The following is a 57671-nucleotide window of genomic DNA, read 5'->3' on the forward strand; positions in this document are numbered from 1 at the left end:
CGCGCCTTGCGTACACAAGCCGGCGGACGAAAACAGGCGGTTTTTTCACAACGCCCTTAACCCCGTACGTGACCGGCGGCCTCCGTGCCCGACTCTCGTCCAACCCGCAACCACACCACCAACACGGTGAACCAATCCAGCCAGCGCACTAGTCGCCGGGCGGGCAGCTGGGCGTCACCTGGACCACAGCCGCGTCGTGCGCGGGCACGCTCACCGCGACGGTGTTCGTGCCGCTGACGCCCAGGTTCGTCGGCGTCCCGGCGAAGCCGCCGTCGGCGTCGACGCTTCGGCCGCCGACGGTGATGTCGGTCCCGCTCAGGTGGGAGCCGGCCAGCAGGTAGGAGCGGGCTGAGGCGGCGCTGGTCCGCAGCGTGACGGTCGCCGTGATCGCCGATCCGCTCTTGTTGTCGACGACGACGTTGTCCCCGATCCCCCATGCGGTGACCCCTGGCGAGGCGGTGACGCTCGGGTCTCCGGTGACGGTCGCCTTGTACAGGCTGCCGGTTCCGGCCAGCTTCCACAGCAGCTCTCCGTAGTAAACGCCCTGCACGCCGGAAGGGGTGACGCCGTCGCTGTTGAAGGTGATCGGCGTGTAGTAGAGCGTGAACTGCGAAGAGACGCCGCCGTGGAAGTCCACCCCGGACCCGCCGTTCAAGGCGACTCCCTCCATGAAGTCCAGCGACCACAGCGCGGCGGCCTTGGTGTCGCTGACTCCGGCCTTGCCTCCCGTGTAGTAGGAGTTGGCCTCGGTCATGCGCCAGCCGATCCCCGAGGTCTTCGCGGCGGCGGCTACCTTCGTCTCGTCACCGCTGGGCCCTGACGGGTTGTCCGTCATCATGCTGGTGGTCGTGACCGTGGAGCTCGGTGCGCCGATGTAGTAGTGCGTGGACAGGAAGGCCAGAGGACTGGACTTCTCATCGGCGGCGAAGGTGGCCGGCCAGTCGTCGGCGTAGAGGACTCCGGGGCCGTCGAACACCGCAGTGGGGACGGTTTTGAGGATCGCCGAGGTGAACGAGTTGTAGACCGTCTCGTAGTCGCTCTCGGTGTTGTCGATCGAATACTGGTCGGGCTCGTTGCCGATCTCGAAGGCCGCCAGATGGCTGCCCAGCTTCCGCGACACGTACGCGGCCTCGCTGGCGGCGTTGTCGGCCGTGTTGGTGACTACCCCTTTTGCGATGTCGGAGGAACTCAGGCTGGTTCTGCCGTCGATGCCGTAGATGGCCTTCCATCCGGTCGCCTTCAGGAAGCCGGCCAGCTTGTCCACGTCGCCGGGCGCGATCTGGCCGACTGTGCCGCCTGGACCGGACGCATTCCACGTGGTGTGGTTGACGAGGTTCCCACTGATGCGCAGATAGCCCGGACCCAACAGCTTGAACATGTTGATTAGCGCGGTATTCGAGGTCTCGAACACACCGGCCGCGATCCTGTCCTTCTCATAGCTGAATCCTGCGAACCCGGCGCCGACCGTGCCGGCGGCCGCGGTGCCGACCGTGATCGTCACCGGGTAGGCCGACGCGGCGCCGGCCGGAGTACTGGTTGTGGGCAGCTCGCCGAGGACGAGCGCCAGCCCTGCGGCCGACAGCGCGCGTAGTCTCCGGTGTCGCATCGTTGCCTCCAAAAGAAGGGGGTCATCCGTTTGTTGCGGTATTCCGGTGTTGTCCTAGCCCGCTGAGCCTTGGTAGGACGGCGGTGCCGCAGCTGCGGACGAAGCCCACGCCTTGGTCGGGGCGCTGCTGCCCAGGGCGAAGTCGAGCGTTCCGCCACTGGTCAGGGCGTTGGTCGGAGCGTAGGCGTTGTTCCAAGCCCGCGCCGTGCCGGTCGTCCCGGCGGCCCAGGTCGCGGACCGCACGTAGGGCGCGTCGTCTGCGGCGTTGTCGCCCTTGACGGTGAGCTTCTTGCCGGACGGCAGTGTGATGGCCACCTTGGGGAACAGTGGCGAGCCGAGTGCGAGGTCGGCGGTGCCCGGCGTCTCCGGGTACATGCCCAGCGCCGACCAGACGTACCAGGCGCTCATCGTGCCCAGGTCGTCGTTGCCGGCCAGGCCGCCGGGCGCGTCGGTCCAGACCTGGTCCTGGATCTTGCGGATCGCCGCCTGGGTCTTGACCGGCCGGCCGGTGTAGTCGTACTCCCAGGGGATGTCCAGGCTGGGCTCGTTGGTCAGGTCGGCGTGGCCGCCGCCACCGGTGAACGAGCTCAGGTCGGTGTCCAGGAACGTGTTCAGCTTCGCCTCGCCGCCCTCGGCGGCGGCCAGGCCCCGGATGTTGAACGGCACCATCGGCGTGTACTGCCAGGAGTCGCCCTCGGCGAAGTAGACCGAGGGTCTGTCGCAGCAGTAGCCCGAGCCGCCGGTCGGTGAGAAGCCGGACATCCAGGAGCCGTCGAGGTTGCGCGGCTGGATGAAGCCGGTCCCGCTGTCGAACAGGTCGCGCCAGTCCTGGGCGCGGTTGATGAAGGCGGCCTGGTCGGTCGGATCGTTCAATGCCTTGGCCAGGAAGGAGATCGCGGCGTCGTTGCTGGCGTATTCCAGGGTGGTCGAGGCGGAGGCGTAGTAGTGCGGAGGCGTGGCCGAGCTGTAGGTGCCGTCGTCGGGCAGGTACCCGAGTTGTTCGAGATAGGCCAGGCCCGGTCGGATGTTGTTGCCGGTGGTGTCGGTCGCCTCGGTGACCATGTCCTGCAACGCGGTGTCCGCGTCGAAGTTCCTGGCGCCGAAGGCGTAGTAGTCGGCCAGGATGTCGTCGGCGGGGTCGCCGGCCATGTCGTAGGACTCGCCGTTGTTCAACGACCACTTGGGGAATTGGCCGGACTGCGTGTAGTCGTCGACCATCGACTGCGCGATGTCGCCGGCCACGGTCGGGTCCGCCAGGGCTGTCAGTTGCGCCTGCGTGCGGTAGATGTCCCAGCCGGAGAACGTGGTGTAGAAGGCGCTGTGGCCGGCGTCGACCGTCTCGACTGTCTTGCCGTCGGCGCTCAGGTACTCGCCGTTGCTGTCGCTGAAGACCTGTGGGAACAGCAGCGAGTGGTACAGCGCGGTGTAGAACACGGTCTGCTGGGTGCTGGTGCCGCCGCTGACGGCGAGTCGGTCCAACAGGGTGTTCCAGGCGTTGTGCGCGTGGGTGTGCACCGTGGCGAAGTCGAAGGCCGGGTTCGGGTTCTCCGCCTGCCAGTTGCCCTTGGCGTCGGCCGCCGACACATACGACAGGCCGACCTTGGCCTGAACCGCGGTGGTCGCGGTGCTGCTGGTGCCGAAGCTGACGTAATCCGTGCCGTGGGCGGTGATCGGCTGGTCGAAGACCATGTCGAAGTACACCGTGTACTTCGGGGAGTGGCCGCCGAAGTTTCCCGTCGTCTCCTGCCCGCTGGCCTCGTTGGCCGAGACGTAGGTGAACGTGACTCCGGAGTCGGCGGCTTCGCTGTGGCCCATCTTGAAGACCAGGTTGGCCGTCTGAGCGGTGGCCGGGAAAGTGAACCGGGCCATCCCTGAGCGGGTTGTGGTCGTGAGTTCGGTCTTGATGCCGTCGTCCGTCGTCAGGCTGTAGTAGCCGGCGTCGGCTGTCTCGTTCGTGTGCGAGAACGTGGCGTTCGCGCTGGTGTTGACGGCTCCCAGAGACGGCAGGATCGGGAAGTCGCCCGCGACGGGATCCCCGGGCCCTGGGACGTGGGTGAGGGAGTACCCCATCAGGGTGCTGTCGCTGTACGCATAGCCGCCGCCGGGCGGACGAGTGGGCGAGGTGTCCGGCGACCACTGGACCATCCCGAACGGCGAGTCGGCGCCGGGAAAGTCGTTGGCGCCATTGGCGGTGCCGATGAACGGGTTCACCAGCGAGGCCGGATCGGTGACGGCCGTCGGGGCAGTGGCCGACGCGACGGCGTGGGGTATGGACACCCCGGCCATCGCCAGCGCGCCGACGAGCAGCGAGCGGACGACGGCTTTCGGGATCAGGGGGACTCTCAGGTCCATGGGCAGCTCCTTTGTCCGGTAGACCCGTCGAGCCGTACCCGCTGCCGTCGCGTGGTGCGGCAGAGCCAGACTCATCTGCTCGACTACGGTCACTGATACCGCTGCCGGCCGGGTGGCGAATCAAGCCCATGATTTGCCGCGGAGATCCGGGTGTCAACGGTGCCGCGACCCTGTGAACTGCCCATGAATTCAACTGGCAGTCATCCGGTGATCAGCCGTTGACCGCCCGAACGCCACTGCCTAGCGTTCTGGCCATCCGGACCGGTGCCCGTCGAAACGCCTCACCCGGCGCGGCATAAGCGACTCTGCGAAACGTCGAACACCCCTCATCAGAACTGCGGAGGCGGGCACTCGCCTGCGCCCTGCGGCGTGCCACGAGCTCGCGAGGGATCTCGTCTCCAGTCACCACAGAAGGTGGATTCCATCATGAGTAAGCGGCTTCTCTCTGTGGCGACGGTCTTGATGACCGTCGCCGCGTCCGGTGTCCTCTGGAGCGTGGCGGTCCAGCCCGCTGTCGCGGTGTCCGCGCCGGGCGACATCGCCGACCACACCCTGGCCGGCGTGCCGACGATGGTCATCCGTCCGGGGTCGTGGCGGGACACGAACGACACGCTGATGCGGCAGGACGCCGACGCGGCCGCGGCCGACGGCCTGGCGGCCAAGGGCTGGGCCGTCGTCGCGGTCGACGACGACTGGATGATCCAGGCGAACGGCAAGGACTGGGACGGCACGCAGGTCGTCCCGGCGTCCCAGAACGGCCGCGACCTCCACGGGAACCTGATCGCCTCGCCCAGCAAGTATCCGAAAGGCATCAAGGCCACGATCGACTACGTCCACAGCAAGGGCCTGAAGTTCGGTATCTACGAGGACGGCGGCACCGAGACCTGCGACGGCGGGTCGGGCAGCTGGGATCATTTCACCCAGGACATGAATTACTTCGCGTCCCTGGGCGTGGACTACATCAAAATGGACTACTGCCACAACTACGACAACACCTCCAACGGCTGGCCCCTGAACACGCAGAACGACGCCGACCAGGCCGTCACCGCCTACGAGGACGCAGCCGCCGCGATCGCGGCGGCCAACGCGAAGTACCGCACGCACATCGTGCTCAACGAGTCGGCGCCGGCCTACTTCAACTGGGACGACAAGAGCACCGGCAGCCCGCTGTTCCAGGAAGTCATGGCCGGAGCCGGATTGTCGGCGCAGGAGTGGCGGATGGCCGCCGACAGCGGCGGTGGTGACTGGGCGTCGATGCTGACGGTCGCAGCCCAAGGCCTCGCCTCGGCCCCCTACGCGCGCGCCGGCCATTTCAACGACCTGGACCAGCTGACGATCGGCCAGTCCTCGATGACCGAGGCCCAGCAGCAGGCCGAGTTCAGCCTGTGGTCGGTGCTGGCCGCGCCGTTGAACATCAAGGTGTCCGGTACCGCCGGGTTCACCCCGCAGGTGGTCGCCGACGCCGGCAACACCGACGTCATCGCGGTCGACCAGGACCGGCTCGGGGTCCAGGGCAAGCTGATCTCGACCAGCGCCGACGCCGACGTCTACGCCAAGCCGCTGGCCAACGGCGACTACGCGGTGCTGCTGCTCAACAAGTCCACCACCGCGCAGACGATCTCCACCACGGGGCTCGCGGCCGGCACCTCCTCCACCGACTTCACCCTCACCGACCTGTGGAGCAAGAAGACCACCTCCAGCACCGGCGCCATCTCGGCCACGGTCCCGGCCACCAGCGCTGTGCTGTACCGGGTGCACCCGAACCAGTCCGGCCATTTCTCCACCTGGCGCACCGCGCTCAACGCCACCGTGATCAGCGATGACGACGCCGCCACCGAGGGCTGCTTCGACCGGGCCTGCGACAGCTTCTCCGCCGACGCCCTGGCTGCCGGCGGCGCCACCGCCGGGGGCAAGGTCACGGTTGCCGGCCAGAGCTTCGACTGGCTCGACAACGGCTCCGGCCGCTTCGACAGCATCACCGCCGACGGCCAGACCATCGACTACTACGGCAGCGGAAGCACCCTCGGAATCCTGGGCGCGTCCAGCGGCGGCGACACCTCCGGCACCATCACTTTGACCTACAGCGACGGAACGACGAGTACTGCGACGCTCGGCTTCCCCAGCTGGGTCACCGGTCACCCGACGGCGTTCGGCGACACGACCGCCGTCACCACGCTGCACCGGGACACCCCGCACGGCCCCGGCCAGGCCCGCGCCGCCCACTACGTCGTGTCGTACGCGCCGGCGGCGATCACCCCCGGCAAGAGCCTGGTCTCCATCACGCTGCCGAACAAGCCGGCGCTGCACGTCTTCTCCATCACCAAGTCCTGACGGCCACCAAGTACTGACGGCCACCAAGTCCTGACGGCGCCACGATCGCGATGTCGCTCGGTAGTAATCGGCTGCCGGAGTTTCACGCCGCGCGACTTTGCGATCCGCTCCATGCAGCCGAGGCTCGGGCTCGCGGATGGTCTCGCAGATGGTGGAGCACGGCGTCGGACCCCGGGGGCTGGAGGAAAACGGATAGCAACCGTATTCTGTCCGAGTGCCGAAACGATCAGATCCCGACCGCGAATCCGCCGACGTCGCCGGTGTGGGCAACCGGGACGGCGCGGTGACCCCGCCGTCGGCCGAGGACGGCGGCACCCCGCGCGCCGCGACCATCCGCGACGTCGCCGCCCGGGCCGGCGTCTCGGTGGCGACGGTGTCCCGAGCGCTCAGCGGGCAGTACCCGGTCGCCAACGCCACGCGCGCCCGGGTCCAGCGCGCCGTGCGGGACCTGGACTACGTGGTCAACGCCCACGCCCGGGCGTTGACCGGCAGCAAGTCCAAGACCATCGCGGTCCTGCTCTCGGACATCGCCTCGCCCTTCTACAGCCGGATCGCGCACGGCGTCGAGCAGCAGGCCTCCGCGGAGAAGCGGCTGATGATGGTCTGCGCGACGCACGGCGACCCGGAGCGCGAGGTCGGCCTGGTCGAGATGCTTCGCGAACAGAGCGTCGACGCGGTGGTCCTGGTCGGCGGCATCGTCGACACGCCGGAGTACCGCGAGCGGATGGCGAGGCTGGCCCGGCTGCTGGACACCGCCGGCTCGCGCCTCGTGCTGTGCGGGCGGCCCTCGCCCGGGGAGGACCTGCCGGTCACGGTGGTGGAGTACGAGAACTCCGGCGGGGCGTTCGCGGCGGCCAGCTACCTGATGGACAAAGGGCACCGCGACATCCTGTTCCTCGGCGGCGTCGGCCCGGACACCACCACCCAGGACCGGCTCGACGGGTTCCGGCGGGCTCTGGCGTCCCGCGACCTGTCCGCGGACGAGCCGGGCCGCATCCTGACCGGCGGTAACAGCAGGCAGTTCGGCTACGACACGATAAGGGCGCGCCTGCTCCGGGAAGAGCTGGACTTCACGGCGATCCTCGCGTGGGACGATCTGGTGGCCGCCGGCGCGATGACCGCGCTGCGCGAGGCGGGGGTCGACGTGCCGGGGCGGGTCTCGATCCTCGGCTACAACGACGAGCAGATCGCGCAGGACCTGGTCCCGCCGCTGACCTCGGTCTCGATCCCGCACACCGAGCTCGGCCGGTCCGCGGTGCGCCTCGCGCTGCACCGCGAGGACCCGGCTGTGGCCTCGTCGCAGCACATCACCCTCGGCACGCACATCGTCGTCCGCGGCTCGGTGCGGGAGGCCGCCCGGCGGTGATCGCGGGGCGAGCGGACTCGTCCTGATCCGACCACAGGCCTCGTCGGCGAGAGATCCACGATCTCCTCGCCGACGAGGCTGTCGCGCTTCGGCTGCCGGTCTCGGCGAAACCTCTCCGCGCCGTTTCAGCTGTGCAGCTTGCCGTATTCGGCGGCCAGCTCGGCCGCGATCGCGTCGCCGCCCTGGCTCTTCCAGCTCTTCACGACGCCGTCCCACGACGACACCGGCTGCTTGCCGGTGACGATGTCGTTCACGCTGTCGTCGATCAGCTGGAGCAGCGTCGGCCACTTCTTGTTGAAGGTCGGCGACTGGATGCCCAGCGAGGGGTCCGCGACGCCCTTGGGCACGATGTCCATCTGGGCCTGGTAGCAGCGCTTGGCCGCCTCGGGCTGGCCCGGGATGTAGTTCACCAGCGGCGGCGCGGCGATGTACTTGAACGGCAGGTTCACGTTGTTCTCGACCTTGCCCAGGTCGGTCGGGACCGAGGGGCCGCCGTCCTTGCCCCGGGTGAAGTGGACGCCTTCGATGCCGTAGTTGATGAGCTCGTACTCCTTGGAGCCGAACGGCGCGGCGAAGAAGTTCAGCACGTTCAGCAGCATCTTGATCCGGGCCGGGGGTGCCTGCTTGAGCGCGGTGTAGCCGAAGTAGCCGCTGGCGAACCAGGGCGTCGGCGCGGTTCCGGCGTCGTAGGGGCGGACGAAATCGACGGTGGAGGTGCTGCCCATGGTCGTCGCGAAGGAGGTGAAGGCGCCGAAGCCGTCGGTGTCGCTGAGGTAGGTGCCGTTCTGGAAGTAGCTCTTGCACTGGACGGTCGACGTCGTCAGCGCGCCCGGGTCGTACAGGCCCTTGCCGAACCAGTCGGCCATCGTCGCGACCGACGCCTTGAACTCGTCCGTGCCGTACGTGGTCGTGAAGGCACCGCCGGACAGCTGCCACAGATTGGGGGCGCCGTGCACGCCCGCGTGGGAGAGGTAGCCGAAGTTCGCGGCCGTCGAGGTGCCGAGCGCGAAGTGGCCCTTGGCGTTCAGTGTCTGGAGGCCCTTGGTCAGGTCGTCTTTCTTGAGCCCGCCGACGGTCGGCCGCCAGATGCTGGCCTGCGTGAACTTGTCAGAGTTCGCGTAGAACGAGTTGCCCAGCCGCGGCCGGTTGGTCGGCACGGCATAGATCCGTCCGCCGACGCGTCCCATGGCGTCCCAGGTGAAGCCGGGGATCGCGGCGAGGTTCGGGTAGTTCTTCGCCCCGGCGTCGCCCGACAGGTATTCGGTGAGGTCGGCGCACTTGGCTTGGATGAACTGAGCCTGATTCGGCAGCGGGTACAGGCCGAGCATCATGATGTCCGGCAGATCGCCGGCGGCCATCATGGTCGAGTACTTCACCACGAAGTCGGCGTCGGCCACCATGGTCAGCTCGATGTCCACCCCGGCGGCGTCGTTGACGGCCTTCCACAGCTGGTTGGCGTCCGGGCCCTTCGGCGGGGCGCCGTAGGTGACCATCATGACTTTGACCGTGGAGCCGTCGCCGGGCTTGGCGGGCACCGACTGCACCAGGTTCTGGGGGTAGTGCAGGAAGGTGTCCTGGACGCCGCCGGCCGTGCCTGGAAAGTCGGGGTTCAAGCCCTTGACCGGGGTGTAGGTGGGCCAGGGGGCCAGTTGCTTGCCGGCATTGCTGGCACTGGTCGCGCCGGACTTGCCGGCCCCGCAGGCCGCCAGGGACGGGACTGCGGCCGCTGCGACCGCGGCGGCTGCCGACGCCCGCAGAATCGCGCGCCGGGAGTAATCGGTGCTCATGATGGACTCCTTGGATGGGCTGCGCCGTGGGACGCGAAAGCGCTGTCCCGCGGCTCGACGGGAAGTCAGGCAGGTCAGGCAGGTCAGGGAAGTCAGGGAAGTCAGATCAGCTCTTCACGGCACCGGTCAGGACGCCCTTGGTGAAGAATCGCTGCAAGAAGGGGAAGGCCGCGGCGATAGGCACGACGCCCATGACGATGAGCGCGGCGATCGTCTTCTGCGGAGCGTTGGTGAGCAGCGCCTCGCCGGTCTGGTTCTGGGCGTTGGTGCTCGTCAGGTAGTCCCGCAGGATCGTCGACAGCGGCAGGTGGTCGGCGCTGCTGTTGTTGAGGTAGAGCATCGCGCGGAAGTAGTCGTTCCAGTAAGCCACCGCGTAGTAGAGCCCCACGACGGCGATGACTGCCTTCGACAGGGGGAGCACGATACGCAGCAGGGTCCTGAGTTCGCCCGCGCCGTCCAACCGCGCCGCCTCGTACAACTCCTCCGGGATGCCCTGGAAGAAGCCGCGCATCACGACGAGGTTGAACACGTTGATCATCACCGGCAGGAACAGCGAGGCGAGGTGGTCGGTCAGCTTCAGGTCGGTGACGATCAGGAAGCTCGGGATCATCCCGGCCGGGAACAGGAACGTGAACAGGATCGCCAGCAGGACGGGCCTGGCGCCCAGGACGTTCGGCCGGGACAGCGCATAGGCCAGCAGGATCGTGGAGGCCAGGCTCAGCAAGGTGCCCAGCAGGGTGACCGTCGCCGAGACCAGGACCGCGTGGCCGATGACGCCGCCGTTCAGGACGTCGGCGTAGGCGTGCAGGTCGATGCTCTTCGGCCACAGCGACCACCCGCCGTTGGCCGTCACCTGCGCGTCCGGGGAGATGCTGGTGGCGATGATCAGCCAGAACGGGATGGCGACGAGCAGGAGGATGACGGCGATCGCCACCGCCTTGGCGGCGCTCACCGCCGGATGGGGCCGGCCCAGCCAGGCCGGGCGGACGGTGCTCTGCTGCGTGCCGCTCATTGGTAGATCCCTTGCTCGCCGAGCTTGTGGGCGATCTTGTTGGCGGCCAGGACCAGGATCAGGGCGACGACGCCCTTGAACAGCCCGGCCACCGCGCCGGTGGAGAAGTTCCCGTCCTGCACCCCGTGGTAGTAGATGTAGGTGTCGATGACCTCGCTGGCCTGCGGCCCGAAGCTCGCGCGCTGCTGCATCACCTGGTCGAAGCCGACCGAGAGGATGTCGCCGACCCGCAGGATCAGCAGCAGCACGATGACCGGGCGGATCGAGGGCAGGGTCACGTGCCAGTGCCGGCGGCCCCAGCCGGCGCCGTCCAGCGAGACCGCCTCGTACAGGCTGTCGTCCACCTGGTAGAGCGCGGCGAGGAAGATGATCGTCCCCCAGCCGCAGTCCTTCCAGATCAGCTCGACGATCATCATCGGCTTGAACATCGCCGGGTCGCCGAACACGTTGACCAGGTGCTGGTGGCCCCCGCCGGTCACCAGGCCGTTGACCATCCCGTCGGGCCCGAGGACCTGCACGAACAGGCCGGCGACGATGACCCACGAGATGAAGTGCGGCAGGTAGACGACGCTGACCACCAGCTTGCGCACCCAGGCCCGGGTCAGGCTGTGCAGCAGCAGGGCCAGGGCCAGCGGCACGGGGAAGAAGAAGACCAGCTGTAGGCCCGCCAGCTCCAGGGAGTTGGCGACCGCGTGCCAGAAGGCCGGGTCGTGGAACAGCGTGGTGAAGTTCTGAAGACCCACCCAGGCGCTGCCGTTGATGCCGATGAAGGGCACGTAGTCCTTGAAGGCGATGACGTTCCCCAGCTGCGCGGCGTACTGGAACACCGCGAAGTACGCGATGCCCGGCGCCATCATCAGCCACAGGACCTTGTCACGGTTGAGTCGCGTCCGCCAAGACGCCCGCACCGGCGTCGGGCGCGCCGTGGCGGGTCGTCGACGCGACGCCCTGCCCGTCACATCGACTGCCATGGGCCAACCTCCATCCGTGTTGCACTGATGGAGAGCGAAACTAAAACGGTTACATGAGGCACGTCAATACCTCGCGGACGCATCACTTTCGATCGTGATCGGATCGTTGATCGGCCCCTGATCGCTCTACCAGCGGGAATGCCGCCAGAATCGAGGTCGCGTCGCTGATGGCGGGGCGATGCCGCCGATGAGCGGAGCTTGACCGCCGCTAAACAGGCCGCCTAGCATCACCGGAACTGGAAACGGTTACTGAACTGATTTCCAGACCCGCCACGGCGACCGGGCCGGACCTGACCGTCGACAAGAAGGGCTCGCCGATGACCGGCCGTGTCACCGCTGTGATCGCCATGCGTCCCGACGTCGCGGCGGCGGCGCTGCCCGCGAGGCTGCGTGCGCGTCTCGACTCCGTCGCAGACGTCGATCACGGCCTGGTCGTCACCGACTTCGCCGACCCCGGCGCGCGAGCGGCGCTGGCCTGCGCCGACGTTCTGCTCACCGGCTGGGGCTGCCCCCTGCTCGACGGACCCACGTTGGACGCCGCCCCGCACCTGCGCGCCGTCATCCACGCCGCCGGCTCCCTGAAGCACCATCTCGGCGCCGACTTCTGGACCCGCGGGCTGGTGGCGTCATCGGCCGCCGACGCCAACGCCTATCCGGTCGCCCAGTTCACGGTCAGCGCGCTCCTGCTGGCCGGCAAGCGCACCTTCCGGGTGGCGAACGCCTACGCCCGGGGGGACTTCCGCGACCTGTCCACCTCCCAGGCGTTCGGCAACGCCGACCGCACGGTCGGCGTCATCGGGGCCTCCCGCATCGGCCGCCTGGTGCTGGGCATGCTGGCCGGTCACGGCTTCCACCTCCTGCTGGCCGATCCGACGCTGACCCCGGCCGAGGCGGCCGGGCTCGGCGCCGAGCTGGTCGGTCTCGACGACCTGTTCAGCGGCTCGGACATGGTGAGCGTCCACGCGCCGTCCCTGCCGGAGACCCGCCACCTGATCGACGATCGGCGCCTGGGCCTGGTGCGAGACGGCGCGATCCTGGTGAACACCGCACGCGGTTCGCTGGTCGACACCGAAGCGCTGACCCGCCACTGCGCGAGCGGCCGCATCGACGCCGTCCTGGACGTCACGGACCCCGAACCGCTCCCGACCGGCCATCCGCTGTTCTCGCTGCCGAACGTGCTGGTGACCCCGCACCTGGCCGGAGCCATGGGGACCGAGGTGAGCCGGCTGGGCGAATTCGCGGTCGCCGAGGTCGAGCGGCTGGCGCGGGGGCTGCCGCTGGTCGGCGCGGTGTCCGCCGAGGACCTCGCGCGGATCGCCTGAGATCAACTCCCGACACATGACCCACACATCCGGGCCGACCAGCTCACCGGTCCACTCACCCTGCATAACAGCAGTCTGACCCCGCCAACGAAACGACGAGGCCAGAACCCCAGATTCTCAGCAGCGTTCTAGCTGGCTCTCCGGATGGTGCCGGCGTCTAGGAGATGTAGCCGCGGGTGACGTGGGCTCCATCGCTGGAGTTGGTGGCTTGATAGTCGGCTTGCCCGACGCAGCCGTTGTATTCGTATTGGGCCTTGATGGTGCCGGTGAGTCCACCGGCGTCGGTGGAGGTGGGGTTGCCGAAGAACACGTCGATGCGGGGCGACTGGGCGCAACTGGGAACGCTGAGGTAATCCTCGGTGAAGCCGACCTGGGAGCCGGCGAGGTTGCCGCTGCCGGACGGGAGTCGGTAGGTGCCGATGTGCTCGGTGACCTGGGTGTCGGTGTCGGTCGCGGTGCCGGTCCAGGTGTCGGGGCCGGTCTGGGTGACGGTCAGGGCGTAGACGTCCCCGTACACGGCGTCGAAGTCGGTGGCACAGCTGACGCCGGGCCCGCCGTCGGCTCCGGTGGAGCACTGCGGGTCGTCGGTGGTGGTGCCGGCGTTGAAGCTGGAGAAGGCGGCGTGCAGGCGCTCCTGGCCGTTGCTGTCGGCGCGCGGCTGGAGGCCCATGTAGCCGACGTCGGGGGCGTTGGTGAAATTGAACTGCGCGGCGAAGTAGGTTCCGCTGGCGTGCTGGGTCGCCTCGTTGACGGTCATCGGGAAGGTGATGTTGGTGACTCCGTCGGCCGGCACGCCGGGCAGGGACCACGCGAGGCTGACGTTGCCGCCGGCGACGGCGGCCGAGGCCGGGGTGTTGCCGCTGAGGGTCAGGATCGCGATGGTCAGGGCGGCGGTGCCGGCGTGCAACAGTCTGGCTTTTGACATGAGGGTTCCTTTCCACGGTGAGGTGTTCACGACCGTCCCCGTGGACGGTGTGTGGTGGCCGGCGGGTCGCACTGTCGATGTGACCCGCCGACGTGTGGGGGAGCGCGCTGGTGGCGGTCAGCGAGTCGCCGGCGGTGGGAGAGCGCGCAGTGAGAGTGGACCGCCGATGCGCGGATCTGTCAATACTGCGCATGAAGCGCGCATGTGCGATCGCCGAGACTGATCGGCTAGTCGTGCTTTCCGGTCAGGACCAAGCGATCTGCTGCAAGCGACTACTGCGCGGCAGGCTATGAGGACTTTGCGAAGCCTTTGCCGAATCGTACGCTGACACCGGTCGCAGCAGCTTGCTACGTTTCCTCTCTAGTACGAGCCCCCGTAGTCGATCGATGCCGGACCGCAGCCGGCCGCCGATGCGAACCAGGGGGCACCGGGTCGCGCCGTGCTGGCGTTGCTGTCATCACCTGGATTTTTCTGCTCGTGGCTCTGCCTCGCGCCGTCACGCTTCTAGAACGCCGTGTGCCGCGTGGGTCATCGTGTCAAGAGCTGATCAAAATCCTGATGGCGGGAACCTGCGGGCCGCGCTGCCGACTCCGGCGTATCAGAGTCACGCCACCGTCTCGCAACGCAAGGAGTCCCCTCATGAACCACGCAAAGACCGCCGGCATAGCCGCGGCGTTCATCGCGGCCGCCGCGCTGACCGCCGTCGCGGCCGCACCGGCCTCGGCCGCCTCCGCTCAGCCGAACGCGCTGCGCCACCACCACTACGCCACCGGGCTGAACATCGGCCAGGCCCGGGCCGCCGAGCGCGCGGGCCTGGCCACGCGCGCCACCTACTCCACGTCCCTGCGCGGCCTGCGCGCGGCCGACGGCCTGTCGGCCGACGTCCCGGACAGCGCCAGCCTTCAGCAGTACGCGTTGTCCCCGGGCGACCAGGGCCAGGTCGGTTCCTGCGTCACCTGGGCCACCGGCTACAGCGCCTACGGGATTTTGATGAACGAGCAGGGCATCTCCGGTGACCCGATGGCGCCGATGTACATCTACGCCCAGATAGCCCAGGGCAACGACCAGGGCACCACCGGCGACGTCGCGCTCGGCATGGAGCAGCAGCAGGGCATCGACACCAAGGCCGACTACCACCAGGGCGACTTCGACTACACCACCCAGCCCGACGCCAGCGAGATCGCCAACGCCGCCCACTACAAGCTGTCCGGCTACCAGACGCTGGCGCTCGGCGACGGCGCCGAGCAGGCCATCAAGGACTCGATCTCCCAGGGCCTGCCGGTCTCGGTCGGGTTCAACGTCCGGCAGAGCTTCATGGACCTCAGCGGCCAGGCCGCCTCGGACTACAGCTACACCCCCGGCAACGACAGCACCGACCCGGTGGTCGGCGGCCACGAGGTCGCGGTGATCGGCTACACCGACCAGGGCGTCACCATCGAGAACAGCTGGGGCGCCAGCTGGGGCGACAACGGCTACGTCAACGTCCCGTGGAGCTTCTTCACCACCGGCGACGTCGACGAACTCTACTCAGTCGGCAAACTGGCCCAGAACTAACACCACCCGGAAACAGGCAGCACAGCACAGCACACTGACCTGGTGCGGCCGACGCTCGTCAAGCGAGCCCCGGCCGCACCAGGCCATCAGCCGTTCTAACAGCGCACCGTCACGACACGGCCATAGCGAAGACGTGCATCGCGCTCGCGCCCTTGCTCGCAGTCGCGCTCACGGTCGGCAGGACCAGGTATTGGACCGTCTCGCCGGCCGCCAACGGAATGCCTTGGTAGTAGAGGTTCACCGCCTGGTTCATTTTGCCGGTGGTGGCGTTGATGTATGGGGCCGTCGCGGCGATGTCGGTGCCGGGCGCGGCCGAGGCCCACCAGTCACCGAAAGTCAGCGAGAACGGCTGGGACGTGCCGTCGGTGTAGACGATGGTGCCAGTGCCGCCCGCGGTTCCGTTGTCCGCGGTGCCCAGAATGCCGAGTGTGCTCCCTGCGCCGCTGACCGGCACGGTCTGGCCGTTGGCAACGATGTTGTCGTTCTGGCCGGCCTGCACAGCTGGCCAGGTGAACGTCACCCCGTTGTGGGTGAACGGTTTGCCCGGGGTCAGACCGGCTCCGGCCAGTGCCTGTGCGGACAGGCTCAGGCCGCCCCCGTCCAGATTCGCAGAGCTCGGACTCGCGTCGTCGCTGATGCCGACGTTGGAGAAGGCCGCGGCCTGCGAAGCGTAGGCGACGTCCACCGTCGCCGCGACGGACTCGGTCGCGATTCTGCCCACGCTCAACTGCGCGGACAGGTCCATCGCACCGGGTGCGGCGCCAGTGGGTGCGGTGACCGTCCACTGTGACTGCACACTGTGTCCGGGCGCGATCGACGCGAACGCGGTCGGGGTGGTCGAGGTCGCCTTCCACCCGGAGGGGACATTCAGGCCGAGGGCGACGTTGGTCGTGTTCGCAGAGGTGTGGTTGGTGTAGGTGGCGGTAGCCGTGACCGAACCGCCGGCGGCGATAGCTGGAGGTGCGGACACGGTGAACCCGCCCTGGACCACGAACGGCGCCGAGCCGCTGGCCGACTTGCCGTTGGCGTCCTTCACCGTGACGGTGATGGTGGCCACGCCGTCGCTGGCCGCGGTGACCACCCCGGCCGGGCTGACGGTCGCGACGCGCGGGTTGCTGCTCGCATAGGTCACGGTCTGCTCGGACAGGTCGGCGAAGGACTGGTCGTTGTTGACCGCCTCGACGACGCCGTCTGCCACCACCGCCGGATTCTGCCCGCTGTCGTCCTTGAGCCAAGGGTTCTTGGCGGTCAGGTCGATGGTGTCGCCGGCGTGGTAGACGACTCCGGCCGGCTGCACGGTGACGTACTTGACGTCCTGGGCCATCGCGCCGGACACGGTGACCGGCGCGGACAGCTTGACGGCGGCGGCGTCGGAGCCGATCTGGAAGCCGTACGCGCCGTCGGTGACCTCCATCTTGTTGGCGGTCGCGTTCCACAGTGCCAGATCACTGATTTTCACCGGAATGGTGATCGTCTGCGCCGCCCCGGGGGCGAGCACCTTCGTCTTCTGGAACCCGACCAGGCGCTTGATCGGCATGTTCGCGGCGCCGGTCGGGCTCGCCGCGTAGAGCTGCGCGACGGTGGCGCCGGCTGCCGAACCGGTGTTGGTCACCGTGAACGTCGCCTTGACCGTGTCGTCCGCAGTGGGGGCGGAGTGGTCGATCGACAGGTGGGAGTAGGCAAAATTCGAGTAGCTGAGTCCGTAGCCGAATGGGAAGGTCGGAGCGCCGGTGAAGTACTGGTAGGTGCGGCCCAGGCCGCCGGTGTCCGCCGGGGCCAGCCCGTAGTCGTCGGCCGCAGGGAGCTGCGAGTCGTTCTTGTACCAGGTGAAGTTCAAATGCCCGGACGGGTTCTGCTTACCGAACAGCACGTCCGCCAGCGCCGTGCCCTGGGCTTGGCCGTTGTAGCCGCTGAACAGGATCGCCGGGTCGGTGGCCAGGACGCTCTTGGTGGTCGCGGTGCCATCGTCCAGGGTCAGCGGGCCGTCGCCTTGGATCACCAGGGCGGTCTTCGGGTTGCCGACCGCGTCGACCGCGCTGATCAGCGACCGGTAGTCACCGGGGATCGCCAAGGACAGGCGGTCGGTTCCCTCCTGTTCGTTGGCTGTGGTGGTCCCGATGAGCGTCACCACCAGGTCGGCGTTCTTGATCGCCTGCTGAGTCGCGGCGCTGAGCGTTACTGGTGTGCTCGACGTGCTTGACGTCCCGGCCGCGTCGTAGGTGATGGTCGCCGAGGGGTTGACGGCGTGCACCGCGGCGGTGATGCCCTGGAGGGGGCTGGTCGTGTAGGTCGGTGAGCTTGAGTAGCCGCCGAGGTTGACCGTGTTGGCCAGGTCGCCCAGAACGACCACGTGGTTCAGCTTCGCGGGGTTCGCCGGAAGCAGTGGCGCAGTGGAGCCGGGCACCTTGTTGTTCTGGAGCAGCACGAGCGAGTTGTCAGCGACGGCCTTGGCCAGTTGCTGGTGGGCGGGGCTCTCGACCTGATCCTTGCCGATCTTGGTGTAGCCGACGCTGGACGGCGGGTCGAACTCGCCGGTGGCCATCCGCACCGTGAACACCTTCACCAGGTCGGCGTCGATCACGCCGACGCTGAGCAGGCCGGCGGTGATCGCGGCCTGGACGTTGGCCAGAGTCGTCTCCGGGCCGCCGCAGTTCATGATGGTGCCGGATCGCAGCGCCATGGCGATCGCCCCGGCCTGGACCGGGACTTTCGTGCCGGTGGCCGTCTCGGTCCAGTCGGTTCCGTCTGTGGTCCATCCCGGTGGCGCCCAGTCGTGGCCGCTGTGCGGCCCGACGCCGTAGATCGTGCCGATGGCGCCGCAGTCGGAGGTGGTGTAGCCGTCGAACCCGTAGGTGCGTCCGGCCAGCAGGTTCGTGGTGTACGTGTCCGCCGTCGAAGGCGTGCCGTTGATCGCGTTGTACGACGTCATCAGCCCCGCGATATGAGAGTTCTCAATCAGGTCGCCGAACTGCGCGGTGTAGTAGTCACGCAGGTTCGTTTCCGAGACCACGGAGTTGTTGCCCCAGCGCCCGTCGGGCACGCCGTCCGGCGTGTCCTCCTCGCTGTGGACCGCGTAGTGTTTCGCGGTCGCCGCCGCCTTCAGATAGGGGGACAGCGGCTTGCCGTTCGGGTCGTTGCCCTGGAAACCGTTGACGAAGGCGCCCGCCATCTGCCCGACCAGATACGGGTCCTCCCCGAAGGCCTCGTTGTTGCGGCCCCAACGCGGATCGCGGTCCATGTTCACGTTCGGGGCCCAGTAGGTCAGGTATCCGTAGTCGCTCGCCGAGGGACCCAGGTTGTTCTCAGAGACGCCGAACAGCGACTTGTCCAGAAGGCCGCGAGCCTCATCGGACATCGCGGTCGTCTCCTGGTACATCAGGCTGGGATCCCAGGACATCGTCGAGGCGAAGTCGACGGGGAAGCTGGTGGCGTAGGGGTGGTTGGTGCCGTGGGCGTCGTTGTACTGCGTGGTGCCCAGGTAGGCGACGCCGTGCGCGGCCTCGTTGTCGTAGTTGTACTGCTGTATCCCCAGCCGTGGGATCGCCGGCGCGACCATGTCGTTGAGCTGCGCGACCTTCTCAGGGAACGTCATCCGCGAGACGAGGTCGGCGGCGCGCTCGGCGAACGTGTGGTGGGTGTCTCGGTAGACCGGAACCGGGCCGGATGCCGCGGTGCTCGCCGCGGCCGAATGCACCACGGCGGGCGCGATCGACGCGGCCAGGCTGATCGCACACGTGGCGATGAGGCCACGTCTGCGCAGAGCTCTGCTTTGCATGGTTCACCTTCGAGGGGTCGGCGTCGCCCGGGGCGGACGGCGGCTCATGGACGGGGGTGAATTGCGCTGAAGCGGTGCTGGGCTGTGCTGGGCTTGTGCTGCGCTGGGCGGTGCTTGGCTTGTGCTGTGCTGGGCTGTTCGGGGACGCGAGCGGCGGAAGGGCCGAGAGGTCGCCCTTCCGCCGCTCGCCGGCTGGAACGCCGAGACGGCCTACGGGGTCGCGGGCGTTGAGGCGCGCGATCCGGATCCGACGGTGAAACCGGTCAGGACTCGGTCCTCGCGGGCTGCGCCGTTGTAGGTGGTCTGCGCGGTGACGGTGAAGGACGCCGAAGCCTCGTTCTTCGGCGGCGTCAGGGTCCAGGTGGTGCTGACGCTCTTCCCGGCGGCCACCGAGCCGTGGGTCGCCGGGGTGGCTGCGTGCGCGGTCCAGCCGGTGGGGGCGTCGATGACCGTGGACACGTTCTTCTGCGCAGTGTTCGTGGTGTTGGTGTACGTGGTGGTGATCGTCACCGGAGCACCGGGGGATATGGCCGTCGGGGCTGTGATGGTGGCCGGCGCGGTGACCGTTTCGGGGCTGCCGACGGTCATGAACCGGATGTTCGCGGTGGATCCGGCGGCCCCGGTCGCGGTCGCCGTGATGCTCTGGCTTCCGGCGACGTAGGACGCCGAGCCGGTGACCGAGGCGGCGCCGAGGTTGTGCCAGGTGCTGTCGTAGACCGTGGCGGCCCCGGTGCCGTCGGCGACCAGGTAGCCGCCGGAGGGGACGTTGGCCGTGTAGGTCACGGTCGAGCCGTTGAGCGTCACCGCCATTTTGCTGACCGCGCCGCCGGAGGCTTGCAGCTGGAACTGCAACGGCTGCGCGGCGTGGGTGTTCGTGTACGACCACGTGTTCGGCGCGCCGTTGCCGCTGGCGGCGAGCGCCGAGGGGTACTGGACGTTGTACAGCTGCCAGGACTTGCCGGGCGTTGTGTTGACCAGGTGCCAGTAGGAGTTGAGGTCCTTCATCTCGTTCTGCTGCGCCGTGGTGAAGGCTCCGGCGTTACGCGCGCTCTCCCACTGGTTCCACGTGTCCATGATCTGGTTCGTGTCACCGGCGCTGTTCAGCGTGCTGACACTGGTCTCCAGGCCCGCGCCTGCGTTGTACGCGGCCATCTTCGACAGCTGCCACTCCTGGGACTGGAGGGCGTCGCCGGCGCCGAACCCGAGCCAGCCCATCATCGCCGGCATGTAGTTCCGCTGGTAGTACGGCTGTAGTGAGATGGGCAGGTTGTCGGGATCGGTGTTCAGGCTGTGCTCGCCCCAGCTGACCCGGCCCTGGGCGTCCCAGGTGTTGGGGAGCAGGTTGCTGGCCTCGGTGACGGTGTCCGGGACCGCACCCTCGCCCCGGTAGACGCCGTTGACCAGTTTCGCGGTGCCCATCACGCCGTATCCGGCCAGCGAGCCATCCTCCAGACCGTCGAATGACAGGGCCTTCATATTGGGGATGTCGAGCACTTGGGACAGCCGGGTGGCGATCTGCGGGATCTCGCTGATGCCGCCGGTGAGCATGCCGTAGGCGTACTGCTGGATCCGGGACGTCGTGGCTCCGGTGGCGTAGGCGGCCGGTGTGGTGCCGTAGGCGCCGCGCTTGACGGCGACCTGCCATTCGGTGGGGGAGACCTGCGACACCGAGCTGTAGGTGAGCAGTTCGTTCCCGATCCGCAGGATGCTGCCCTGCCCGCCGTTGAACATCGCGTTGCCGCTGACGTAGACGGTGCTGTCGCCGGCGGCCGCGGGCCGGGTCAAGGCGGCTGAGCCGACGGCGGCCAGGCCGGGGTCGGCGTTCGGGGTGACGTAGGAGTCGTTGGTGTCGACGAGGTTGGACAGGGTGTGCACGCCCACGCTGATCCCATAGCCGGCCGCGGCTGAAGCCAGGCTCGCGGCGCCGGTATCGGAGCCGCCGAAGGAATCATTGAACTGATAATGCCCCGCGGACTGCCAGGGTCCGTCGACGCCCGGCAGGGAGTAGACGTACTTCATCCCGGCTTCGCGTGCGTACTCGCTCGCCTGGGCGACGTTCCCGGTGTTCAGGTCGGACAGGACGAGCCAGGACTGCGAGGCTCCCTGGGAGACCTTGCCCCACTGTCCGTCGATCATCGGGTGCGGCAGGTTCTCGCCGGTCTCGATGCCCGACAGGGTGGGCAGGACGTTCCCCGGCGTGGTGCCGAACAGGGCGACCTCCGAGCCGGTGATCTGCCCGTCCGGGCCGGCCAGCGGCGGCACCGGGACGTTCGACTCGTTCATGTCCGACCAGCCGACGTACCGGTTGCGGGTCTTGCTGTAGTCGTAGGTGTAGGCCTGGAGGAAGCTGCCCCAAGGAGTCTGGTGGGCGGCGAACCAGCCGAAGGGCCAGTTCGAGATTTCGGGGCTGACGTCGGTGAACGTCTGGCTGTCGAACTCATCGGGCCAGCCGCCGACGGTCTTGTCGTTGAGTTCGTGGATGCCGATGGCGAACGTGTCGTCGTGGACCACGCCGACGGTCTCACCGACGCTCTGGGTGATGCTGGTGGCGATCGGCCCCCACAGCAGAGTCTGTACATCCACCCCGGAGGGTGCGGACACGCCGGTCACGTCGAGGGTGGCGTAGCCGGACTTCGACCGCTCCTGGACCTTGACCGCGACGCCCTCGCCGCCGAAGGCGAACGTGTACGTCGCGGTGGCCGGGTCGAACGTCAGCCGGGTCGGGGCCTGCTTGGCGCCGTCGACCATGAGCTGGATCAGCGGTCCGTGGTTGGCCGGACTGGCGTAGTCGTGGTGGTTCACGGTGTCGATCAAGCCGGTCACCGTGCCGGTCGAGTTCAGCACGATGTCCAGCGCCCCGGCCCGGATGGTGAAGGGTCCGGAGGCGGCCTGTGCCGTCCCGGCGGACATCACCGTCCCACAGGCCAGCGTGATCGCCGATGTCAGGGCCGCATGTCGCGGCCACCGCCATCTTGTCGTTCTCATGGAGTTCTCCTTGACTCTCGCAACCGGTGTCTCCGGAAGCGAAAACTGGATGCCGCGAGCCTTTCGGTCAGCCGACGGCATCCCAGCCGATGCCCGGCGCACTCGGCGCCCGGACCAGCCCGTCCGCGCCGACCAGCGGTTCGCGGACGACCGGGTTGGTGTAGACGAGGGATTCGTAGAAGGTGGTGTTCGGTATGGCCATGCACAGATGCGCCGAGGCCAGACCGGAGCCGTGCACTTCGGCGCGGAGCTGGAAGCTCTCGGCCAGGTGCGCGATGCGCATCGCGCCGGTGATGCCGCCCTTGAACTTGTCACTGGTGCGCACATACGTCGCGGTGCCCGCCGCGATGAAGTCCGCGACGTTCCAGTGCGCGCCGTCGGAGGTCTCGGCGACCAGCAGCGGGACGTCCACGCGCTCGGCCAGCCGCTGGTAGGCGGTGATGCTGAACTCCCGCATCGGCTCCTCGTACCAGAGGTATCCGGCCTCTGACAGGGCCCGGCCGACGTAGACGGCGTCGGCGAGGTCGAACCCGGCCGAGCCGTCGTACATCAGCGGCACGTCGTCGCCGACGTGGGCCCGCAGCCTCTGGCACAGGTCGGCGTCGCGGCGGGCGTCACCCCAGGCGTGCAGCTTGATCGCGGGATAGCCGAGGGCCAGGCACTGGTCGGCGACGTCCAGGAACTCCTCGACCGTGGCGAACGTGACGGTGCTCGCGCAGGCCGGGATGGCGTCCCGGAAGGACCCGAGCAGCCGGTGCACCGGCAATCCGGCCTGCTTGCCCGCCAGGTCCCACAACGCGGTGTCGACCAGTCCGAAGGCGTAGACGGGGAACTCCTCGATCCGGTCGAGCTCCCACATCCGGTGCCACAGCAGTTCCCTGGCCAGCGGGTCCCGGCCGACCAGGTCGGCGCGGATCCGGCGCGCGACCAGATCGGCGAGGATGACACCGCGCGGCGTGCGAGACTGCCCGATCAGGCCGGTGTCAGTGTGGATCCGCAGCACACCGCCGATCCCGGCCGGGTCCGAGCCCGGCAGCCCGGTGCGCCAGCGGAACGGCGGCATCGCGGGGGTGTCGACGAGCTCGACGGTGACATCAGTGATCTGCATGGCAGCCTCTCAGGTGCATTGACGTGCGGTGTTCTGGCCGGGTCGGCGGAGAACCGCGGGTGCGGATCCGCCGGCCCGGCTGCCTCTGGCGCTCTAGGAGGGCTAGCGGCGGACTTGCAGGTGGTAGGTAGCGGTGCCGTTCGCCATGGCGCCGGCCGTGTCCGCCGTGACGGTGAATGTGCTCAGGCCGGCCTTGACGGGGGATGCCGGTGATGCCGCCGGTGTCCTGGTTCAGCTTCAGCCCGGCCGGCCGGCCAGACTCATCCCGCGACTCTATGGCTGTCTAACTCGCATACATCGTCGACCTGGTGGTGCCGCGCTTCGGGTGGAAGCTGGCCCGATCCGGCCCGATCCGGCGCGATCGGCCGAGGTGGACGGGGCTTTGCCAGGGGGTTGCGCTGCCATCAGTGTGGAGGCGGAGGCGATGTCGGTCAAGAGGTTTGGTCGATCTATCGTTCATCAAGTGCTCACTTAGATCGTAAATATATGCCCTGAGCTCGCCGCCCGCCCGAGGTCGTGAGTGCCTCGCCCGCGCGCAGCGACGCCCTCGATCTGCTTGACTGGACGCGCATCACCGAATAGCTACGAAACAGGCGAGGCAAGCATGCGGTGCAGCGCGCCGGCTGCCATGGCACGCCCCATAAGGAGGAAGCCTTGACCCAGCCCGCGCCGGCCTCGTCCCAGCCGCCGGTCGAATCCGGCGCCTATCGCCCCGGCTACGAACTCGCCGCCGAGCGCATCCTGGAGTACATCGTCCGCGAGCAGCTGGCGCCCGGCGCCCGGCTGCCGACCGAGAAGGACCTGGCCGAGACCCTCGAACTGAGCCGAGCCGTGGTCCGCGAAGCCGTGAAGATCCTTTCGGCGGTGGGCCGGCTGTCGGTGCAGAAGGGCCGAGGCATCTTCGTCGCGGCCCAGGACGACGAGAGCATCTGGCGTGATCACCTCGCCCGGTTCCTGCCCGCAGATCTGCGCCAGGTGGACGCACTGTTCGAGTTCCGGCTCCTGATCGAGAGCAACGGAGCCGACATGGCTGCCCGGCGGGCCACGCCGGTCCAGGTCAAAGCCATCCGACAGGCCGCGCTGGAAACAGCCGAAGCGGCTGCCCGGGGCGATGTGGAGGCTTTCACGGACGCGGACAGCGACTTCCACGGACACATCGGCAAGGCCTCGGCCAACATGTTCCTGTCCGCGATGGTGGACTCCGCGCGCCGGTTGCAGGTGCAGACGTTCACGATCGGCATGGCCGGGACCGTCGGTGGTTCGCTGGCCGTCGCGGGGGAGCAGCACGAGGCCATCGCCGAGGCGATCGGCTCCGGCGACCCGGAACTGGCCCGGCGGCTGATGGCCGAGCACATCGAGATGACCGCCGACCAGTATCAGTCCACGATCCAACGGCGTATCCGCGACCACACGGCCGCCTGACGCTGGGTGGACGCATGCCCTCGCGACCACATGGTCGCGTGGCGTCGGGTGGACGCATGCCGCCGCGATTACGTGGTCGCGTGCCGTCGGGTGGGCGCATGCCGCCGCGACCGCACGGCTGCCTGATGTCGGGCGGATGCATGCCGCTGCGATCACATGGCTTCGTGATGTCGGTGGATGCATGCCGCTGCGACCGTGCGGCTGCCTGACCCCGGGTGGCCGCACTCCGTCGCGACCACACCGCGCCCCCCGCCGCCGGGCGCACGCACGCCGCCACGATCAGCCGGCGCCGTCATCGACCAGCCGCCGCTGTATCGCGGTCTGGAACTGTCGGGCGGTCTGGTCGATGTGCTCTGCCATCAGCCGCTCCGCCAACCGGTCCTCGCCCCCGGCGATGGCCTCGGCGATAGCCGTGTGCTGCTCGGCGGCGACGTCCAGGGAGCCGGCCGGGTTGTCGGCCAGGCCGATGGTGGCGACCTGTTGCTGGACGCGGCGGATCGCGTTGACCGCACCGGAGAAGAACATGTTGGCTGAGGCCTTCCCCACACAGTCGTGGAAGGCGTTGTCGGCGGTGATGAAGTCGCGGAGCACGCCGTCCTGCGCGGCTTGAGCCGTCATCGCGGCGGCCTGGCGGATGGCCTTCACCTGCGTCGGGGTGGCGCGTTGCGCCGCCAGTCCGGCGGCGGTGGTCTCCACCTGGTGCCGGAACTCCAGCAGTTCGTCGACCTGGCGCAGGTCGGCCGGCAGGAACTGGGCGAAGGCGTCCTGGAACAGGCCGTCGCGGGGCTCGGCGACGAACATGCCGCGCCCCTTCTGCACCGACAGCCGGCCCACCGCTGACAGGACTTTGACGGCCTCCCGGACCACCGTCCGACTCAGCCCGAGGGCGTCGGCCAGGTCCTTCTCGGTCGGCAGCCGGGAACCGGGTGCCAGTTGCTCGCGGACGATGTACTCCAGGATGCGCTCGGCGGCGACTTCGTAGCCGGGGCGGTAGCTCGCCGGCGGCTCGGCGCCGGGCGGGTCGGTGTCGGCCAAGGTTCACCTCGTCGGTCGGATGCTTCGGGTCGGATGCTTCAGATCAATCTTGCTCCGTGTCGACCGTTATAGCAGAGCTAAGGGGTTGACGCGAGGAAAACTGTGGGTCAAACTCAAGCTCACGCCAGCGGAGGTCCGATCAGGGACCCCGGTCAACCCCGGATAGATGTGAGACATCACCTGGGTGTGAGGTGTATATCCCCAGCACCATGAGTCGCGTCGTTCGACGTGTGAGGAGCAACCGCCATGCCCCAGCCGTCCGATCAGCACCGAATGAAGGGCCGGGTCCGGTCGGCTCGGCCCGCAGTCGCGGCGGCCGTGGCCGCCGGCCTCGTCCTGGCGGCCACCGGGTGCGGCAGCGGCAGCGGCTCCGGCTCCGGCTCGAAGGCCTCCGGCGGTCCGGTGAACCTCACCTACCGGATCTGGGACAGCACCCAGCAGACCGGGATGCAGCACATAGTCGACGCCTTCCAGCAGGCGAACCCGAACATCCACGTGCGGATCGAGCTGGTGGCGAACAAGGAGTACTGGACCAAGCTCCAGGCCGACGCCACCGCGGGCAGCGCGCCGGACGTGTTCTGGATGAACGGCCCGAACGCGCAGCTCTACGAGTCGAACAAGCAGCTGCTGGCGCTGTCTTCGAATGTGCTCAAGCAGAACGGCGTGGACCTCGCGAACTATCCCGCCGCGCTGAACCAGCTGTACAACCTCGGCGGCACCCAGTACGGGATCCCGAAAGACTTCGACACGGTCGGGCTCTGGTACAACAAGAAGCTCTTCGACGCCGCCGGCCTGAAGTATCCGGACGCGAGCTGGACCTGGCAGGACGTGCAGAACGCGGCGAAGAAGCTGACGGACGCGTCCAAGGGGCAGTACGGCATCCTCGCGCCGCCGTACGGCCAGGAGAACTACTACGACACGATCTTCCAGGCCGGCGGGTATGTGATCGCCCCGGGCGGCAAGTCCTCCGGCTATGCCAAGCCCGAGGCGCAGGCCGGCCTGAAGTTCTGGTCGGACCTGGTCAAGGACGGCTACTCGCCGTCGCTGAAGTCGATGACCGACACCTTCGCGGCGCAGCAGTTCGAGTCGGGCAAGATCGGCATGTACTACGCGGGCAGCTGGAACTGTATGGAGTTCTCCAAGAGCGACACCATCAAGGACAGCGTCGACGTCGCGGTGCTGCCGCAGGGCGTCAAGAAGGCCACCGTGATCCACGGACTGGCCAACGTCGGCTACGCCAAGACCAAGCACCCGGCCGAGGTCGAGAAGTTCCTGGCCTTCCTGGGCTCGAAGCAGGCCAATGAGATCGAGGCCAAGGACTCGGGCGTCATCCCGGCGTACAACGGCACGCAGCAGGCGTGGGTGGCTTCGTTCCCGAACTTCCACGTGCAGTCCTACCTCGACGAGCTGCCCTACGCGGTGGCCTACCCGACCTCGAAGAACACCAGCGCGTGGCAGAACCAGGAGGCGGCCGTCCTGGCCCCGGCCTGGGACGGGGGCGAGGACATCGGGACCGCGGCCCAGCAGCTGGCGACCATGATGAACACCGCGTTGAGCAAGGAACAGTGACGATGGCGGCAAAGATCCAACAGGCGCCGCGGACGCTTACGGCGACCCGCTCACCGCACCGCGAACGGGTCCGCCGGTGCCGCAACCGGTCCGAACACGCCTGGGCCTACCTGATGATCGCCCCGGTGACCATCGGTCTCGGACTCTTCTATCTGTGGCCCATCGTGCAGACCTTCTATTACAGCTTCACCCAATCCGGTCCGTTCGGCGGGCACCAATGGATCGGAGCCGCCAACTATCGCGCGCTGGCGCACGACTCCTCGGTGACCCAGTCGGCGCTGAACACCGTCTTCTACACGGTGTTGCAGCTGGCCGGGATCCCGCTGGCCGTCTTCGTGGCCGCGCTGCTGAACCAGCGCGGTCTGCGGGGCCGGTCCGTCTACCGGGTGATCTACTTCCTGCCGGTGGTCACCATGCCGGTCGCGGCGGCGATGGTGTGGCGCTGGATGTACCAGGGCGACAACGGCATCATCAACCATCTGCTGTCCGGGTTCGGGATCGCCGGACCGCACTGGGTGTCCGATCCGTCCACCGCGATGTACGCACTGGCGGCGGTCGGGATCTGGATGGCCTTCGGTACCAACCTGGTCATCTTCCTGGCCGGACTTCAGGGCATCCCGGCCGAATACTACGAGGCGGCCAAGGTCGACGGCGCCAGTGCGACCCGGACCTTCTTCCGGATCACCGTGCCGATGCTGACCCCCAGCATCTTCTTCGCCACGGTGCTCACGGTCATCAACTCGCTCCAACTGTTCGACCTCGTCTACATGATGATGGGCACCCCCTCGGACGCCACCGGACAGTCGAACCCGGCGATGCCGCACGTGCAGACCATCGCCTCGCTGTTCTACGAGAAGGCGTTCATCGAGCACGACACCGGGTTCGGCGCGGCCGTCGCGTTCGTCCTGGTCGCGTTCATCCTGCTGGTGACCGTCGTGCAGTTCCGGTTGCAGAAGAAGTGGGTGCACTATGCCTGACCTCGCCTCCTCCCGCCGGCCTCGTTCCGGCGAGCGCGGCCGCCTGATCGCCACGCACACGGTGCTGATCGTCGGCGGGCTCGTGATGCTCGGCCCGTTCGTCTGGGAACTGCTGACCTCGCTCAAGCCGTTCGGCGAGACGACCCAGAACCCGCCGACGATCCTGCCGCACCACTGGCAGCTGTCGAACTATTCGAAGGTGTTCCAGTCCCTGCCCTTCGGACGCCAGTTCCTCAACACGGTCGTGATGACCGTCGGACGGACGCTGGCGCAGCTGGTGTTCTGCTCGATGGCCGGGTACGCGTTCGCCCGGATGCGGTTCCGCGGCGCCAACGTCCTGTTCGGATTGTTCCTGTCGGTGTTGATGGTTCCGGGGCTGCTGTTCCTGATCCCGCAGTACGTGCTGCTGGAGCGCCTCGGCTGGCTGAACACCATGCAAGGGCTGATCGTCCCCGGCATGTTCAGCGCCTTCGGCGTGTTCCTGCTCCGCCAGGTCTTCATGGCGATGCCGTACGAGACCGAGGAAGCCGCCCGGATCGACGGTGCCAACCCGTTCCAGATCTTCTGGCGGATCATGCTGCCGTTGGCCCGCCCCGGTCTGGCCGCACTGGCGATCCTGTCCGCCCTGTCGGCCTGGAACGACCTGATGTTCCCGCTGGTCGTCACCACCGACCCGAACAAGATGACCCTCTCGGCGGGCCTGGCCACACTGCAAGGCGAGCACTTCACCGACTACTCGGTTCTGATGGCCGGCGCCCTGATGGCGACCGCGCCGATGATCGTCGTCTTCCTGGTCCTGCAGAAGCAGTTCGTGCAGGGCATCGCGTTCACCGGAAGCAAGGGCTGACATATGACGGACACCCCAGACCTGCGGCTCGGTGTGGTCGGCCTGGGCATGCGCTCGGACCTGGCCGAGCTGGCGCACCGGCCCGGCGCCGGGTCACGGATCGCAGCCGTCTGCGATCCCGATCCGACGCGGCGTGCCGAGGCCCCGGCCCGCTTCGGCCCCGAGGTGGCGACGACCTCGGATCCTGGAGCCCTGGCCGCGATGGACCTGGACGCGGTCTTCGTGCTGAGCCCGGACCACACCCACGAGGAGGTCGGCGTCGCCCTGCTCGAAGCCGGCGTCCCGATCTTCCTGGAGAAGCCGATGGCGATCACCACCGACGGGTGCGATCGCCTCCTCACAGCGGCCCGGAAGTCCGGCGCGCGGCTATATGTGGGGCACAACATGCGCCACCTGCCGGTGATCACCGCGATGCGCGAGCTCATCGTCTCCGGCGCCGTCGGCGAGGTGAAGGCGATCTGGTGCCGCCACTTCGTCGGCAACGGCGGCGACTTCTACTTCAAGGACTGGCACGCCGACCGCCGCAACACCACCGGGCTGCTGCTCCAGAAGGGCGCCCACGACATCGACGTCATCCACTGGCTGGCCGACGGCTACACCCGAAGGGTCACCGGCATGGGCGGTCTTGCCGTCTACGGCCAGATAGACGACCGCCGCCCGCCGAGCGGAGGCCTGATGATCGAGTGGCTGGACCCGGAGCACAACTGGCCGCCGCTGCGCCAGACCGGACTCAACCCGGTCGTCGACGTCGAGGACCTGTCGATGGTGCACATGCAGCTCGACAACGGCGTCTACGCCAGCTACGAGCAATGCCACTTCACCCCCGACTACTGGCGGAACTACACCGTCATCGGTACCGAGGGGCGGCTGGAGAACTTCGGCGACGGCGCCGACGGCTCGGTCATCAAGGTGTGGAACCGCCGCGGCGACTACCGCCCCGAACCCGACCTCACCGTTCCGGTCCAGACCCCCCAGGGCACGCACGGCGGCGCGGACCCGTTGCTGGTGGCCGAATTCCTGGAGTTCGTCCGCCACGGCGGCACGACCCTGACCTCGCCGGTCGCGGCCCGCGAGGCCGTCGCCACCGGGTACGCCGCGACGATGTCACTGCGGGACGGCAGCAGTCCCAGGGACATCGATCCCGTAGCCGACGACCTCGCCGAGTACTTCGCCACCGGGCAGACCGAATCAGGACAGGTCCCGACCGCCCTCGATCCCCCGTGTGTGCTTACTTGAGGTGCCGGGCGAAGAAGGCGAAGGCGGAATCAGCCGCTGACTGCGGAACGCCGGTGTGACCACCCATGTTGGCGCACAGGGTCTTCTCCTTGGAGCCGAAGGCGTCGAACAGGTCCAGCGCCATCTGCCGGTCGTTTCCCTCGTCGTCCCACTGCAACAGGACGTGCAGTGGGATGGTGATCCGGCGGGCCTCCTCGAACGTGGCCCGGGGCACGTAGCTCCCGGCGAAGAGATCGGCCGCCACGATGCGCGGGTCGACCGCCGCCAGCCGGACGCCGACGGCGATCACTCCCCCCGCGAAGCCGACCGGGCCGCCGGTCTCCGGCAGGGCGAGCAGCGCGTCCAGGGTGGTCCGCCATTCCGGGACGGCCTGTTCGACCAGCGGCAGGACCAGCCGGTCGATGATGTCGTCACTGACGGGTTCGCCGGCGGCCAGGGACTGCCGCAAGTCGGCGCGGGCCTGATCGACGACGTCCAGACGAGGCCGGTCACCGTTTCCGGGGAGCTCGATGGTGGCTGTGGCGAAGCCGTTCGCCGCGGCGTACCGGGCTCGCGCGGCCAGCCGCGGGTACATCCGGTCCAGCCCCAGTCCGCCGGGGTGACCGAGCAGGATCAGCGGCGTCGGCGACGCCGATGGGGGCGTCCACAGGATGCCGGGGATCTCGCCGAGGGTGAAGCGGCGTTCGGCGATGTCGCCGTCAAGACGCTGCTCAGAGGTGAACTGCATGGTCGTGCCTTTCGGGAGTGCGGGGATGGCGCTCCCGGACGACCTATCGCCCGGCCGTGACCCCAGAGGGGAGCACCCATGTCGATGTCGCGTTCACGGATACCACCTCCTCTTCATGTCGCACGGCTTCCAGCACTCTATCAGTGCCGCAGCCTTCCGAGATTGTTCGCCGCGGGTCCTCGACCCATTAACAGGGCTCTGCCATGCTCGCTGCCATGACCGATCCGGCTGCGCAGGACTGCTGTGGTCTCACCCGTCGCGACCTTGGCCGGCTCGCCGCCGCGGGCGCCGGAGCGGGAATGGTCCTGCCGGGCCTGCTGCCCGCGCCGGCCGCCGCCGCGGCCGCTCAGGGGGTGTTCCCGCAGGACCTGGAGATGGTGACCGTCACTGACGCCAGCTTCATCCTGACCTGGTACACCGCCGCCGCGGCGCCACCCGCGATCCCGTACCAGCCCGGCCAGGAGCCGGCCGCGGTGGCCTGCGACGGCGTCGTGCGGTACGGCACACACCCGGACCGCCTGGACCGGCAGGCGGTGCAGCGGCACGGCGACACCGCCTACCACCAAGTGGAAGTCGACGGGCTGCGGCCCGGGACGACCTACTACTACCAGGCCCTGTCCGCAGGGGTGCCGGCGACGCCGCGGATGCTGCCGCAACTGACGTTTCCGGCCGGGGGACTGGTCATCCCGCCTGATCCCACCAACAGCCAGCTGCTGGCGATCCTCGCCCAGCTGCTGTCCTCCGGTGTCGTGCTATCCGCCGCCCCGGGGCAGGTCACAACCCTGGTACCGCCGCGCGGCCGACACCTGTTCTCGCTCGCGCTGGCCAACGACCTGCACATCGGCGAGACCGTGAGCGGGCTGGCCACCGCGGATTTCCCGCCCGGGTTCAGCCAGGCACCGGGTCTGCCGCCGTATCCGGAGGTGATGGCGGAGTCGATGATCGCCGACGCCGGCCGGCGCGGCGCCGATGTGCTGCTCGTCGCCGGCGACCTCAGCTCCGCCGCGCTGCCGGCCGAGCTGGCGGGCTCCAAGCAGCTGCTCGACCGGTTCGGCCGCCTGACCCTCGACGGCCGATTGGACGCCGGCCGGTATGTCGTCGCCCGCGGCAACCATGACCAGCCGAAGACCGGCGCCGGGTATCAGAGCTGTCCGGCGGTCGGCGACACCGGATACAACGATTGCCTGCCGACCGTCTACGACCTGCCGCAGGGCCGCCTCACCAGCACGCACCTGGCCGGCCTGCGGATCGTCGGCCTGGACACCACGACCTTGAACACCCCCGGCGGTGCCCTCGACGACGCGCAGTTCGCGGAGCTGACCGAGATCCTCGCCGATGACCGGCACTGCCCGACGCTGGTGTTCGGCCACCATCCCGTCACCGACGCCTCGGCCGTGTCCACGATCGCCGGCCCGGCCTTCGACCTGGCCCGCCCCGACGCGGCCCGGCTGCAAGCACTGTATGCCAGGACGCCGGGCGTGTTCCTGCACCACGCCGGTCACACCCACCGCAACCTGCGCACCACCTCGCCCGTGGCGGCCGGGGTCGACTTCTTGGAAGTCGCCGCGACCAAGGAGTACCCGGGAGGGTTCGCGCTGCTGAAGGTGTACGAGGGCGGATACATGGCCAACTTCTACAAGTCCTCTGCCGCCCTGGCCCGGCAATGGAGCCAGACCACCAGCGGTGAGTACCTGGGCCTGTACCCGGCCTACACGCTCGGCACGGCCGCCGACCGGAACCACGTAGCGAACCGGGACTTCACGCGGCTCTCAGCGCTGCACCAGCACCGGTAGCCGGGAGTGGGCGACGCCGGGCATCAGCCCTGGTGATGGGCGGCTGCCGCTTCGCCGGTCGGCCGGTGATCAGGCCGCCCCGGGAGCCCCGACATTCTGGCCGTCTACCGTTATGAGGCCCGCCCGGACGGCGCGCGCCGCACGTCACGCGGGCAATGGCGTCGGCGTCGGTGCCAGCGCCAGCGGCTCCGACCCGCCGGGAGCGAAGTACCGCCGCTCGACGGCGTCGAGCGCCACCCGCACGGCGCCGATCACGACCCATTCGGAGTCGAGGCTGGAGGCCACCAGCGGGGGCACCCGGACGCAGACCCGGTCCAGTTCGGCGGCGAGCTGTTGCAGCACCAGGTCGGAGGATCGGGAGATGCCTCCGCCCAGGACGACGAGTTCCGGGTCGAAGGTCAGGACCAGGGCCGCGATGCCGCCGGCCAGGGCGCGGACGTAGCGCTCGGTGGCCTTGAGGGCGGCCTGGTCGCCTTCTCGCGCGCGGGCGAACACGAACTCGGCGACCTGCTCGGGGCGGGCGTCGTGGTCGAGTCCCGGGAAACCGAGCAGGTGGGTCGGAGCCTCGGCCCAGCCGGACGCCGGCAGGGCGCCGATCTCGCCGGCGGCTCCGGTGTGGCCGCGCAGGAGCCTTCCGTCGACGATCACGCCGTTGCCGGTGCGCAGGCCGGCGTGGATGTAGACCAGGTTGTCGATGTCGCGCCCGGCGCCTCGCCAGCGTTCGGCCAGCGTCGCGGCCCGGCCGTCGTTCTCGACGACGACCGGGCACGAAACCGTGTCGGCCAGGGCTGCGGGGATGTCCACGCCGGTCCAGCCCGGCAGGGCGACGGACAGCGCGACCCGACCGGAGTGCTCGATCACGCCGCTGCTGCCGACCCCGACCTGGAGCAGCGCTCTGGGCTGGAGGCCCGCTGCTGAGCAGGCCTCGGCCAGCGCCGACTTGGCCGCCTGAAGACGTTCGGATGCCGGCGCCGCCGGGCTCACCGCCAGCCGGCTGCGCCCGTGGACCTCGCCGTCCAGATCGGTGACGAGGGCGGTCACCGCGTGCGCGCCGATGTCCAGCCCCGCGACACTTCCGGACTCGGCGCGGAACCGGAACACGCGGGCGGGACGTCCCACGCCGTTCGGCTCGGTCGGTGCGGTCGAGGCGACCCAGCCGAGGTCGGTCAACTCCTCGGCGAGCGTCTGGATGATCGGCCGCGACAACCCCGTCTGCCGGGCCAGCACGGTCAGCGGCTGAGGCCCGGTCTTGCGCAGCGCGTCGATCACCGACAGCAGCCGCAATCGGCGCAACAACACCGAGTCGGCACCGTTGACGCTCAGCTCACTCATGTCCACCCCACCGCTGCGGCCGTCGTCACGAGCCTCGTTCGAATATTTACAGTGACGGTGATAATCAAACCACGCATGCGGCGGTGCACGCCAGCCGCGCCGCTGTCGGAATCGTGAGCGAGCTGCTGGCATATCAGGGCAGAGCGGCGGAATCAGCTCTCGAATCGACTCCCGAAGTGCACGGGGTCGTTGGTGAGGGTTGACACGCCTCCTCGAATTAGTAACACTCGGCGCGAAAATAACTTCCCGTCAATCTGATCAGGGTGGTGAGACATGGGCATACGCACTGTGGCGGCCGCGGCGGCTTCGTTGGCGCTGGTCGTCTCGATGGCCGCGTGTTCCAGTGGTAAGGGCTCGGCCGGCGGCAAGGTCTCGCTCAGCTACGGGGTCTGGGACGCGACCCAGGTTCCGGCCATGCAGAAGATCATCACGGCCTTCGAGGCGCAGAACCCGGACATCTCGGTGACCGTCCAGCAGACACCGTGGGCCGATTACTGGACGAAGTTGCAGGCCGCGGCGACTGGGGGAGCCGCGCCGGACGTGTTCTGGATGAACGGCCCGAATTTCCAGCTCTACGCCTCCAACAACGTCATCAAGCCGCTGACCGACCTGCACCAGGACACTTCCGTCTACCCGGCGTCGCTGGTCAAGCTCTACCAATACCAGGGCGTGCAATACGGGCTGCCCAAGGACTTCGACACCGTCGGGCTCTGGTACAACAAGGCCCTGTTCGACGCCGCCGGCGTCGCCTACCCCACCGGGGCCTGGACCTGGGCCGATTTCCAAGCGGCAGCGAAGAAACTCACCGATCCGGCCAAGGGCGTCTACGGCGTCGGGGCCACCCTGGAGGGGCAGGAGAACTTCTACGACACGATCTTCCAGGCCGGCGGCTACGTCGTCTCCCCGGACGGCAAGAAGTCCGGCTACGCGGACCCGAACACGATCGCGGGCCTGAAATTCTGGACCGATCTCATCGCGGCCAAAGCATCACCGAGCCTGAAGCAGATGACGGACACCGCCCCGCTGAACATGTTCGAGTCCGGGAAGCTCGCGATGTTCTGGGGCGGCTCCTGGGACGCGAAGGCCTTCGCGACCAACGACGGCACCAAGACCGGCATCAGTGTGGCCCCGCTGCCGACCGGCGCGAAGAAGGCCACCGTCATCCACGGCCTGGCCAACGTCGTGTCCGCGCACACCGCCCACACCGCGCAAGCCGAGAAGTTCGTCCAGTTCCTCGGCTCCCAGCAGGCCGCGCAGATCGAGGCCGACACCGGCACGGTGATCCCTGCCTACAACGGCACCCAGCAGGAGTGGGTCAAGGCCTACCCGCAGTATCAGCTGAACGTGTTCCTGGACCAGCTCCCCGACGCCGTGCCCTTGCCGGTCTCGCGCGACACCGCAGCCTGGAACACGCTGGAGGCGAACCTGCTGACCAAGGCCTGGGACGGCAGCGAGCCGGTCGGCACCGTCGCGGCCGAACTCGCCACACAGATGAACGCCGCGCTGGCCAAGGAGGGTTCGTGACACTGGCGGGCGCGAAGGCTTCGGCGCTCGCGCCCGCCCCGGCCGGACGCGCGGCACGGGTGTCCCGTAAGCGGCGGCGCAGCGAGGCCCCATGGGCGGCCTTCTTCTTGGCGCCCACCGCCCTGGGGCTCGCGGTGTTCTACCTGTGGCCGGTCGTGCAGACCTTCTACTACAGCTTCACCACGTGGGGGCCGTTCGGCGGCCACACTTTCAGCGGCTTGTCCAACTACCGCCAACTCGCCCACGACCCGGAGCTGCGTTCGGCGTTCGTCAACACCGCGTGGTACTGCCTGCTGGGACTGGCCGGCGTTCCGGTCGCGCTGGTGCTCGCCGCGGTACTGGCCCGCCCGGGCCGGCGCGGAGTCGGTTTCTATCGCGCGGTGCTGTTCCTGCCGGTGGTGACGATGCCGGTCGCGGTCGCCGTGGTCTGGCGCTGGTTGTACGCCGGCGACTTCGGTTTGATCAACACCCTGCTGGCCAAGGTCGGGATCCACGGCCCGTACTGGATCAGTGACCCGCACACCGCGCTGATCGCGGTCGCCGCGGTCGGCATGTGGTCGTCGGTCGGCTACACCATGGTGATTCTCATGGCCGGGTTGCAGTCCATCCCGCGCCAGTACTACGAGGCCGCGCAGATCGACGGAGCCGGTCCGGTCCGGCAGTTCTTCGCCCTCACCCTGCCGCTGTTGAGCCCCAGCCTGTTCTTCGTGACGGTGCTGTCGGTCATCGGGACTTTGCAGACGTTCGACCTGGTCTACGTCCTGATCGGCCAGACCAATCCGGCGCTGCCCCAGACCCAGAGCGTGGTCTACCTCTTCTACCAGGAAGCTTTCGTGAACAACAACCGCGGCTACGCGGCCGCCATCGCCTTCCTGCTGCTCGCGGTCACCGTCGCACTCACGGGTCTACAGTTCCGCCTCCAGAAGCGGTGGGTGCACTATGCGTAGGCGCTGGGGATCCGTCGGCGCGCACACGTTCTTGATCGCGGCGTCGATCGCCATGGCCGGTCCCTTTCTCTGGGAACTGCTGACCTCCTTCAAGTCCTTGACCGAATCCACCCGGATCCCGCCGACCTGGCTGCCGCACCAGTGGCACGCAGCCAACTACCACTCCGTGTTCGGCACGGTCCCGTTCACCGACATGGCCGTCAACAGTGTGATCAACACGTTGGCCCGCACTGCCGCGCAGTTGCTGTTCTGCTCCATGGCCGCGTTCGCCTTCGCCCGGCTGCGCTTCCCCGGCCGTGGCGCGCTGTTCGCGGTGTTCCTGTCGATCCTGCTGGTACCGAGCCAGCTGCTGATCATCCCGCAGTACCAGATCATGCAGAACCTGCACCTGCTCAACACTCGCACGGCCCTGTTCCTGCCAGGCATGTTCAGTGCGTTCGGCACATTCCTGCTGCGGCAGTTCTTCCTGGCGCTGCCGACCGAGTTGGAGGAGGCGGCCCGGCTGGACGGCGCCGGCCCGCTGCGGATCTATTGGAGCGTGATGCTGCCGCTGGCCAGGCCCGGCCTGATCGCACTGGGCATCCTGACCACGATCTGGTCCTGGAACGACCTGCTGTGGCCGCTGGTGGTCAACACCGACCCGCACAAAATGCCGCTCTCGGCGGGCCTGGCCTCGCTCCAGGGCCAGTTCATGACCGACTACCCGGTCCTGATGGCCGGGTCCCTCATGGCGACGGTCCCCGTGATCGCCGCATTTGTGATCTTGCAGCGGCGGGTCATCGAAGGCATCGCCCTCACCGGAACGAAGGGATGAGGCGTGCCTGAGCTGCGTATCGGTGTCGTCGGAGTCGGACAGCGCGCCAAGATGGCCACCCACGCCCATCAGCCGGGCGTGGCCAGGGTGGTGTCCTGCGCGGACCCGCGCCCGCGCGGCCGCGCCGAGGCACGGCAGCTGTTCGGTGCGGATGTCACGGTCCACGAGGACTACCGCGACATGCTCGCCGACCAGCTCGACGCGGTGTTCGTCCTGACCCCCGACCACCTGCACGCCGACCCGGCCCGGCACTTCCTGGCCGCCGGGGTCGCGGTGTTCGTCGACAAGCCGATGGCGATCAGCCTCGCAGACTGCGATGACGTCCTGGCCACCGCCGCCCGGACCGGCACCCGGCTGTATATCGGCCACAACCTGCGCCATCTGCCGATGCTGCGCTTGATGCGAGAGCTGATCGAGGACGGCGCCGTCGGCGAGGTCCGCTCGGTGTGGTGCCGGCACTTCGTCGGCCACGGCGGCGACTACTACTTCAAGGACTGGCATGCCGAACAGTCCAAGACCACCGGCCTGCTGCTGCAAAAGGGCTCGCATGACCTGGACGCGATCCACTGGCTGGCCGGCGGCTACTCCCGGCGCGTGGTCGCGCTCGGCGGACTGACGGTCTACGGGGACAACCCGCACCGCCGCCATCCCGGCCCGCAGACCGACGGGGCCTGGGCCGACGCGGTGGTGTCGGACTGGTTCGATCCCGGCGTCTGGCCGCCGTCCCGGCTGCGCGATCTCAACCCGGTCATCGATGTCGAAGACCTCTCGATGATGCTCAGCCAGTTGGACAACGGAGTGTTCACCAGCTATCAGCAGTGCCACTACACCCCGGACTACTGGCGCAACTACACCGTCATCGGCGACGCCGGGCGCCTGGAGAATTTCGGCGACGGCATCGACGGCGACCCGGCGCACATCAAGGTCTGGAACAGCCGGCGCTCGGGATTCCGGGCCGAGGCCGACCTCACCGTCCCGGTCCCCGCCGACGACGGCCTGCACGGCGGCGCCGACGCGGCGCTGGTCGCGGAGTTCCTACGCTTCGCAGCCGAAGGCGGAGCGACCCAGACCTCTCCCATCGCCGCCCGCGAGGCCGTCGCCGCGGCGGTCGCGGCCACCACCTCGCTGCGGGCCGGCGGCACGCCGATCACGGTGCCGCCGGTCCCGCCGGAGATCGCAGACCACTTCGACCGCCTCACCCAACCCGGCCAGCCCGTCCGGGGCTGACCGGCCCCGGTCGCCGGGCCGTTCCGCTGACGCGGGGCCCGGCCGCACCACCGGCACGGCACCACCGATACGGCACCACCGCCGGGCTCGCCCGAACCCGGCGTTCGCCTTCCGAAAGCGGAGGAACGCAATGCGCCGAATCCCCTGGCGTCCACGCGCACGGATCATGGCCGTGGTCATCACGCTGTTCGTGGCGGCCCTCGGCCTATCCAATGCGGCAGCGGCCAACACGGCGACCGCCAACACGGCGACCGCCAACACGGCGACCGTCCAGCACATCGCGGTGCCCGCCTACTTCAACCCCAACGGCAGTCCGGGCAGCGCCTTCTGGACCCAGCTCAACCAGAGCACCCCGGCGGTCGGCATCGCCGTCGCCAACCCCGACTCCGGCCCCGGATCGGCGTTCGACCAGGGCTACGCCAACGCCGTCCAGGCCGCCACGAACTCCGGCGTCCAGGTGATCGGCTACGTCGACACCGGCTACTTCGGCACGACCGGTCGCACCACCCGCGACGGCCAGACCACCACGGCGGCCTGGACCGCGCAGGCCCAGGCCGACGTCGACAACTGGTACAGCTGGTACGGCGGCTACGGCCTGGCCGGCATCTTCTTCGACGACGGCCTCGCCGACTGCGGTACCGACAACGCCCATGTCAGCCTCTACGAGGCGATCAACACCTTCACCAAGCAGAACCACTCCGGCGCGCTCACCGTCGACAACCCCGGCGTCGCCGCCGACCAGTGCTACGCCGACGCCGCCGATGTCCTGGTGATGTTCGAGGGGACCTACGCCGACTACACCACCTGGACCGCGCCGGCATGGGAGCTGAGCTCCACCGACCCCGACAAGTTCTGGCACCTGATCTACAACACGCCGACCCAGGCGAACATGGAGAACGCGGTCAGCCTGTCCAAGCAGCGCAACGCCGGCTACCTCTACGTCACTGACGACAACCTGCCCAACCCCTGGGACACCTTGCCGACCGGCACCTACTGGAGCGACGAGCTGAGCCAGAGCGCTGCCGATGGCGGCGGAGGTGGCGGCGGCGGAAGCTGCACGCCGATCGCCGGCTCGGGCGACATCACGAGCTACTCAGCCTGCATGACCGCCACCACGGAGACGTTCACCGCCACCTTCAACGTCGCGGCCAGCTTCCACCACGTGTTCATCGACACCGACAACAACCAGTCGACCGGCTTCCAGTTGCCCGCCCCGTCCACCAGCGCGCTGGGCGCCGACTACATGATCGAGAACAACACCCTGTACCGAAGCCTGTCCAGCGGGTGGAGCTGGACACCCGTTGCCGGCGTGAGCCCGAACATGACCCAGAACGGCAACACCTACACCTGGACCGTTCCGCTCAGTGCTCTGAACAACCCGGCTACGACGCAGCAGGCCGAGTTCAACGGCAACACCTTCTACACCGACCCGGTCACTTTCGCCCAAAGCTGAGCGGATCCGGGAGGTAGAAGCATGGTGGGCCCTGTCGGGACCCACCATGCTTCGCACTGCCCGCAGCTTGCTCACCGCAGTCTCGCCTTCGCCGTCGCGGCCGTCGCGGCGGTGGCGTCGGTGGCATCGATCGGGTCGGCTGCCATCAGAACATCCCGTTGTCGTTCGCGGAGGTCTTCGGCACCTCCTGGATGACGTCCCAGTGCTCGACGACCTTGCCGTCCTCGTCGAGGCGGAAGAAGTCGGCCAGGGCGCGCCCGGGGTTGTCCGTGCCGGGTTCCAGGTCGAGGTGGGAGTGGGTGGCGACCAGGTCGCCCTCGGCGATCACGCGCTTGATGTTCAGCCGCAGGTTCGGGTACTCGCCTCGCAGCCAGGTCACGAAGCCGATGAAGGCCTCTGGGCCGTCCTGGGCGTCGGGGTTGTGCTGCACGTATTGGGGCCCGAAGTGATCGGCGATCGCCTTCTGCGGGTTCCCGCCGAACGCTGTCTGGTAGTAGTCGACGACGACCTGCTTGTTGCGTTCGAGATCCGGCATGGAGCGCTCCGATCCGGTGCGAATGACCCACAAAAAGTGGTGTCACTACAACTTTAGGCCATCATCATGATCGTGCAAGGTGACTATCCTGAGGGGCCATGAGCTCCCACACGGTGGACTGGAGTGCGCTGCGGGTACCGGGCACCGAGGCTCCTGCGGCTGTCGGGCGCAGGGAGCGCCGCAAGCTGGCGACCCGCCAGCTGCTGGTCGACACCGCTGTCGAGATGTTCCTGGAGCGCGGTTTCGACACCGTGACCGTGGTGGAGATCGCCCGGGTGTGCGGGGTGTCGCCGACCACCGTGTTCAACCACTTCCCGACCAAGGAGTCCCTGGTCCTGGACCTTCCGCCCGGGCTGTTGGCCGCGCTGCGGGCCGCGCTGGCCGATCCGGGCACGCCGCCGGTCCAGGCCATGCTGCACGTCCTGGCCGGCGAACTGGACAACCTGATCACCTGGCTCGAAGCCCAGGACGACCAGGTGTGGGCCGCCGCGGCGGTGCAGCGCTTCGAGGCCATGGTCCGCGACACCCCGGCGCTACGGGCACACCACCGGAACATGCTCGCCCGGATGACCGACGCGACCCGCGACGTGCTCGCCCGCCGGGCCGGGCTGACGCCGGGCGACCCCGAGCCGCAGATCGCCGCGGTCGCACTGGTGGGCCTGTGGAGCGTCCAGGTTGACTCTTCCTGCAAACACCTGGACGGGCTGCGGAGCCCGGCCGAGGTACGCGACGCGGTCACCGCCGAGGTCCGCCGCGCGGCGCAGCTGCTCGCCACCGGCCTGGCGGCCTTCGCGACCTGATCAGCTCGGTGCCGGTGCCGGTGCCGGTGCCTCTGGCGAGGACGCCGGAAGCGGCGGACCGGTCAGGGTGCGTCGAGCACACTTGCGGAAAGCCTCAACGAGCCGATTGCGGTCGCCAGCGCGGGACGCGAGCACGACGTGACTCGGTTCGATGTCGGGCAGCGGGATGGTCGTGAGGTCCGGCCGGACGCCGCGGAACCCGGCGGCGACGATGGCGACGGCTTGTCCGGCGGCGATCAGTTCGAGCTTGTCCTCCAGGACTTCGATCGCCGGGCCGTCGGGCGCGTGGCTGCCGTCGGGGCGGGGATCGATGCGCCAGAAGGCGTTCCACGCCGGGTCGGGCAGTTTCGGGAGCGGCTCGTCAGCGATATCGGACAGAGCGGCCGACTCCTTGCCGGCGAGCCGGTGGCTCAGCGGGACGAGCAGTTCGCGCGGCTCGTCGTACAGCACGGTGACATCCAACGCCTCGGTGGTCATCGGGAAGCGGGCCACCACCGCGTCCACCCGGCGTTCCAGCAGAGCCTCGCGCGGCTCGTTCCAATCCAGGTCCATGACGTGCACTTCGGCATCCGGGTGCAGCCTGCGCAGTTCGCGCACCGCGGCCTCGACGTCGATGTGTCTGGTGTGGCCGATGGTGATGCGGCTCGGCGTGGCCGCCGCGCGTGCCGCCGCTTCGGCTTGAACGGCCGAGCGGAGAAGTGCCTTGGCCCGCGGGAGGAACACCTCGCCGGCCTCGGTCAGGCTGGTGCCGCGCGGGCTGCGGTCGAGCAGACGCGCGCCCAGGCGCTGCTCCAGGCCGCGGATCTGCTGGCTCAGGTACGGCTGGGAGACGTGCACCTCGGCTGCCGCCCGGCCGAAATGCCGGGCCTCGGCGACGGCGACGAACAGCCGCACGGCGCGCAGGCCCAGATCGTCGGCGGCGGCGAACGGTATCTCAGACACCCTTCGACGGTAGCAGCTGCCCCGCCACAAGATGACCTTGATCTGCTGCCATAGGCGATACGCATTGCGTTCAGGAATACGACTTGGACGGGCGTGCACGTCGGCGCGCACTGTGGAGATCACAGCTACGAATCCAGGAGCGATCATGATCGTCATCACCACCCCGACCGGCCAGATCGGCCGCCAGGTCTTGGCCGACGTCCTCGACGGCGCCGGTACTGAGCCGGTGCGCGTCATCGTGCGCGATCCGGCCCGGCTGCCCGAGCAGGTACGTCGGCGCGTCGAGGCCGTCGAAGGCTCCCACGGCGATGCCACGGTGCTCGACCGGGCGTTCAAGGACGCCGACGCGGTGTTCTGGCTGGTGCCGCCGGACGATGAGGCTGCCAGCATCGAGCAGGCCTACGCCGGTTTCGCCCGCCCCGCCGTGGCGGCGTTCGAACGCCACGGGGTGCGCCGCGTCGTCGGCGTCTCGGCCCTCGGCCGCGGCACCGACGTCGCCGACCGGGCCGGCCACGTCACCGCGACCCTGGCGATGGACGACCTGATCGCCGGCAGCGGCGTCGCCTACCGCGCCCTGACCATGCCCTCGTTCATGGACAACCTGCTGTGGCAGGCCGCCTCGATCAAGAACAGCGGCACGTTCTTCGAGCCGATCGACGCCGACCGCGAACTCCCGTCGGTCGCAACCCGCGACATCGCCGCGGCCGCGGCCCGACTGCTCCTGGACCAGACCTGGAACGGCGTGGCCGAGCAACCGGTGCTCGGCCCCGAGGACCTGTCCTATAACGACATGGCCCGGATCATCTCCGAGGTGCTGGAAACCCCGGTGCGCTACCAGCTGATCCCGTTGGAGACGTTCACCGCGAACCTCACCGGGCGCGGCATGAGCCAGGCGGTCGCCCAGGCCATGACGGACATGATGGCCGCCAAGAACGCGGGGCTCGACAACGCCGCCATCCGCACACCGCTGACCAGCACCCCCACCAGTTTCCGCCAGTGGTGCCAGGACACCCTCAAGCCGGCTGTTCAGGCTCAGTAGGAGGATCCTGCACACGCCCCTAGCGCAGCAGCGCCTCGATCAAGTCGGTCCCCAGTCGGGCGCTGCGGGCGATGTCCACTTCGTAGAGGACGTATCGTCCCTGCCGCCTGGTGGTGACGATGCCCGCGTTCTTCAACACGGCGAGATGCCGCGAGACCTCCGGGGCGCTCACCATCCAGGTCTCGGCGAGTTGTGCCGTGGTCTGCGGGGTGCGCAGGATGCTGCGGATCAGCCGGAGCCGGAGGGGGTGGTCCAGGGCGTGGAGCCGGTCCTGGATCCCGGTGACGGACACGGTCGCCTCGTCCAGGCCGGCCAGGATCGGGTAGTTGAGCACCGGTCGGCAGCCGGCGGTGTGGACGACGAGCAGGTGCGGGTGCGAGAACGCGCTGGGTAGGAACGTCAGTCCGCGTCCGCTGGCCGAGGCGGCGCGGTCCTGGAGCTTGTCGACGACGATGCGGTCGCCGGAAGCCGTCAGCGTCAGGGCCGGCGACACCGCGGCGAGCATCGCCTCCAGTCCGTGCCGGGCCAGCAGGTCGCGCTTGTGGCGGGCGTCCGCCGCGAGCCGGGCGACGACACGGGCCCAGGCGTCCGCGAAGAATCCGGTGTCGCAGTCCTCGAGCAGGCGGCGCACCCAGCTTCGGGCGGCGGCGGGGCGGGTGAGGATGTGGTCGACGAAGTCCAGCGCGCGTGGACCCCGCGCGGCGGCCCGGTCGCGGGCGACCTTGCGGGCGGTGTCGTCGACCAGCGGTGAGTCGAGGTCGTCGCGCACCGGGACGACACCGCAGCTGCTGGTCATCAGGGCATTGCGAACCCAGGTCTCGTCGTCGAGCGCGTCGAGGATGTCGAGTTCGGCGGCGAGCGTCGCCCGCGGCTCGGCGGGCAGCAGCATGTCCGAACGCGAGGTGCGCCACAGGTAGTCCGCGACGACGATGCGGTCCATGAGGTCCGGCGCGATCCCGGCGGTGGCGGCGGTGACCCAGCCGTTCTGCGGCTGGTGGTGCGCGGGCTCCACGAGCAGGTGCAGGGCGGAACCGAGTTCGGCCAGCGGGGACGGTGCGAACAGGTACTGGTCCGCGGACACGCTGGTCACGTCGATGCTCACCCTCATAACGGAATCGTCGCAGGCGTGGGCGGGTTCGCCGCGACGGTTGACGATTACCGTCAACCGCATACGGTCCGGGCGGCTCCGGCTTCCATGGTGGCTGCATGCTCACCGCTGCGAACCCCACGCCACCTGGATCTACTGAACCTAATGAACCTGCTGGCCCCGCTGGTCCTGCTGAACCTGGCCCACCCGAACCACCTGGACCATCTGGACCACCGGTCGTGACCGAGCCGGTCCCGGCCCCGCCTTCAAAGCTCTCCACCGTCCGGCTGCTGCGCGGACTCGGCGGCGGGCGCTACGCCTTCGCCGCCGCGGTGTCCGCGCTCGGGGCCGGGCTCATCCGGCCGTTCCTGCTCCTGTACGCGGTCACCATCAGCCACCTCAGCCCGAGCCGCGCCGGTCTGGCGCTGTCGGCGGGATTCCTGGCCGGGCTCGCGCTGGTGCCGCTGGCCGGCCGCTGGGTCGATGCCGGAGGCCGCCGCACGGTGGTGGTGACCACGATCGCGCTGCGAGTGCTGGGGTTGGTGCTGCTGCTGGCGATCCCCGGCCCGGCCGGCTTCATCTGCGCGTGCCTGCTCCAGGGCATCGGCAACCAGACCGGACCGGTGGCGCAGGGCGCCGTCGTGTCGAGTCTGGCCGTCGGCTACGAGCGGGACGCGGTCCTCGCGGCGCTACGGTCTCTGGGCAACGCCGGTCTGGGCGCCGGTGCGCTGCTGGCGACCGTCGCCCTGGGCTCGGGCGCGGTGGGCATGCGCTGGCTGGCGGTGGCGACCGCCGTCGGGTATCTGGTGTCGGGCGTGCTGATCGCGACGGTCCGGCTCCCGGACGAGCAGGTCCCGGCGGGGCAGCGGCGAATCAAACAGCAGCGGCTCAAACAGCGCCGGGTCGGGCAGCAGCGGGTCGGGCAGCAGCAGGTCGGACAGCAGCGGGTCGGGCAGCGGGCGGATCGCCGCCGCCAGCCCATCGGCCCGGCGGACCGGCCGGTCCTGCACCGCCTGACGATCATGAACCTGGGCAACCTCCCCTTCGCGCTGTGCTTCGACATCCTGGAAGTCGCCCTCCCCGTCGTCATCGTCACCCAGCTCGCCGCCGCACCCGCCTGGTCCTCGGGCATCTTCGTCGCCAACACGGTGATGGTGATCCTGATCCAGCTTCCCGTCGTGGTCTGGATGTCCCGCCGCCCGCGTCGCCACGTGTTCGGCATCGCCGGAGCGGTCCTCGCCGCGTCCTACCTCGGCTTCCTGGTCGCCTCCGCCGGGCACGGAGCCGCCGGCGCGATGGCGATCGCCGTGGTGTCAGTGCTCTACACGCTGGGCGAGGTGCTTTACACCGGCGTGGGAACGGCGCTCGTGATCGACGCCGCCCCGCCGCATCTGCGCGGCACTGCGCTGGCCCGCTGGCAGCTCTCGCTGGGCCTGGGCCGGGCGATCGCCCCGCTGGCGATCACCCTCGCCCTCAGCATCTCCCCGGCCGCGCTCTGGCTGCCGTTGGCGGTCACGACGCTCATCGGCGCCGCGGTGATCGTGCGCCACGCTCCCACCGATTCCGGACGGCAGGAGCAAGGCGCCAGTCTGGCCGGCAACCGTGGGCGATACGTGCGGCGATACGTGCGGCGATACGTGCGGCGATGCGGGCAATGGGCTGCTCGGCGTCGCGCACGAGCGGTCGAACAGGCGGAACTCAGGCGTCGGCTGTATGCCGGGGGCTACCGTCCCGAGTGCGTCAAGGATCGACGTCCTCGGTGATGGTCCCATGTCAGAGGTCTGGGTGTTGAGGTTCGGCTGGTGCGACCCGTCATCAGGTATCGATCATGACAGACTGTCGACAGTCGCTGTATCGTCAGTGACGATCAACCCTGGCGTCCTGAGGAGCACATCGTGCGCACTTGGACCATTTGGCGTCGCCGGTACGTCGCCGGCGTCGTCACCGCCGTCGCCATGGCAGTCGTGGCCGTGGTGCCCAGTCTCGGCTATTCGGCGACGCATCAGGCCCAGCCCTCGGCCGCGCCGCCGGCCTGCTCGGCGGGCACCCTCGTGCCGACCGGCAGCGGTCCGGTGTGCGGCGTCACGGCCGGCCAGCAGACTTCGTACCTTGATATCCCGTATGCGGCCCCGCCGCTGGGGAAGCTGCGCTGGACGCCGCCGCAGCCGGTGCCGCCGTGGACCGCGACCTACCAGGCCACCCAGCGCGGGCCGGGATGTCTCGCGCCGAGCTACACGGCGCCGGGCCAGGTGCAGCCCGGCACCACTGAGAACTGCCTGTTCCTCGAAGTCCAGGAGCCGGCGGGTACGCGGCCGGGGCAGCGGCTGCCGGTGATGTTCGAGATCCACGGCGGCGGGTTCCTCGGCGAGGCCCGCGATGACGACGGGACGAACTTCGTCGGTGCCGGGCCGGCCATCTATGTGTATGCCGGGTATCGGCTCGGGGTCATGGGGTTCCTGGCTGACCAGGCGTTCGGCCCGCACAGCGGCGACTTCGGGCTCCAGGACCAGCAGGCGGCGCTGGGCTGGGTCAAGGACAACATCGCGGGGTTCGGCGGAGACCCGGGCAACGTGACGATCTTCGGCGAGTCGGCGGGCGGGGCCAGCGTCTGCGACCAGATCGCCTCGCCGACCGCGAACGGCCTGTTCCAGCGGGGCATCAGCATCAGCGGGTACTACAACTTCGACGTCAACACCATCTGGTGGCCCGCGGACTGCAAGTCGGCGCTGCCGGACGAGGCCCAGGCGCAGCGCCTCGGCGCGCAGCTCGCGGCCAAGGTCGGCTGTGCGAACGTCCCCGACGTCGCCGCGTGCCTGCGGGCGTTGCCGGCCGACACCCTGGTCGTCAACGGCGGTCAGGGCCTGGACCCGACCGGCGGCGGGGCGATCGGGCCGATCGTCAACGGCACGACGCTGACCATGTCGGCGAGCCAGGCGTTCGCCCTCGGCCGGGTCAACCGGGTCAAGGTGATCATCGGGGTCGGCCGCGACGAATTCAACGGCGGCGTCTACACGAACACCCCCGGCCACCCGGTCGTCGCCGACACGACCGCGCAGTATGAGCAACTGGTGCGGCAGCAGTTCGGCCCGTTGGCATCCACGGTGCTGGGGCTCTATCCGGTGCAGCACTACCCCTCGCCGTCCCCGTTCATCGCCTACCGGACAGTGATGGCCGACGCCTTCAGCGTGTGCCCGTCCCTGGAAAGCTATGGACAGCTGGCCAGAGCCGTCCCGGTCTACGCCTACGAGGACGACGACGCGGACTCGCCAGGACAGACGCTGCCGCTCGGCGCCAACCACAGCGCCATCAACCGGCTGGCCCACGACGTGCCCGGAACCCTGGACCCGAACCAACTCGCGCTCCAGGAACAGGTGCTGTCCGAATGGACCGGCTTCGCGCGCACCGGCGTGCCGACCGCGCCCGGCACGCCGCCCTGGACCCCGTTCGCGGCACCCGGCAACCCGGTCATGTCGCTGCAAGCGGGCGGGGACAGCACGCTCGTCCCGGCGAGCTCGATCGCGGCGCAGCACAACTGCCAGTTCTGGGACGCGGTCAACCGGACCGCGCCTTGGGCGTCCTGACGTGCTGACGTGCTGATGTCCTGACGTCCTAAGACGACGGACCGGCCGGACCGACGGGACACAGAGTCCTCGCCGGTCCGGCTCTCGGCTGGAATTGACCGTGGTGCTCAGCCGAGGAAGTCGACGCGGTCGATCAGGCCGGCCCGCACCCGGTAGGCCACCAGCACCCGGATCGGATCGTCGGCCAGGCCGTGGGCGAGTTCGTGGTCGACGACCCAGTCTCCCTCGCTGAGCCGCGCCAGGATCTCCGCGCGGCAGCGGCCTTCGGCGAACTGTCCGGCGTACTGGTCGCGCAGGGCCGGACGGCCCTGGAGCCGGCTGCCGTCACGCCGATTGACCACGACGTCCTCGGCGTAGGTGGCGGCGAAGGCGTCGAGATCGTGGCTGTTGTAGGCGGCGAGTTGCTGTTCGACGACTTCACGGGGATCGGTCATGCGCATGATCATCCCATGACCGGGCCGGGCGGGCTTGCCCCGCTTTCCCGGACCCCGTCAGTGAGGCGAACTTGGTCGTACTTGGTCGCAGGAAGGAGCCTGTTGCTCAGCCGCGGCAGGTGACCTGCACCGACGCCGCGCCGAGCTGGTCGCCCGCCCCGGAGCCCCAGTCGATTCCCTGGTCGGTGAGTCGCACCGCTATGGAGCCGTCGCTAGTGGGGAACCACTGCTGGCTGTAGGCGGTCCACTTGCCACGGTAGGAGGGCTGCTGGACTGTGAAGGACCCGACGTTGGTCTGGTTGTTCGACCCGCTGAAGACTTGGTACAGCGCCGGGGCGCCCGCCGAGTGCTTCGGAGTGCCGTCGTCGGGGACGTAGACGGAGACGGTGCAGCTGCCGCTGACGACCGGGCCGGTGTGGAACCACCAGGTCACCGAGTTGACCGAATCGAACTTGGTACCGCTGCCGTTCATCGGCATGGTGGAGAAGCGGCCGTTGCACCCGGCCTGGTTCCAGCCGCCGGACGTCTCGGTGCCCCAGCCCGAGGCCGATCCGGAGCCGACCGTCGAGACGCCGCGGCTGCTGTCCGCCGGGCATCCGATCCCTGACATGCCGTAGTAGGAGGGACCCTGGGCGGTCGAGCTGGTGACCGGGGGCGGCGGCGGCATGTTGGTGCTGGAGGGTTGGGGCGGCGGTACCGAGTGGCCGGCGCCGCTCGTGGGCTGCCGGCTCGACGGCTGCTGGCGCCCGGAGGTCGGAGCCGACGTGGGGCCGTGATCGGAATTGCCACCCGATCCGGACCCGGAGGTGGGCGAAGGGCCCCCCGATGTCGCGGTGCCCGTGCCGGACGTCGGCTTGGGCTGGGACCCGTGCGACGAGGAGGACGGGAGGACGATGTCAGTGGGCCCGCCGGTCGCCGGCCCGAACGCTCCGTAGGAGGGGGCACCGACACCGGCTGTGGCCGATGAGACGTTCGCGGCCGGATGGTCCAAGGCCGTCTGCGCCGACTTGTTCCCACCGGTGCTGAGACCGGCGATCACCGGTATCGCGACGAGGACGGGGACCGCGACGACGCCGGCCACCGCCACCGAGCGGCGCTTGCGGCGCGCTGCTGCGGGATGGGGGAGCGGGGCCGAGCCCCCGGCAGCCGGCGCTGGGGCAGGCGATGTGGAATCCGATGCGGAGTCCGATGCGCCGGACGCTGTCGGTTCGGGTGCGGGCCGGGCGGTGGTGTCTTCGGACTCGGGCAGCAGGATTTCGATGACGCCTTCGGCGCCGGCGGGCTGTGGGATGGAACCGGCCTGGTCTTCGGGCTCGGTTTCGGCTTGGCCTTCGAGCTCGGACTCGGCTTCGGCCTGGTCTTCGGGCTCTGACTCGGCCTGGGCCGGTGCTCCGGACTCGGAGTCGGCTTCGGGCTCGACTTCGGCCTGGGCCCGGCTTTCGGAATCGGCCTCGGGCTCGGGCTCGACTTCACCTTCGGTTTCGGCCTGGCCTTCGGGCTCGGCTTCGGCCTGGTCTTCGGGCTCGGCTACGGCCTCGGACTGGCTTTCGGACTCGGATACAGCTTCGGTTTCGGACCCGGCTCCGGCTTCGGCTCTGGCTCTGGCTTCGGCTTCCACGAGGATCGCCGCTTCGTCCAGCGCCGGCGCCTCGCCTGGTGCCTGCTCCAGATCCGGCATCTGCGCCGGCGTCTCATCCGGCTCGCGGACCGGCATCGCCACCGGCTCTGGCGCCAGCGAAGCGGTCACTACCCGGGTCGCTGAAGCCTGTCCCAAGGGAACCACGCGCGGCGCGACCACCTGCTCCTCATCCGCAGTCGGGCGATGCAGGGGCGTGGTGTCCGTGGCGGTGTCCGCAGTCTTGGCGCTCGCCGAGGGCGCTTCCGCCGGGGCCTGCGAGCGCGGGCTCGGAGTCGTGCGGCGCGTCTCGTTGCGCGAACGCCGCAGAAAGTAGACGAAACCGGCCCATCCGACGGTGAGCACCACCAGCATGAGCCCGACGGCGGCCAGTCCGACGCCGCTGTTCGCCGACGCAACAGCCTGCTGCGCGCTAGGTGTCATCGTGAGGTCCTTCACATCTTTGGGGAGGGCGGCCGATGCGCCGTTCGTGGCGGCGGGTGCTGGCGGGTGCTGGCTGGTGCCGGCTATCCGCCAGCCGGGACTCGCTGCAGGTGGGTCAGGGCCCGGAAGACCACGACGCCGTCGAGGGTGTCCGGCTGGGCCACGTCCTGCTCCTTGATGTGCGTCAGCAGGTCCGGGTCGGGGGCGAGCCAGTGCTCTTCCAAGTAGTACCGCACGGTGTCGGTCCAGATCCATTCGCCGTCGGTGCGCAGGCTCAGCGGGACGCTGCCCCGGCGGCCGGGATCCAGGACGTCGTCGATGCGCCCGTCGGTCACCGCCAGCGCGATTCCCGCGTCCAGGTACTCCAGGACGACTGCGCGCTCGTCGTCCTCCAGGACCGGGTGCGCCTGGTCGAAGGCGCCGATGCCGGTGGCTTCGTCGATCGTGTCGAAGACCTTGGCGGAATTGAACGGGCGCCCGGGGGCGGCCGCCCACAGCAGGGCGGAGTAGGACCGGGCCTGGGCCTGGTACGGCGGCACCGGGCGCCACGAGGCGAAGGTCTCCACCTGCGGGTCCGTCTCCCCGTGCGCGGCCAGCACCTGCTGGAGCTCGGCCGCGGCGGTCCACGGTGCCGTGTCCGGCCGCACCTCGGCCAGATAGACGCGCCGGGGCGCCGGGTCGTCCCCGCCGTCCGGGGCGAACCGCCACGTGCGCCACAGCCCGACCAGTCCCTTGATCTCGTCCGCGGCCGCCTCCGCCGCCTCGTCGAGGGCGTCGGTGAGGTCGCCGGACAGCATCGCGTCCGACCCGAAGGTCAGGTCCAGTGACGCCGAGACCCGCTCGCCGATCTCCCGCAGGACGCTCATCGGCGCCGGAGCGAACAGGAACGCCGGTGCCGGGACGCCCGGCTCGGTGGCGACGCCGTCCAGCACGGCCGAATCCGCCCCCGCTTCGGCCAGCGACCTGAGCAGCAGTGCGTGGTCCTCAGGCGTGAGGGTGGCCCGCGCGTCGGCGACGGCCCGCGCGATCAGCGGGGCCGGGGCGGTCGGCCCTTCGGCGGCCAGGAGCGACCGGGCGTCGGCCAGCGCCTTGTCGGCTATGCGGCCCGCCAGGCGCAGCAGCATCTCATGGGAGTGCTCGGAGAGCTCGTCTATCACTGTGCTCGGCCTCTCGGGAATTTCGTCGACGTCTGGCGGAGCCTAACCGGCCAGGATAGGGCCCTGCTCGGCCGGGTGCCGCGACGTTGAGGTTCGGTGGCGGGGGTCAGGTCAGGTCGGGTCAGGTCAGGTCAGCCGGTGCTCACCAATGCCAGGTCCTCGGCCAGATTCTCGGCCAGGTTCTCAGCCCGGTCCGGAACGGGCGGCGGAGGCACCATCCCATGCTTGATCGCCTCGACGATCGCGGCGAGGGGGTAGCCGCCGCTGAACAGGGAGTCGAAGGTCCCGGCGCCCCCGATGTCCGTGCCCGGCAGGACGGTCACTCTGAAACCGTTGTCCAGAAGCAGCTTCTGCAACAGAAGGCTCAGATGGGTGCGGCCGTTTCCGTCGCCGTAGAGGTGGCTGATGTGCAGGGCGCGCACGGCCTTGGCGATGGCGGTCAGTTTGGCGCCGTCGTCCGTCGCGGCCTTGATGCCCCTGACGTACTCGTGCATGATCGCGCGATAGATCGGCTCCCGGGCGCTCAACGAGTAGTTGGCGTAGATATTGGAGTCGGTGTGCACGGTGATGGGTAGTTCCGACTGCTTGTACTCACCCCACGGCACCAGATTGGAGCGCCGGTAATAAGGGTCATCCAGCGGAGGATCGTCCGGATGCCGGGTTACATCCCGTTCGCTGACGAGTTGGGAGAGATTGTTGTCGGCAGACTCCCTCTGGATTAGGTGCCGGCCGAGGTAGGTCTCATTCTCAAGGTCGTCCGCGGGCTTGCCGGATATGGGGAACTGTGTCTTGGCCTCGTCGGGCTCGTGAAGAACGGTACTGGGCTTGTGGAAGCCGGTGAACTTGTTCCGCGGCATCAGTTTGACGGTTTCGGCATGGAACTGGTGGTACTCACCGAAGCCCAACTGCGAGCCGTCCGCAGAGTCCAGGAACTTCTTATAAGAGCTCTCCATGCTGTCGCGGAACGGGTATTGGCCGCGGCCGGGGACGACGTCGCCTGAATTGGCCTCGGGCGGACGCCCGCGCTCGCTCTTCGGCACCCGCTTCTCGACGTCGTAGAGATCGCCCGGGCGGCTCATCCCCGCACCTTCCCAGGCCGGATTGTGGAGCACCTCCTCAGCCAATCCATGATCCTTCGGGTTGATGTAGAGCTTCCACCACTCGGGTTCCGGCAGCACGTCTGAGAGGTTTTGTCGGCTGCTGTGGATCAGCTCCGAGTAGCCGGAGCCCAAAGCCGTGTCCACGTCCGTCCCGACGACGTACTTGGCGCCAGGGAAGTTGTTGGCGGCGTCGGCCTTGAACCGCTCCCACGTCGTCATGGCCACGCGGTTTCCCGCCGGGACGAAGGCCTCGACCATCGGGCCCTGCGGTCCGCCTGTCTCGACGACTCTGGCGGCGCCGACGAACTTGTCGTTCGCCAGCCAGATCACATCGCCGTGGGCCGGTACGTACCCGTCAAGGGAATCCAGGGTTCGCGGGTCGAACCACGCCAGAGCGCGCTCGGCTTCCTTGGCCTGTGCGGCGAGATCGTAGCCCGGCTGCCATTCGTGCAGGTCCATCAACGCCGAGACCATCTTCGCCCGAACCGCCGAGGGCAGGCTGGAAAAGGGAAGACTGCTGTCCCGGCCGCCGGTCAACCAGTGCAACGCCAGGTGGTTCTGGAAGGCTCCGGCCGACTTCTCTGTGGAGAACAGGCCTCCGGCGGAATCCGAGATGCGCCACGTCCGCGACGAGCCGCTGTCTTTGTACACCAGCACCGGGTTGTCGGGCAGTTTCCTGTCCTGTCGGACCGTCAGCGTCGTTTCGGGCCGGGCCACCAAGAGCTGGACTTCGGGGGAGCCCTGGTGAGAGTTGCCCGCGCGGGTGATGCCGGCGACGAGCTCGTCGACGATCTCGTCCAGCGGCCTGGATCCTGAGAAGAGCTCGTCGGGATCAAGGTGCGGATCGAGGTGCGGATCGAGGGGCGGATCGAGGTGCGGCGCGGCCGTCTCGGCGTTGTCGGCCCACGGATTGTCGATCCGCGTGTTGTCGGCCCACGGGTTGGTCTCGAGAACCTGGGCGGAGCCGGAAACCTCCCCGGGCCGCTCGGGATCGAGCTTCGCGGTGCCGAACCCGCGATCCAACAGCAGCTTCTGGAGCAGGACGTTCCGGACCACCGACCCTTCACGACCGCCGAAGAAGCCGCTCACTTGCAGGGCTCTCACCGTCTTGGCGATCGTCCGCAGCTGGTCGTAGGGGTGGTCCGACAGGCGGGAGACATCCAACCGATAGCTGTCCAGGATCGTTCTCAGCAGCACCCTGCCACTGCCCGACGAGTAGTTCAGCCGCACCACGCCGTCCTTGACCAGGGCGACGGGCAGGTCGCTCTGCCGCGCGCCGAACATGGCCGCCGTGTTTCCCGAACTTGGCAGATCCTCGTGCAGGATACTGCTGGCCCGATCATAGGACGCGAGCAGCCGACGCCCCTGGTAGGTCTCCTCGGTGAGATCAGCGGCGATGCTGGACACTTTGCGGCCGCTGAAGGTCACGCTCTTCGGCAGACCGGTCGTTGCGTCGTGGAAGGGCGTCCGATCAAGACCCGGGAGGTCCTTGACCAGATCATCGCGGAACCTGCCGAACGAGTCGGCATCGAGGTGGAGCGGTGGACCGTCCAGGACCTTCTTGGCGGCTGCCAGCAGGCCGGACGACGGGGAGAAGCCGTTGCCGCCTTGCGAATCGATGCCCAACACCTTCTGGAGATCCGCACCAGGCCGCACCACGGACAGCTTCTCGGGGCCGTTCTGCCGCTCCACGGCGAGCGCGTTTTCGTGGGCCTTGCTGGAACGGGGACCCGACCACGAGTACGGCCCGAGCGACAGCGCCTTGCCGGCGAACGGCGACATCCGAGCCGTATCGGTGACGTGGGGATAGTACGTGGCCAGGACGTGCTGGTAGGTGCCAGTCAGCTCGCTGCCCAGATCGGACGACAGCACGCCGCCGCCGTGAACAGTCCAGACGTTCTGCGGGGCGTGCGTCGGCCCGGCCCCCGGCGCCCACCAAGGGGTGGCCCCCGGCAGGCTGACGGTACCCGGCACGTGGTCGGGCACGCTGGCCCGGACCTCGCCGCCGGCGATCTGCCAGACCTTTCCGGTCGTGCTGATGACCGGCACGTCCCAGCCCCCGTGACCGTGGAACATCGCGGCGCTCAGCGCTTCGCCGAGCGGCGCGCCGTTGCAGCCGATGACGGCGACCCCGTGGACGTACGGCGCGAGCGCGGGGTGGGCGAGATACCCGGCGAGGACCGGCGCCAGTTCCGCCGCGGTGTAGCTGCGGCCTCGGAGCAGGTAGTTGCCGGGGATCGCCGGATCGCCGTGGACGGCGATGTTCACGATGCCGGGCAGGCGCGGCAGGGCGGCGGCCATGCCGAGGTCCTCTGGCCCGTTCACCAAGGTGAAGCCCCCGATATGGGCGTCGCCGGGGTAGGCCTCATGGTCGTGCCACTGGAGGGAGTCGTGCACCGCGCTGAGCACGTCGGTCCCCGGCGCGAGCGTCGAGGTGTGCCGGCTGAGCCAGGTCTGGCGATCCGTCCACGCTCCCCAGACCGGAGCCGCACCGGGGAACGGAATGTGCCCCTCCTGCACGCCGGTGATGAACTCCGGTCGGATCCCGTCCCAGAACGCGACTTCGTACTCGTTGGGGAACGGCGACTTCGTGCCGAGGGTGGACAGCACGTCGATACCGCCGGGGGCGTCGATCGTGTAGCGGTAGACGCGGTGGTCCTGCCGGACGGCGAAATCCAGGGTGTGGATCCAGTCCGGCGTCCTGGTGGTGCTGATCAGGCCGGTGGCGTGCTTCTGGGCCACGTAGTAGCGCAGGCTCCGGGCCAGGTCGCGGTTGCCGGGCCGGAAGCCCGTGCCGAAGACGGCACCGGGCTCTCTCAGATCCCAGCGGTACAAGGGGGAATCGTCGTCGCGGTACCACAGCGGCGACGCCTTGAGCAGTGGGCTGTAGCGGCGCGCGCTGGGCAGCAGCTCCGGCTTGAAGTCCCGGGGGCCGCGATCGAACCCGACCGACGTCGTCGGGATCTGGGTGACCTTCGGCGGGAACGCCCGCCAGTGGGCGTCGAACTGGGCCTCGGTGATGTCGAACCGGTCGGAGGCGCCGTCGTTGAGCACATGGGCCGGGGCCGAGAACTCGGTGTCCGGGATGCGCAGCAGCTGCCCTCGCGCATCCCGGTACACCTGCTGATCGAAGATGTTGTCCCGGGCCGGATCGAAGTACCGGGTGCCCAGATTCCGGATCGCCGTCAGGACTTTGCCGATCCGGCGGTTCAGGAGCGCGGCGCCGAACCAGCTGTCCTTGTAGTCCTTCCCCGGCTTCGTCGTCCCGTGCAGATAGAGGTTCAGAGCCGCTTCGCGCTCGTCGGTCAGCGTGTAGCCGCGGTTCCGAAGGAACTCGGCGGCGGAGGCCAGGGTCAGGGGTCTGCGGATCCCGGCGGCGTCCACCAGGTCGAACCGGGAGGGTACGAGGCGGTCCGAGCCGCCGGTGAATCCGGTCCAGGTATAGGTCTCGTCGTCGACGGTCAGCGTCAGCGGTTCCGCCGCAGGCTTGCGAACGGATGCCGTGGGCCCCGATCTCGGCCCGGTCTCGGACTCAGGACCGGAGTTCGCCTTGATCTTCTTCAGCGCGTCGCCCAGGATCCGGTCGTAGCTGTGCTGCTTCTTGCCGCCGCTCCAATGGCTCACCGCCGGGACGTGCGTGGTCTCGTTCTGCGTGTTCCACCAGGACTTCGGGGTCGGCACGACCGCGGTGCCGTTCAGCTTCCCGGCGACGACGCGGCCGTCGGGGTACTGGACCGCCAGGTCGTTCATCGAGGCGATGTCCAGGTCCGGGTAGTGCTTGGTCAGGAGTTCGGCGAGCTTGTCGCCGCCGCAGGCGACCAGAGCCAGGCCCTGGCCGTCGGCGAGGGTCTTCTCGACCAGCGGCCGGAACAGCGCGAGGGTCTGGTCGTCGGTGAGCATGCGACCCTTGACGAGCACGTGTCCGGTCTCGGCGTCGAGGTGGACCGCGAGGGACTTCCAGCCGGCCGGCATCGTCAGTGCGGAGGCCGTGTCGAACTCGTCGCCTCGGTCCGTGACCGACCATCCGGTGGCCGTGGTGTGCACCGAGTCCTTGAACGTCACGGCGACGTCAGTGCCCGACGGGACCTGCAAGTAGCCGTTGGGATGCAACTCGTCGGCGTGCAGCCCGGGTATCGCCCGGTAGAGGTCTTCACTGGTCTTGATGAAGGCGTGGGCTCCGGGCTTGGCATAGCCGACGGCGCGCAGGGCTTGGACGATCTCGTAGGCGGAGTGGTCGTGTCCGGCCAGCATCCAGCCGGTGAGCGCACCGAGGAAGTCCTCGTGATCCCCGGCCGGATCGAACAGCTTCGCCAGGAGGTAGAGCCGCGCGGCGGTTCCGGACGGACCGGACAGCACCGGCATCCGGCCGTCGGTCACCACCTTCTGGTACCAGTCGGTGCCGGTCTTCACCTCCGACCACAGCTGACCGGTGATCCACGGCAGCGGCTCCTTCTCGTCATCCCCGAGTTCGGGATGCGTACGGAGCAGATGCGCCAGTTCGTACTTGCCGAGGCCGACACCGTAGCCCTTGAGATCGACCTGAGTCATCCGGAACAGCGCCTTGGCCGGATCCGGGCGCTTGTCCCGGAAGCCGGCGGAGCGCAGCAAGTCCGCGGCCGCCTCGGTCTTCGGGGTGAGCGCCGTGCTGGTCGCGAGCCCGCCGAAATGGTTCGCCAGGTGGCCGGACTCAGTGAACTGGATCGCTTGGGCCGCCAGAGAAGCCGATCCGGCCGCCGCGTCCGGCGTCGCCTCGCGAATGTGCTGGCGGTAGGCGCCGAGCTTGTCGACGTCGACGCGGCCCGCGGTCTTGAGCAGCCACTGGTGGCCGAGATTGTCGCGGCGCAGCATCGTCGTGAGGAAGGTGTGCTCGCCCCGGCTGAAATAGGCGCCGTTGTAGAAGGCGGTCATCAGCTCCCGGGTGTTTCCGTCCCTGAGCAGGT

The 57671-nt window shown here is 68.8% G+C and carries 39 protein-coding genes (1 of these 39 running past the window's edge); 20 read left to right on the top strand and 19 right to left on the bottom strand.

The features are described from left to right. Positions 1 to 148: 148 nt before the first annotated feature. Both IZR01_RS09575 and IZR01_RS09580 read right to left on the bottom strand, forming a co-directional pair. Positions 149 to 1606 carry a hypothetical protein gene (locus IZR01_RS09575; RefSeq protein WP_194923634.1) on the bottom strand — a complete coding sequence of 486 codons (1458 nt, stop codon included), beginning with the start codon at positions 1604 to 1606 and terminating at the stop codon, positions 149 to 151. Between the two features lie 54 nt (positions 1607 to 1660). After that, positions 1661 to 3958 carry a GH92 family glycosyl hydrolase gene (locus IZR01_RS09580; RefSeq protein WP_228559104.1) on the bottom strand — a complete coding sequence of 766 codons (2298 nt, stop codon included), beginning with the start codon at positions 3956 to 3958 and terminating at the stop codon, positions 1661 to 1663. Positions 3959 to 4384: 426 nt separating this feature from the next. On the opposite strand from IZR01_RS09580, the gene IZR01_RS09585 reads away from it, so the two are divergent. Together IZR01_RS09585 and IZR01_RS09590 are read left to right on the top strand one after the other, a co-directional pair. Then, on the top strand, positions 4385 to 6289 hold the full coding sequence (locus IZR01_RS09585; protein WP_194923635.1) for a glycoside hydrolase family 27 protein: 1905 nt from the start codon (positions 4385 to 4387) through the stop codon (positions 6287 to 6289). Between the two features lie 214 nt (positions 6290 to 6503). After that, a complete protein-coding gene (locus tag IZR01_RS09590) occupies positions 6504 to 7655 on the top strand; it encodes a LacI family DNA-binding transcriptional regulator (protein WP_323746960.1) in 1152 nt (383 codons plus the stop codon). Between the two features lie 125 nt (positions 7656 to 7780). On the opposite strand, the gene IZR01_RS09595 is transcribed toward IZR01_RS09590, so the two are convergent. The 3 genes from IZR01_RS09595 to IZR01_RS09605 form a co-directional block, all read right to left on the bottom strand. After that, the gene (locus tag IZR01_RS09595) at positions 7781 to 9442 is read right to left on the bottom strand and encodes an extracellular solute-binding protein (RefSeq protein ID WP_194923636.1); all 1662 of its coding nucleotides are present in this window, start codon (positions 9440 to 9442) and stop codon (positions 7781 to 7783) included. A 106-nt stretch (positions 9443 to 9548) separates the two neighbouring features. Beyond that, positions 9549 to 10454 (bottom strand): carbohydrate ABC transporter permease, encoded by a 906-nt coding sequence (locus IZR01_RS09600; RefSeq protein ID WP_194897989.1) that lies wholly within the window; start codon positions 10452 to 10454, stop codon positions 9549 to 9551. After that, positions 10451 to 11425 (bottom strand): ABC transporter permease, encoded by a 975-nt coding sequence (locus IZR01_RS09605; RefSeq protein WP_228555668.1) that lies wholly within the window; start codon positions 11423 to 11425, stop codon positions 10451 to 10453. Before IZR01_RS09605 ends, IZR01_RS09600 begins: the two co-directional genes overlap by 4 nt. Before the next feature lie 317 nt (positions 11426 to 11742). Here IZR01_RS09605 and IZR01_RS09610 point away from each other — a divergent pair, with 317 nt between their 5' ends. Further along, positions 11743 to 12747 carry a hydroxyacid dehydrogenase gene (locus IZR01_RS09610; RefSeq protein WP_194923637.1) on the top strand — a complete coding sequence of 335 codons (1005 nt, stop codon included), beginning with the start codon at positions 11743 to 11745 and terminating at the stop codon, positions 12745 to 12747. 157 nt (positions 12748 to 12904) lie between these two features. On the opposite strand, the gene IZR01_RS09615 is transcribed toward IZR01_RS09610, so the two are convergent. Then, positions 12905 to 13672, bottom strand: a complete 768-nt coding sequence (locus IZR01_RS09615; protein ID WP_194897987.1) for a DUF3472 domain-containing protein — start codon at positions 13670 to 13672, stop codon at positions 12905 to 12907. A 639-nt stretch (positions 13673 to 14311) separates the two neighbouring features. On the opposite strand from IZR01_RS09615, the gene IZR01_RS09620 reads away from it, so the two are divergent. Next, positions 14312 to 15226, top strand: coding sequence for a C1 family peptidase (locus IZR01_RS09620; protein WP_194900134.1), 915 nt, complete (start codon positions 14312 to 14314; stop codon positions 15224 to 15226). A gap of 109 nt (positions 15227 to 15335) precedes the next feature. Here IZR01_RS09620 and IZR01_RS09625 read toward each other — a convergent pair whose 3' ends face one another. The 3 genes from IZR01_RS09625 to IZR01_RS09635 all read right to left on the bottom strand — a co-directional run bounded on the left by IZR01_RS09625 (position 15336) and on the right by IZR01_RS09635 (position 23094). After that, the gene (locus IZR01_RS09625; protein ID WP_194923638.1) at positions 15336 to 19001 is read right to left on the bottom strand and encodes a glycoside hydrolase family 3 C-terminal domain-containing protein; all 3666 of its coding nucleotides are present in this window, start codon (positions 18999 to 19001) and stop codon (positions 15336 to 15338) included. Between the two features lie 210 nt (positions 19002 to 19211). After that, positions 19212 to 21986, bottom strand: a complete 2775-nt coding sequence (locus IZR01_RS09630; RefSeq protein WP_194923639.1) for an NEW3 domain-containing protein — start codon at positions 21984 to 21986, stop codon at positions 19212 to 19214. 67 nt (positions 21987 to 22053) lie between these two features. Next, entirely contained in the window at positions 22054 to 23094 is a 1041-nt protein-coding gene (locus IZR01_RS09635; protein ID WP_194923640.1) for an enolase C-terminal domain-like protein, read from the bottom strand. 654 nt (positions 23095 to 23748) lie between these two features. On the opposite strand from IZR01_RS09635, the gene IZR01_RS09640 reads away from it, so the two are divergent. Next, entirely contained in the window at positions 23749 to 24516 is a 768-nt protein-coding gene (locus IZR01_RS09640) for a FadR/GntR family transcriptional regulator (RefSeq protein ID WP_194898800.1), read from the top strand. 279 nt (positions 24517 to 24795) lie between these two features. Here IZR01_RS09640 and IZR01_RS09645 read toward each other — a convergent pair whose 3' ends face one another. Next, the gene (locus IZR01_RS09645) at positions 24796 to 25551 is read right to left on the bottom strand and encodes a FadR/GntR family transcriptional regulator (RefSeq protein ID WP_194892981.1); all 756 of its coding nucleotides are present in this window, start codon (positions 25549 to 25551) and stop codon (positions 24796 to 24798) included. 246 nt (positions 25552 to 25797) lie between these two features. Between IZR01_RS09645 and IZR01_RS09650 the strand changes: the two genes are divergently transcribed. From IZR01_RS09650 to IZR01_RS09665, 4 genes are read left to right on the top strand one after another with little or no spacing between them, the layout of a single operon-like run. Then, positions 25798 to 27120: an ABC transporter substrate-binding protein gene (locus IZR01_RS09650; protein WP_228559105.1), complete on the top strand. Its 1323-nt coding sequence runs from the start codon at positions 25798 to 25800 to the stop codon at positions 27118 to 27120. A 2-nt stretch (positions 27121 to 27122) separates the two neighbouring features. After that, entirely contained in the window at positions 27123 to 28097 is a 975-nt protein-coding gene (locus IZR01_RS09655; protein WP_194923641.1) for a carbohydrate ABC transporter permease, read from the top strand. Continuing rightward, positions 28090 to 28944 carry a carbohydrate ABC transporter permease gene (locus tag IZR01_RS09660; protein WP_194892983.1) on the top strand — a complete coding sequence of 285 codons (855 nt, stop codon included), beginning with the start codon at positions 28090 to 28092 and terminating at the stop codon, positions 28942 to 28944. Before IZR01_RS09655 ends, IZR01_RS09660 begins: the two co-directional genes overlap by 8 nt. A gap of 3 nt (positions 28945 to 28947) precedes the next feature. Then, the gene (locus IZR01_RS09665; protein WP_194923642.1) at positions 28948 to 30180 is read left to right on the top strand and encodes a Gfo/Idh/MocA family protein; all 1233 of its coding nucleotides are present in this window, start codon (positions 28948 to 28950) and stop codon (positions 30178 to 30180) included. Here the strand turns inward: IZR01_RS09665 and IZR01_RS09670 are convergent. Continuing rightward, entirely contained in the window at positions 30173 to 30907 is a 735-nt protein-coding gene (locus IZR01_RS09670; RefSeq protein WP_194923643.1) for a dienelactone hydrolase family protein, read from the bottom strand. The genes IZR01_RS09665 and IZR01_RS09670 overlap by 8 nt on opposite strands. A 215-nt stretch (positions 30908 to 31122) precedes the next feature. Here IZR01_RS09670 and IZR01_RS09675 point away from each other — a divergent pair, with 215 nt between their 5' ends. Continuing rightward, entirely contained in the window at positions 31123 to 32700 is a 1578-nt protein-coding gene (locus tag IZR01_RS09675) for a purple acid phosphatase family protein (protein WP_194923644.1), read from the top strand. 144 nt (positions 32701 to 32844) lie between these two features. Here the strand turns inward: IZR01_RS09675 and IZR01_RS09680 are convergent, their stop codons facing one another. Next, entirely contained in the window at positions 32845 to 34032 is a 1188-nt protein-coding gene (locus IZR01_RS09680) for an ROK family protein (protein ID WP_194892987.1), read from the bottom strand. Positions 34033 to 34305: 273 nt separating this feature from the next. On the opposite strand from IZR01_RS09680, the gene IZR01_RS09685 reads away from it, so the two are divergent. The 5 genes from IZR01_RS09685 to IZR01_RS09705 all read left to right on the top strand — a co-directional run bounded on the left by IZR01_RS09685 (position 34306) and on the right by IZR01_RS09705 (position 39997). Next, a complete protein-coding gene (locus tag IZR01_RS09685) occupies positions 34306 to 35556 on the top strand; it encodes an ABC transporter substrate-binding protein (RefSeq protein ID WP_194923645.1) in 1251 nt (416 codons plus the stop codon). After that, a complete protein-coding gene (locus IZR01_RS09690) occupies positions 35553 to 36503 on the top strand; it encodes a carbohydrate ABC transporter permease (RefSeq protein ID WP_323746961.1) in 951 nt (316 codons plus the stop codon). The genes IZR01_RS09685 and IZR01_RS09690 overlap by 4 nt, the downstream gene beginning before the upstream one ends. Next, complete coding sequence (locus tag IZR01_RS09695) at positions 36496 to 37317, top strand: carbohydrate ABC transporter permease (RefSeq protein ID WP_194892989.1); 822 nt, start codon at positions 36496 to 36498, stop codon at positions 37315 to 37317. The genes IZR01_RS09690 and IZR01_RS09695 overlap by 8 nt, the downstream gene beginning before the upstream one ends. Before the next feature lie 3 nt (positions 37318 to 37320). Next, positions 37321 to 38544 (top strand): Gfo/Idh/MocA family protein, encoded by a 1224-nt coding sequence (locus IZR01_RS09700; RefSeq protein WP_194923646.1) that lies wholly within the window; start codon positions 37321 to 37323, stop codon positions 38542 to 38544. Between the two features lie 166 nt (positions 38545 to 38710). Continuing rightward, complete coding sequence (locus IZR01_RS09705; protein WP_194923647.1) at positions 38711 to 39997, top strand: spherulation-specific family 4 protein; 1287 nt, start codon at positions 38711 to 38713, stop codon at positions 39995 to 39997. Between the two features lie 145 nt (positions 39998 to 40142). Here IZR01_RS09705 and IZR01_RS09710 read toward each other — a convergent pair whose 3' ends face one another. After that, positions 40143 to 40532, bottom strand: coding sequence for a nuclear transport factor 2 family protein (locus IZR01_RS09710; RefSeq protein WP_194892992.1), 390 nt, complete (start codon positions 40530 to 40532; stop codon positions 40143 to 40145). A 98-nt stretch (positions 40533 to 40630) separates the two neighbouring features. Here IZR01_RS09710 and IZR01_RS09715 point away from each other — a divergent pair, with 98 nt between their 5' ends. Further along, entirely contained in the window at positions 40631 to 41332 is a 702-nt protein-coding gene (locus IZR01_RS09715) for a TetR/AcrR family transcriptional regulator (RefSeq protein WP_194923648.1), read from the top strand. Here IZR01_RS09715 and IZR01_RS09720 read toward each other — a convergent pair whose 3' ends face one another. Then, positions 41333 to 42274 (bottom strand): LysR family transcriptional regulator, encoded by a 942-nt coding sequence (locus IZR01_RS09720; protein ID WP_323746962.1) that lies wholly within the window; start codon positions 42272 to 42274, stop codon positions 41333 to 41335. A gap of 145 nt (positions 42275 to 42419) precedes the next feature. Between IZR01_RS09720 and IZR01_RS09725 the strand changes: the two genes are divergently transcribed. Continuing rightward, positions 42420 to 43313: an NAD(P)H-binding protein gene (locus tag IZR01_RS09725; protein ID WP_194923650.1), complete on the top strand. Its 894-nt coding sequence runs from the start codon at positions 42420 to 42422 to the stop codon at positions 43311 to 43313. Between the two features lie 19 nt (positions 43314 to 43332). Here IZR01_RS09725 and IZR01_RS09730 read toward each other — a convergent pair whose 3' ends face one another. Then, entirely contained in the window at positions 43333 to 44421 is a 1089-nt protein-coding gene (locus IZR01_RS09730; RefSeq protein ID WP_194923651.1) for a DUF5937 family protein, read from the bottom strand. A gap of 87 nt (positions 44422 to 44508) precedes the next feature. Between IZR01_RS09730 and IZR01_RS52230 the strand changes: the two genes are divergently transcribed. The 3 genes from IZR01_RS52230 (at position 44509) to IZR01_RS09740 (ending at position 47981) form a co-directional block, all read left to right on the top strand. Continuing rightward, on the top strand, positions 44509 to 44643 hold the full coding sequence (locus IZR01_RS52230) for a hypothetical protein (RefSeq protein ID WP_267254790.1): 135 nt from the start codon (positions 44509 to 44511) through the stop codon (positions 44641 to 44643). Further along, complete coding sequence (locus IZR01_RS09735) at positions 44640 to 46163, top strand: MFS transporter (protein ID WP_194923652.1); 1524 nt, start codon at positions 44640 to 44642, stop codon at positions 46161 to 46163. The genes IZR01_RS52230 and IZR01_RS09735 overlap by 4 nt, the downstream gene beginning before the upstream one ends. A 132-nt stretch (positions 46164 to 46295) precedes the next feature. Further along, entirely contained in the window at positions 46296 to 47981 is a 1686-nt protein-coding gene (locus IZR01_RS09740; RefSeq protein WP_323746963.1) for a carboxylesterase/lipase family protein, read from the top strand. Between the two features lie 107 nt (positions 47982 to 48088). Here IZR01_RS09740 and IZR01_RS09745 read toward each other — a convergent pair whose 3' ends face one another. The 4 genes from IZR01_RS09745 to IZR01_RS09760 all read right to left on the bottom strand — a co-directional run. Beyond that, positions 48089 to 48415 carry a nuclear transport factor 2 family protein gene (locus tag IZR01_RS09745; protein WP_228554225.1) on the bottom strand — a complete coding sequence of 109 codons (327 nt, stop codon included), beginning with the start codon at positions 48413 to 48415 and terminating at the stop codon, positions 48089 to 48091. A 106-nt stretch (positions 48416 to 48521) separates the two neighbouring features. Continuing rightward, the gene (locus IZR01_RS09750) at positions 48522 to 50474 is read right to left on the bottom strand and encodes a hypothetical protein (protein WP_194923653.1); all 1953 of its coding nucleotides are present in this window, start codon (positions 50472 to 50474) and stop codon (positions 48522 to 48524) included. A gap of 83 nt (positions 50475 to 50557) precedes the next feature. Further along, the gene (locus IZR01_RS09755) at positions 50558 to 51631 is read right to left on the bottom strand and encodes a hypothetical protein (RefSeq protein WP_194923654.1); all 1074 of its coding nucleotides are present in this window, start codon (positions 51629 to 51631) and stop codon (positions 50558 to 50560) included. 131 nt (positions 51632 to 51762) lie between these two features. Next, positions 51763 to 57671, bottom strand: the final stretch of a protein-coding gene (locus IZR01_RS09760) for a scabin-related ADP-ribosyltransferase (RefSeq protein ID WP_194923655.1). 10087 nt of this gene lie beyond the right edge of the window; the window shows 5909 of its 15996 coding nt (coding positions 10088-15996); the start codon falls outside the window, past its right edge — the gene reads right to left on this strand; it ends in the stop codon at positions 51763 to 51765.

It is taken from the genome of Catenulispora pinisilvae (assembly GCF_015356865.1).
Lineage (GTDB): Bacteria > Actinomycetota > Actinomycetes > Streptomycetales > Catenulisporaceae > Catenulispora > Catenulispora pinisilvae.

Excerpts from the sequence above, each read along its gene's own strand:
- IZR01_RS09575 (WP_194923634.1), bottom strand. The coding sequence starts at position 1,606 with ATGCGACACCGGAGACTACGCGCGCTGTCGGCCGCAGGGCTGGCGCTC.
- IZR01_RS09580 (WP_228559104.1), bottom strand. The coding sequence starts at position 3,958 with ATGGACCTGAGAGTCCCCCTGATCCCGAAAGCCGTCGTCCGCTCGCTG.
- IZR01_RS09585 (WP_194923635.1), top strand. The coding sequence starts at position 4,385 with ATGAGTAAGCGGCTTCTCTCTGTGGCGACGGTCTTGATGACCGTCGCC.
- IZR01_RS09595 (WP_194923636.1), bottom strand. The coding sequence starts at position 9,442 with ATGAGCACCGATTACTCCCGGCGCGCGATTCTGCGGGCGTCGGCAGCC.
- IZR01_RS09600 (WP_194897989.1), bottom strand. The coding sequence starts at position 10,454 with ATGAGCGGCACGCAGCAGAGCACCGTCCGCCCGGCCTGGCTGGGCCGG.
- IZR01_RS09605 (WP_228555668.1), bottom strand. The coding sequence starts at position 11,425 with ATGGCAGTCGATGTGACGGGCAGGGCGTCGCGTCGACGACCCGCCACG.
- IZR01_RS09610 (WP_194923637.1), top strand. The coding sequence starts at position 11,743 with ATGACCGGCCGTGTCACCGCTGTGATCGCCATGCGTCCCGACGTCGCG.
- IZR01_RS09615 (WP_194897987.1), bottom strand. The coding sequence starts at position 13,672 with ATGTCAAAAGCCAGACTGTTGCACGCCGGCACCGCCGCCCTGACCATC.
- IZR01_RS09620 (WP_194900134.1), top strand. The coding sequence starts at position 14,312 with ATGAACCACGCAAAGACCGCCGGCATAGCCGCGGCGTTCATCGCGGCC.
- IZR01_RS09625 (WP_194923638.1), bottom strand. The coding sequence starts at position 19,001 with ATGCAAAGCAGAGCTCTGCGCAGACGTGGCCTCATCGCCACGTGTGCG.
- IZR01_RS09630 (WP_194923639.1), bottom strand. The coding sequence starts at position 21,986 with ATGAGAACGACAAGATGGCGGTGGCCGCGACATGCGGCCCTGACATCG.
- IZR01_RS09635 (WP_194923640.1), bottom strand. The coding sequence starts at position 23,094 with ATGCAGATCACTGATGTCACCGTCGAGCTCGTCGACACCCCCGCGATG.
- IZR01_RS09650 (WP_228559105.1), top strand. The coding sequence starts at position 25,798 with ATGCCCCAGCCGTCCGATCAGCACCGAATGAAGGGCCGGGTCCGGTCG.
- IZR01_RS09655 (WP_194923641.1), top strand. The coding sequence starts at position 27,123 with ATGGCGGCAAAGATCCAACAGGCGCCGCGGACGCTTACGGCGACCCGC.
- IZR01_RS09660 (WP_194892983.1), top strand. The coding sequence starts at position 28,090 with ATGCCTGACCTCGCCTCCTCCCGCCGGCCTCGTTCCGGCGAGCGCGGC.
- IZR01_RS09665 (WP_194923642.1), top strand. The coding sequence starts at position 28,948 with ATGACGGACACCCCAGACCTGCGGCTCGGTGTGGTCGGCCTGGGCATG.
- IZR01_RS09670 (WP_194923643.1), bottom strand. The coding sequence starts at position 30,907 with ATGCAGTTCACCTCTGAGCAGCGTCTTGACGGCGACATCGCCGAACGC.
- IZR01_RS09675 (WP_194923644.1), top strand. The coding sequence starts at position 31,123 with ATGACCGATCCGGCTGCGCAGGACTGCTGTGGTCTCACCCGTCGCGAC.
- IZR01_RS09680 (WP_194892987.1), bottom strand. The coding sequence starts at position 34,032 with ATGAGTGAGCTGAGCGTCAACGGTGCCGACTCGGTGTTGTTGCGCCGA.
- IZR01_RS09685 (WP_194923645.1), top strand. The coding sequence starts at position 34,306 with ATGGGCATACGCACTGTGGCGGCCGCGGCGGCTTCGTTGGCGCTGGTC.
- IZR01_RS09695 (WP_194892989.1), top strand. The coding sequence starts at position 36,496 with ATGCGTAGGCGCTGGGGATCCGTCGGCGCGCACACGTTCTTGATCGCG.
- IZR01_RS09705 (WP_194923647.1), top strand. The coding sequence starts at position 38,711 with ATGGCCGTGGTCATCACGCTGTTCGTGGCGGCCCTCGGCCTATCCAAT.
- IZR01_RS09710 (WP_194892992.1), bottom strand. The coding sequence starts at position 40,532 with ATGCCGGATCTCGAACGCAACAAGCAGGTCGTCGTCGACTACTACCAG.
- IZR01_RS09715 (WP_194923648.1), top strand. The coding sequence starts at position 40,631 with ATGAGCTCCCACACGGTGGACTGGAGTGCGCTGCGGGTACCGGGCACC.
- IZR01_RS09725 (WP_194923650.1), top strand. The coding sequence starts at position 42,420 with ATGATCGTCATCACCACCCCGACCGGCCAGATCGGCCGCCAGGTCTTG.
- IZR01_RS09730 (WP_194923651.1), bottom strand. The coding sequence starts at position 44,421 with ATGAGGGTGAGCATCGACGTGACCAGCGTGTCCGCGGACCAGTACCTG.
- IZR01_RS52230 (WP_267254790.1), top strand. The coding sequence starts at position 44,509 with ATGGTGGCTGCATGCTCACCGCTGCGAACCCCACGCCACCTGGATCTA.
- IZR01_RS09745 (WP_228554225.1), bottom strand. The coding sequence starts at position 48,415 with ATGACCGATCCCCGTGAAGTCGTCGAACAGCAACTCGCCGCCTACAAC.
- IZR01_RS09750 (WP_194923653.1), bottom strand. The coding sequence starts at position 50,474 with ATGACACCTAGCGCGCAGCAGGCTGTTGCGTCGGCGAACAGCGGCGTC.